A 55,538-nucleotide genomic window follows, 5' to 3' on the forward strand; every position below is an offset into this window, starting at 1 on the left:
GCTTATGGCGAACCAGGACGACCTGGGCCGCATCATGACCGCCGAGCAGGGCAAGCCCCTGCCAGAAGCCAAGGGCGAGGTCGCCTACGGCGCGAGCTTTGTGGAATGGTTTGCCGAGGAGGCCAAGCGCATCAACGGCGAGACGCTGCCCCAGTTTGACAACAACCGCCGCCTGCTGGTGCTCAAGCAGCCCATCGGCGTGTGCGCGGCCATCACGCCATGGAACTTCCCGCTGGCCATGATCACCCGCAAGGTCGCGCCTGCGCTGGCTGCGGGCTGCCCCGTGGTCATCAAGCCGGCCGAGCTGACGCCGCTCACCGCCCTGGCCGCCGCCGAGCTGGCCATCCGCGCAGGCATCCCTGCCGGGGTGTTCAACATCCTGCCCGCAGACAGCGACAACTCGATTGCCATCGGCAAGGTGCTGTGTGCGAGCGACGTGGTGCGCCACATCAGCTTCACGGGGAGCACCGAAGTGGGCCGCATCCTGATGGCGCAGTCGGCCCCCACGGTCAAGAAGATGTCGCTGGAGTTGGGTGGCAATGCGCCCTTCCTGGTGTTTGACGATGCCGACATCGACAGCGCCGTGGAAGGCGCCTTTGCCAGCAAGTACCGCAACGCGGGCCAGACCTGCGTATGCACCAACCGCTTTTACGTGCAGGAAGGCGTGTACGACGAGTTCGTGGCCAAGTTCGCCGCCAAGGTCAAGACGGCCAAGGTGGGCAATGGCTTTGAAGCCGGTGTGAACCAGGGCCCGCTGATCGAGGAAGCGGCTCTGGCCAAGGTGCAGCGCCACGTGGACGACGCGCTGGCCAAGGGCGGACAGGTGGTGGCTGGCGGCCAGCGGCTCAAGAGTCTGGGCTCCGGGCAGTTCTTCGAGCCCACGGTGGTGGCCAATGCATCGGCCGACATGCTGTGTGCCCGCGAAGAAACCTTTGGCCCGTTTGCGCCCGTATTCAAGTTCAAGACCGAGCAGGAAGCCATCGACGCAGCCAACAACACCGAGTTCGGCCTGGCCAGCTACTTCTACAGCCGCGACGTGGGTCGCATCTTCCGCGTGACCGAGGCGCTGGAATACGGGATGGTCGGTGCCAACGTGGGCATTCTGGCCACAGAGCACGTACCCTTTGGCGGCGTCAAGCAGTCGGGCCTGGGCCGCGAAGGCTCGCACCACGGCATGGACGACTATGTGGAGATCAAATACCTGTGCCTGGGCGACATCCAGAAGTGACCAGCGCCAGAACGGCTTCCCATTGATATGCTTTTGATAGCTGCTAGCGCCTAATTTATAAGCGCTAGCAGCCAAAAAAGCTTCAAAATTTAGGGCCTCGTCAGCGACGCAACATCGCCTTTACACGCAGGCCGCCCCACACTGCGAAGAACACCGCGGCACCAAACACCCAACCCGACAGCGCGCCCGCCATGCCGCCGGACAGCAGCGTGCCAATGGTGCAGCCCAGCCCGGTCATCGCCCCCCAGCCCAGGAACACGCCACCCGAGAGGCCCCGTACAGCATCGCGCCACGTGGGCCAGCGCGGCACAAACTGGCGGCTGGCTGTAGCTGCCACGAACGCTCCCGCCACCAGGCCCACAAACAGCACGGCATTGGGGGTAAACCAGGTGGCCTGCGGCACGGTAGCGCAACCCGCAAATCCATCGAGTCCATCGAGCCGGTCTGGAATCCAGCCCTGCCCTTGTGCCCACTGGCGTGCGGCGCTGCCCAGCGTGGCTGTCACGCCCAGGGGTCGCATGCGCACGATGGCAAATGCGCCAATCAGCCCCACGACCAACCCGCCTACCCAGTAGTGCCAGCGCCCGGTCCACAGGTCGCGCCACACGGCACGCAGTCCTGGTACGGCAGGGACTGCACCAGGCGCTGATGATGCGGCAGCCTCCTGCGCAAAGTCACGCCAAAGCCAGGCAGCCACCAGGGCCAACCCGCCCAGTTGCACCAGCAAGGCGCCGCCATACCCCAGGTGGGCAGGCAGCCACACCACGGGCGCATCGGCCACACTCAGGCTGTACAAGGGGTTCCAGGTCTTGAAACCCAGGATGAAGCCCAGTGCCGACCCGGCCAGCGCGAACGGCGATACCGTGGCCCCTTCGGCCAGCCGGTACCAGTGCGCGCTGATGCACGAGCCCGACACCACCATGCCGGTACCAAACGACAGCCCAGCCGCTACCAGCACCCAACTCACGGGGCCGATGTGCATGTCGGGCGGCAGCTTACCCGGCTGGGGCACCGGCAGCCAGCTGCCCAGCACCACGGTGTAGCCCACCACCCCCACCGCCAGCGCCAGCACGATGGCCAGCAGCCCGCGCGGATTGCGGTCTTCAAACCAGTCGCGCGCGTGGCAGTAAAAGCAAAAGCGCGAGCGCTGCAGCACGAGCCCCAGCACAGCACCCGTGACCAAAGCAAAGACGAGCGTGCGCCCGCCTGGCAAGCCCTGAACCGCCTGGGCACCCCAACCCAATGCCACCAGCGCTGCGAGCGACGCCAGGGCTCCTGCGCCAGAGAAATTGATCTTGTATGTCATTGCACCGCACCCATAAAAAAAGCCCGCACCAGGCGGGCTGTAAAGGAGACCCCCTACCAAAACTCAAAAGATCTCTTTGTTTTGCATTGCACCTTCTTCCCAAAAGGTTCTGTCGGTCAGCCCATTCACTTCGCGGCCCAGATGGTGCCCGCCGGGTTGGTGATAGGCACGCCCACCGCATTGCCGTATTCCGTCCACGAACCGTCGTAGTTCTTGACGCTGTAGCCCAGGATCTTGGACAGCGCAAACCAGGTGTGGCTGGAGCGTTCGCCAATGCGGCAGTAGGTGATGATGGGCTTGCTGCCATCCACGCCCGCGCTGGCGTAGAGCTTTTGGAGGTCCTCGGCGGACTTGAAGGTGCCATCCTCCTTGACCGCCTGGCCCCAGGGCACGTTAGCCGCGCCGGGGATGTGGCCAGCACGGATGCTCAGCTCGGGCACACCGGCCGGGGCAAAAATCTTGCCCGCGTATTCGTCAGCCGACCGGATGTCCACCAGCTTTGCATTGCTCTTGCCCTCTGCCGCAGCCAATGCATCGGACAGGCGGGCCCGCAGGTCGGTGTTCACCTTGACCACCCGGTAGCTGGTGGTTGCAAACTCGGGCACGCGGTTGTTCAGCGGCTGGTTCTCCGCCTCCCACTTCTTGCGGCCGCCGTCGAGCAGCTTCACGTTCTTGACACCATAGATGTCAAACACCCACGCGCCCCAGGCAGCAAACCAGTTGTTGGTGTCGCCGTACAGCACCACCGTGGTGTCTTGCGACACGCCCGCCTTGGACAACAGGGCCTCAAACGCATCCTTGCTCACGATGTCACGGCGCACCCGGTCGTTCAGGTCCTGGTGCCACGAGAAGTTGACCGCACCCGGCACATGGCCGCGCTCGTACAGACCGGGGTTCACGCTCACCTCCACAATGCGCACCTGCTGATTGTCCAGGTTCTGCGCCAGCCATTCGGTGGTGACCAGAGGGCCTGCGGGGATGGGTGTGGCAGCGAGCAAAGTTCCACCGAATAACGCCATGGAGGATGCCAGGGAGGCACGCGTCCAGCGGCGTCCAAACCATTGTGATGAGAGAGTGCGTTGGGTTGTCATTGGCATCCGTTCCTTTTCTTTGAAGTGCCTGTGCAGTGCAGCAGGTAGAAGGAATTTAGAGCCCGACGCGATCACACCCAACCAACATGTTCGGCTATGGATATGCGTTTTGCACGCTTGCACAAAGCGCTTGCCAGACGGCTGGCGGATGCTGCCTATAATCCGGAGCGTCGCGGGTGTAGTTCAATGGTATTTCTTCACTCTATTTTGAAATTGCAAAATAGTTAAAAAAACTACACCAAAAACTACACCGCATCAGGCAGCGAGTTCCGCACAATGTGTGGGTGCACCTCGCGCTGCACAAATGGTGTGGCGCAAAGTAAATCAGATACATCTACGCCCAACATCACTGTGTAGACTCCGACTTTTGTCGCACACAGGATCTGCAATGAATCAACCTCAAGACCAATGGAGCAAGGGGTATCTCGACGGCTGGGCAGAGCAAGGGGCATGGTCGACTCTAGACCCAACTATCCCTCCAATGCCAACGACACCGCCAGACGTGAAGGACACGGAAAAATGGGCATACGACACGGGCAAGTCCCAGGGCGTGCTTGACAGGCTAAAAAAACAAGCGGGACTCGGCTAGTCCTAGGTTAGGCCGACAACGCTAGCGTTAAGAGTAGGCGTTCATTTGTCGCTCTTGCCTGCTCCTGAAAAATTTCGCTGCACTCCGCCCGGTCCCCGCGCACAGAACTACGCGGCTGAGAAGCCGATGTGTTTCTCGGAGAGATGACTCGACGGCGATCCCCACGATTTTTGGACCACCTGCGGGTGGTCTTTTTTACCGCCCCTTCTGACGGCAATAGTTTTCTTGCCAGCTTTGAGGGCAGTGGTGACCATGGAGCCTCCACTACCGGAGGGAACCATGCAACGACTGAACAAACTCGTACTCCTTAGCTCCATAGCTGCATTTCTGACAGGGTGTCAGACTTTCCAAACAGTGCCGGAACCTACTGCCGACCTCAGTACGGTGCTCAATGAGCTGCGACAGGAACTGGCGGCCACTCAGGCAGCTTCTCCAGACCGTCCTGCTAACCTTTCGATTAAGAGTGCGACAGTTGTACTAAAGGTGACCGCTAGCACTTCGACGCAAGCGGGAGGGGGTATTGAGAAAGCACCCGTGAAGCTCTCCTTTACGCGCACGACTAGTGGCACGCTGGAAAACACAATCACGCTCGAGCTAACCAATCCCTGCACGCAAGACATTACTGACAGCGCCAAAGACGGCAAATCAACCAAACTGTCGTGCGCCGGCAATCTGAACACTCAGAAAGTGTTTGTTCCAGGCCCCACCATCCTCTCCAAGCCATACAAGCTTGAGTAGCTCAAAGCTGCCGGCCGCGTAGGGTTACGGCCTTCATGGTGGTTCTATTGTCTGCGCCTGAAATGTGACCTTGTGCTTGCCACTTCCCGGCGCCCGGAGCAATGCCTGTCATTGACTCCGGGACCTCGATTTCAGCGTCTCCGCCAGACTTCCCTGCTGAAAATCGTCAATAGAACAGGTATCGACCCGCACTGATACGAGGCGTGTCGCTAGCACCAGAACCCACATTGCCGTTCGTCACAGCGATCATAGAAACCACGGGTGCGGCAAAAGAGTACTCAGCGGTCTTAGTGAAGTCGGTGGTACCAGCATACGCGCCGGTGATCCGATAACCCGTAGGGTCGTATACCGCAAGTGCTGGGCTGTTCGAAGTGCCCCCGGACAACAGCGGCACACCGTTTGCACGGTTCACGATCTGGACGCCGACGTCATACCGTCCAGATGGAGTCCTTGAGGCCCACACCTTGACCGTCACTGGGTTCACCATTCCCACCAGCAAATCAAGGCCGTAGTCGAGCAAGATCTTGTCTCGATTTGGCGCTCCATTTTCTTTTTGGCAGTCGGGCAAGTTGCCCTTTCGGAACGATTCCAACCAAGCGCATTGGTACTGCGTCCCGTTGTACACGAGGTTGCCAATGGCAACCCCCACGCCTGTGCTGATGGCATCGCTACCAAACCCCTCGCCTGTGTCGTAGGCTGTGCCTGCACGACCTGTGAAGGGTGCAACAGTTTTGTTGTCGTACAGATTTACCGCGAAATGCTTGCCTGCAACAGCATTGGTAGTGACGTAATCCGCGAAGTTGTCTATGTCGAATTCGACATACAGACCCGAGGTGCCTGCAGAGCGCTGGGGAAGATTGAACGCTTGGGCATAAAACCCCCCAACGTTGGGAAGCAGATAGTGGCCGTAAGCCGAGAGATTCGTCGGGAAGACTGGCGTTCCTGGAATGGCGTTCATTGCTTGAGCGTGTCCAGGCAATGCGGCCGCAAAGGGCAAGAGCGCTGCAGACTGGACAAGCTGACGGCGACTGATGGGCATGGCAACCTTTCAAAAAATTGGGGTCAAAACGACGACCTGATCCTACTGACCACCCTCGCCAACCTCACACCCTTTTACATCCGCTTTCAACCGTCATTGGGCAGTCAAAAAAAGCAACTCAAATACCGCTCAAAGCGTTTCAAAGTGCTCTTCGATCCCCGTCCAATCAATTGCGAATCAGATCGCCCGGCACTACTTGCGCTATGAGCTACGTCACTTTCAAACTGACAGCTCCACCTGCTGTGCTGGATCCTTGGACCGGTGCACAAACAGCTTCAGCTGCGGCACCTTGATCAACGCCTCCGCCAGCTCAATGGTGCCGTGCAGCCAAGTATCCCAGTCGCCCTTTTCCAGAGGCACCACCGTGCGCTTGTCTTGCATGTCGGGCGGTCGCTTAGGGTCGGGCCTGTGCATCAGGTTCAGCACCGGCACGTCGTCGCAGTTCTGCGTGATCATGGTGTAGCTGAGCACTACCTCGCCCGTAGCCGGATCGGTCCATTCGCTCCACAGACCCGCCAGGCCCCAGGGCTCGCCATCAGCGCGCTCAAACTGCCAGGGGATGTGTTTGCCGGTCCCCCAGTAGGGTTCGACGTACAGCTGCGCCGGGATGATGCAGCGCTGCCCCTTGCGCCAGGGGCCCCCGTAGGTCCAAGACTTGGCCATGCCCTCGCGCCGGGCGTTGACGGTGGCCAGGCGCTTGCCGTCCTTGCCGGTGGGGATGTGCGTTTTGGAGTGCGGCGGGATCATGCCCCACTGCCCCACCACCAGCTCGCGCCCTGCTTCGCCCTTGGCCCGTAGGAACGGCCCACGGTACAGAGGGCTCATCTTGTCGCGCCATTCCTCTTCGGGCACGTCACCGAAGTGCAGCACCAGCTGCTCACGGCCCGGGACCTCGTAGTAGGTACACATGGCAACATTCTGGCAGCAGGGAGCTATACTGTAAATATGTACAGNTGCCGGTGGGGATGTGCGTTTTGGAGTGCGGCGGGATCATGCCCCACTGTCCTACCACCAGCTCGTGCCCAGTTTCGCCCTTATCCCGCAGGAACGGACCCCGGTACAGCGGGCTCATCTTGTCGCGCCACTCTTCCTCGGGCACGTCACCGAAGTGCAGCACCAGCTGCTCACGGCCCGGGACCTCGTAGTAGGTACACATGGCAACATTCTGGCAGCAGGGAGCTATACTGTAAATATGTACAGTCTTTGGAATTCCCCGCTACCTGTGCCGTACGACACGGCGGCACAGTCGCTGGCCTTGCCCCTGTGCGGGGTGAGCGTGCGCGCGGGGTTTCCATCGCCTGCCGATGACTTCGCGGTGGAGCGGCTGGACATCATGCAGCTGCTGGTGAAGCACCCCCAGGCCACCTACTTCTGGCGCGTGCGTGGCGACTCGATGAGGGACGCGGGCATTGAGGACGGCAGCATCATCGCGGTGGACCGGGCGATCAAGCCCAAGCACAACAGCATCGTCGTGGCCATTGTGGACGGCGAATGCACCGTGAAGTATCTGCATCAGCGAGCCGGCCGCATCAAGCTGCGCGCGGCCAACCCTACCTATCCCGACATCATCCCCCGCGACAGCCAGACCATTGAGGTATGGGGTGTGGTGAGTGGGTGCGTGAAGCTGTTTCTCACCTGATCTGATGGACGGAGGCCAGCATGTATGCGCTGGTGGATGGCAACAATTTTTACGTGAGCTGCGAGCGGGTGTTCCGCCCCAGCCTGAACGGCCGCCCGGTGGTGGTGTTGAGCAACAACGACGGCTGCGCGATTGCCCGCAGCAATGAGGCCAAGGCCCTGGGCATCAAGATGGGGGCGCCGTGGTTCCAGATACGGCACATGGAGGAGACCCACGGGCTGGTGGCCTTGAGTGCCAACTTCACGCTGTACGGCGACATGAGCAACCGGATGATGAGCCTGGCAGCGGGTCTGGGGCCTTCACAGGAGATCTACAGCATCGATGAGTCGTTTATCGGCCTGCAGGGGCTAAGGGGCGACCTGATCACACGCAGCCACGCCATCCGCGCCCGCATCCAACAGTGGATAGGCATCCCCTGCGGCATCGGCATAGGCCACACCAAGACGCTGGCGAAGCTGGCTAACCACATCGCCAAGACGGCCGAGCGCAAGCCAGGCAGCTATCCGGCCGAGTTGGCCCAGGTGTGCAATCTGACCGCCCTGCCCGCCCAGGACCTGGACGACGTGCTGGCCAACACGCTGGTGGAAGAAGTCTGGGGCGTGGGCCGCAAGATCGGTGCGCAGCTGCATCAGTGCGGGGTGCATACGGTCCTAGACCTGGCCCGGCTGGACCCGGCCATAGTTCGCAGGCGCTGGAGCGTGGTGCTGGAGCGCACCGTGCGCGAGTTGCAAGGCATGCAGTGCATTGACCTGGACGACGCGCCCGAGCCCAAGAGAGAGATTGCATGCACCCGGTCATTCGGCCAGGCGGTGACAGAGCTGCCGCCGCTGGTGGAAGCCGTGAGCGAATTCGCCAGCCGCGCGGCCGAGAAGCTGCGCAAGCAGGGCAGCTTGGCCAGCCAGCTGCTGGTGTTCTGCCACACATCCCCCTTCCGGCCTGGCCCCCGCTTCAACAAGTCAGTGGTGGTGCCCCTACGCCGGCCTACAGCCGACACCGGCAAGCTGGTGTGGGCGGCTGCTGCTGGCATGCGCCGCATGTACGAGCCTGGCTACAAGATGGCCAAGGCCGGGGTGATGCTGCTGGACCTGGTGCCAGGCAACGTGCTGCAGGGCGAGCTGGATCTGGAGGATGAAGACCACCGGGACCGAACCCAGCTGATGGCGGCGCTGGACACACTCAACCAACGCTATGGCAAAGGCACCGTGCATTCAGGCGCCACGGGCGGCACTAACAAAGGCAAAGACTGGGGGATGAAGCAGGAGAGGCGCACGCCGCAGTACACGACGCGGTGGGAGGATGTGCCGGTGGCGCGAGCGTAATGCTGATCCACAATGGACAAACAAGTAAATTGCAACACACCTATGCCAGAACTCTACCTAGCCCCCCAACATCCTGACCCAGCACATCCGTTTGAAGGAGACCGCCTCGAAAGGAGAGCGCTGGCCAATCGCCTTACTCAGATGATTCGTCGGTTGCCAGCAGGAGCTGTATTTGCCATAGATGCGGCGTGGGGCGACGGAAAATCATGGTTTGGAAGAAATTGGCATGCAGAGCTGCTCAATGATCAGTATATATCGGCATATATAGATACGTTTTCAGCGGACTATATGGAGGACCCCTTTTTTCTCCTTATTGGAGAGATATCCATTGCCCTGAACCAAGGAAAAGTCAGTGATCTAAAAAAGAGGGGGGCTGAAGTAGCAAAAGCATTGGCACCTCTGACTGCAAAAGTCATCTTGAATGCCGCTGGCAAGCTAATTGGCACAGATGACATCACTGGAAAATTTTCCGAAGCTGTTTCTGGCGCTGCAGAGGCCGCCGCCGAGTCCATCGAAAATTTGATTTCTGAAAAAATAACAGACTACGAGAGAGAAAAAAATAGCGTTACAGCCTTTAAAAAACAACTTGCCAAACTAGCCGAAGAAAATTACAAAAAAACAGAAAAACCAATAGTAATATTCATCGATGAGTTAGATCGGTGCAAACCAGATTTTGCAGTTAAAACCATTGAGCGCATAAAACACTTTTTCGAAGTTAAACACATCATCTTCATCTTACTTCTAAACAAAACTCAAATCCATGAATCGATCAGGGGGGTCTATGGATCAAATATTGATGCCGAAAGATATCTAGGAAAATTTATACAATTCTCATTGAATTTTCCTAAAAAATTAATTCCAGAGGGAGCACCACCCTACAAAAAATTCGCCGCCCAAAAGCTCCGCGACTACGGATTTGAGGGCGTTGACGAGATCGATCATCAAGCAGAAGCACTTGCAGTATGCGCCGAAGCATTCTCTCTTACGCTCAGAGACATTGAACGATGCATAATATTGATATCACTGAATTCTCAATACTACACAAGATATCACCCCCTTCTTGTAGCATTCGGTCCAAGCATAAAAATAGGACACCCTAAAGCCTACAATCAAATTACCAATCCATACAACAATGAAAACAATGATATTAATGAGGCGGTGTCGCGCATATTTAGAAATAATGAAGAGTTTTGCGTGATTTTAAACAAACTACACAACTCCATGATTTCAAAATCAACACCCGACATTGACGATCGTGCAGATGCCCACACAAGAATCGGCCTCCAACTAAGATCCCCAGAAAAAGAGCTTTTAGATTTCTACAACTCTCTAAATTTAAAAATCGAATAATGCCTGCGTATTCAATCATCAACCCATAGGCAACTTCCCCCGACCCGCCTGCAGTTCCGTCTTCCGCTGACTGCTGAAGCTGGTCCCCAGCCAGTACGCCCCCACCATGGCGATCACGGCCAGCAGCGCTGTCACGATCTGCACCCGCAGCTCGCCGCTGTAGTTGTCCGGGTGGATGAAAAGCACGTCTACCACCAGGCCGTACAGCGGCAGTAGCAGCAGCGCGGACACCCAGAACGCTGGGTTGTGCCAGAAGCCAGGCGCACCGGGCTGCAGGTAGGCAGCATTGGCCTCCCGCGCACCGGCGATGCCGCCACCAACCTCTTCCAACTTGAACCACTGCGCTTCGATGGCGTTGCGAACAGCGGCGGCAGCAGCGGGATCTGCGCCGATGGTTTCCAGCAGCTCCTGCTCATTGCGCGCGCCGATGGCCTCCTTTGCGGCGGCCACCACGATCTCGGCGGCCTTGATGTTGCGTTCCGAGGTCTCCGAGCCCGAAGAAAACAACCGGCCCAGCTTGGGCACCAGGTCAATCAGGGATGGCAGCACTGCAGCGACAAAGGGGGCCATGGGTTGCTCCTTGGGTTGGGGGGTGATGGTGTCGGCGGCAAGCGCCTCCGGGTTGATCAGATCGGCCAGCGTGGGACGGGCCTCGGGTGCGGCGGGCGCGTAGGTGCCGCCGTGCGCTTCGTATTCCTGCCGGGCGCGCTCCATGGTCACCACCGGCTGGCCGTAGGGACTGCCTGGCAGGCTGGCCCATTCGCGGTTGCACTTGCGCACCGCATCCTCAAAGCGCCCCGCCTTCACATCGTCCAGCGCCTTGCGGCCGAGGATCAGCGCCACTGCGCCCAAGTCCTGGTTTGTGGGCGTGAAGTCGGCAAAGCCGTAGTCACGCACCAGGCCGTCCCACGTCTTGGACAGGAACTGATAAGCGCCCGCCGCCGTGCTGCTGATGGGCTTACCCCCCAGCTTGCGGGTGATGAGTTGGCGCGGGTGGTCTGCAAAGTCGTCGGCCGTGCCTGGCAGGCCGTCCAGCCCCACCAGGTCTGCACCACCGAACATCACGCGGTAGCCGTCATCACCGGCTGTGCCCTCCCCGTGCCGCAGCATGCGCAGGAAGGCCTGCACATTGGGGTCCTGCAGCGCAGCGATCAACGCAATTGGGTCTTTGGTGCTCATGGTGGTCCGCTCGAAAAAAGTGCTTTGAATAAGGTGGCCAGCGCGGCCCAGCCGCCGATGGCATAGACGAGTCCTCCAAGCGTCAAGAACAGGCTGGCCTTGCGCAGCAACCCCCACAAGCCACCCAGAACGAACCGCCCGGCATGCTGTGTGGCTTGTTTCTGTAACACCGACACCCCGGCCGCCCAAAAGGCAGCAGCGGTCTCTTCGGTCATCGCCCCTTTGATGCCCTCGCGCACAGCCGAAGCCATCTTGGCTTCCAGCCAGGCGCCGGTTTCTTCGGTCAGACGCACCTCAGACGGCGCAGCGGCGCGGCGCTCTGGCCCCTTGTAGTCGCCGTCAGGTGGTGGCATGCACGCCCCCCGTTTCCACGGTCGTCCGGCTCAACGCAGCCCACAGGCTGCACGGATCGAACCGCCAGGCATCGGGTAGGCCCAGCATGGCGGCAACCGCCTCGCTGCACACCCACCGGGCCTTGTCGTGGCCCAGCACGCGCGCAATGAAGCCCACCAGGCCCAGCAGGTCGTAGCCCTGTCCATGGTGCTCCTGCAGCCAGTCGCGGGCCTGGACCGCGTTGCCGGCCACATCTATGACATCCCAGTGCGCAGGGTCCAGCACCATGTGCTTGATCCGCACACCGCCATCCATGAATGAGCTACTGGCGCAGATCGTGCGGCCCTGCGCATCCGCGCCCAGCAGCAGCTCACAGTGGCTGTAGGCCCCGCGCAGCCACCAGGCGGTGAGCCTGTTGAATAGACGCTTGCGGCCTTTGTAGAAAGCGACTTGCATCACACACCTCCATAGGACTCGGGCCACCCGGCCGACAGATCCACCGCCAGCGGGTCTTCGGCCGCATCCACCTGCCCGCGCAGCACCTCCGCATGCGCAAACAGGGCGGCATCGCGCACGGCCGCAGCCGTGAACACCTGCTGCGCCAGGGCGGGCGTCATCTCCACAAACTCGCCGCCCATGGTCTTCCACTGCAGGCCAGCGGGCATGCCCGCGCCCATCATCACCAGCGCCATCTGCTGGGTGCGCGAGAAGGTGTCGCTGTGGAACCAGTGGGCGCCGACTTGGTAGCCGCCCAGCTGCGTCTTGCGGTCGCGCAGGGTTTTGATCTGCTCCCACAGCAAGGCGCGCAGGTCGCTGGCCGGTGTGGTGGCGGGCTCGCCGCCGATGACTTCGTTGATCATTGGTGAGCCTCCACCAGGTAGCACCACTTGGCGGTCTGACCCGCCTGTGTGATCGTCAGGTAAACCTCGAACGAGGCGTCGAACGGCAGATAGTCCGGGAACAGATTGTTGAATGCGCCGGAACTTGGGTAGGTTGTGAAGCCCACCACGGCTTGCGCCTGTGCTTCGCCCGCGCCGTTGGCGATGGTGCGGTCGTAGATGCGAATGCCTTCTAGAAAGGCCTCAATGCGGTAGTTCGCCGCACCAGCGGGCAACTCCACCAGCATGATCCTCACAGCCCCGCGCCCCGTGGCGGAATAGATGCGGGTACGGGTCGCTGCCGACATGGCTGCCGAGTAAGCCACCAAGCCTGCAGCGGTCGAGAACGCAGAAACGGTAGGGGCATAAACAACGTTCTGCCCGACGGAAGGATCACGCCCAGACACGCCCACCACACGGCGCGCACCCAACGTGCGGCCATCACCCAATGGAAACTGGCCCGCGTTCATCAGAAGTCTCCTGCGCGGGTCACGCACACGTTGATCAGCTCCGCTTTTTCGCTGCTGGCGCGCAGGCTCCAGCCAGCTTTGAGCACCAGCGCCAGGTTGCTCAGCAGCGCCGACCAGGCCGGGTTGGTGGCGCTGACGGTGTTGGCCGGGACCATCACCTCGCGCCACAGCTTGGCGGTGGCACCGTCGTGCAGGAACAGGCGCACCATGCCCGCTGTGGTGGTGACGATGGCGGTCAGCGTGATGTCGTCAACCCGCGAGCCCGAGGCGCCTGCGGTGAACACGGTCACGATGGTGCCCGTGCCGTCGCGGTTGGCATTGGCAGCGCCGCCCACCTGCGCGACTGCGGTACTGGGCGTGGATGCGTAGTTTTGAGCGTTGATGGTCATACGATTCCTTGGGTCGAGAGAAGAAACTGGGGCAGCGAGTCACCGCCGCTTACGCGGGTCCAGCCAGATGTGCTGCCGCCGCTATCGATGCTGGGGTCCACGTTGCTGATGCCGCCAGGCGCGTTGCGCCGGTAGGTCTGCTTGTCGATGGGACTCCAGGCCGTCACATCGGCCGGGTAGTTGGTGCCCATCACCCACTTGTCTGCGCCCACGGCAGAGGCCGATGCAGCTGCCATGGCGGTGGCGATGGTGGCCGCCACGTTGGCCGCCTGCGCGTTGGAATACGCACTGCCGCACAGGGCCAGCAACTCGGGCATGAACAAGGTGCCCATGTGGTTGCCGAAGGCGTAGGCCTTGATGTTGTAGAGGCCCAGCACGCGGTCCGACAGGGGCGGGAACGGTGGCACCGGCGTTACCGCAGGCACCGGGGTTGGCGGGATGATTACCAGCGTACTCATCAGATGATTCCTTTCACACGCGCTGCAAGCTGCGCTTCTTTGCTGTTGACTGGTTTGACCCGCCCGCTGATGAGTCCCAGGGCACTCAGGTAGCCGTAGCCGGGCACGTCGGTGGCTGAGATGGCCACCGGCACGTCCAGCACCTGCTGCAGCAGCCCCACCGTGTACTCGGCCTGGTCGGCATCGAGCACCGCCGACAACGTGAGGTCGGTCGCGCCAGGTCGGCGCTTGATCTCGAACGTGCCGTCGTCGTAAAACTTGATGTAGCTGTAAGACCTGGGCTCGGCCTCGCTGCCATACTCGGTGCCGCCCGTGCCACCGGTGAGGCTGCGCCACTCGCCCACCATCAAGGTGCCCAGCTCCACGGCGGCCGTGGGGCCAGCGCTCACCGTTACGGTGAGTTCAGAGGTAGGACTGATGGGAATACCCGTCAGCTCCACCGTGCTGCGCACACCCAAGGGCGAGAACAGCAGCTCCCAGAAGCCGAGGGCCTGCTCCCACAGATCCTGCGTGGACTGCTTGAGGATGGCGCCCCCAGGGGCATCGCGCGCGATGATCTGCACCTGGTCGCCCACGGCGCCGAAGATCTTCACGTCACTGAAGAACGGCACCTGCAGCTTGTAGGTGAGACTGCCCGTGGCCTTTGCTGCCGTGGACCGGTAGAAGTCAAACGGGGCAAACAGGTTGCTGGGACGTTTGAAGAGCCAGTAGTCCGGGTCTGCCTCGGGCAGCGCACTGCGGCCGCTGTGAGCCTGCACGCAGGAATACACCTTGTGATTGCTGATGCGCTCTGCCCCCACGGCGTACGTGCCCGCAGACACCCACATCGTTTCGCCCAACGCGGGGTCGGGCTCTACGATGGTGGTGCCTGCAGACAGCATGCTGGCCGTGATGGGGACGGCCATCAGCACACTCACACTGCTATACGCGGTGGTTGTCATGCTGGGATAGTCCTTAAGCCGTTGCCTTCAAATGAGTCTTCCAGCACCTGCGCCACCCGGGCCAGCAGGGCTTCCGTCTTGGACTCGCCCGTGCTGGCAACCGGCGCTGCAGTGCTGCTGGTGGTGCCGCTCTCGGCGCTATCAGCCAACATGCGCCGCGTAGTGGACGCGGTGTAGATCCGCGCAGGCGGCAGGTAAGCCAGCTCGGGGCCGTCTTCACCCACCATCGCCCAGCCGCCCCGGTGATCGCCACCGAGCCGGAACGCGGGCACGCCCACCGATGCAGCCGCCTTTGCCCAGTCGGCATCAAAGAAGCCGGTGATCAGCGCCAGATCGTTGAGCGTGCCGCCCGCAGACTTGACGGCCTCCAGCAGCCCCTTGAGGTCGCCTGTGCCGTCAAACTTGTGATACACGGGTGCCAGCGCATCGAGCTTGGCAATCTGCTGCTGATCAATCACCGGCTCATAGCCGATGCCCGCCGTTCCCAGCGAGAGAACCCGTTTGTACTTGGCATCGGCCGCAGATGCCCCACTGCCAGGCATGCCGGGACCGAACCCCGCACCGCCCGCACTGCCGCTACCGCCCGAGCCACCTGCACCCGGCGTCTTTGGCTTCAGCAGCTCGGTGAGCTGATTGATGGCCTCTTCCACCGATACCGTGGCCTGCACATTGCCGGTGGCAATGTCGATCAGCTCGCGGAACTTCTCCAGCGTTTCCTCGCCCTGCTTGATCTGACGATCCAGCGCGTCCAGCGACTGCTCTGCAATGCTCTTTTGCTTGCCCGCCACACCCGCCAGCTGCTCCATCTGCCCGGCAAGCACCAGGCGGTCACGGTCCAGCTCGAACTGGGTGAGGTAGTTGTCGGCCGTGAGGCCGCCACGCGCAGCGGACAGCGCATTGGTCAGATCGTCCGCATTGGGGATGATCCCCAGCAGTGCACCCTGCACGGCGTTCTCGATGAACACCATGCCCTGCGCCGCCTGCTGTGCAGCCGTGCTGCCCACCTCGCCCCGCAGCTCGCGCATGGCGCCCGATGCAATGTCTTGCACCTTGCCCCACAGGCCTGCCAGCTCGGCCGCTGCTGCGCGCTGCGCCTCCAGTGCCTTGCGCTGGGCTGCGATGGAGCGCTCCAGCGTGCTGTAGGCCGCGTCCAGCTGCGTCCTGAGTGCATCCTTGGCAGCGGCTGCAGCCTCCTCTGCCGTCTGGTTCAGCTCGGCAAACGAGCCCGACAACATGATCAACATGGCGTATGCCTTGCGGCCTGCCTCGGTGTTCAGGTCTTGTGCTTCGACCAGGCGGCGGTATTCCGCACGGGTCTTTGGCACCGTCAGGCCCAGCTTGGCAAACTCGCCGTCGAGCTGGCGCACGGCGACCGCCCGGCGCTCTTCCTCGCTGTAGAAGTTCTGGAAGTAGCTGCTGGTGGCGGCCACCATCTTGTCGAGTCCACCGAACGCATCCGCGATCTTGCTGGCTGCGTCCGCACCGTCCAGGCTGGCCTCCAGCAGTGTGTAGCCCAGCGTGTCAAATATGCCGTTGACGGTGGTCAGGCTGGTGGACAGGCGGGTCAGCGTGTCGATGGCCTTCTCGCCCTCTTTGGCGTACTTGCTGGCGGTGTAGGTGGTCTCTTCGATGATCTCGGTCACCTCGCGGGATGAGGCCATGAAGTCGTCCGCACCCCGACCCAGGTTGTCGTACACCACGCGGGTGACTTCTTTGCTGGTCGTGGTCCAGGTGCCTAGCACCTGCTCTGCCAGTTCGTTGTTGGCAGTGGCAAGCGCCTCTTGGAACTTCTGCTGGATCTGCTCGGCGTTGAGGCCTTGCGTGCTGATCTTGATCTTGCTGGTGTACCCCTCCAGTTTGTCGGCGCTCAGGCCTAGCGTGTCGGCAAAGTAGGCCACCTGCGCACGCATGCCCTTGAAGGTGTCGCCCAGCGCTTTCTCAAACGCGGGATCCAGGTCGCTGTACTTGGTCTTGTCCGAGCGGAACAGACCGCCCTTGTAGAACTCGTACTGCTGGCCCTCGAAACCCGTCTTTCCGCCGAAAGTGCCCTCGATACCCACGTCCGCCAGCTTGCGGCCGAACAGGCGGTTGATGAGGCCACCCACCACGCCCGCGAGCGGGCCAAAGAACGCACTGGCGATGCCCGCGATGATGTTCACGGCGTTGCCACCGCCCACGCTGTAGCCGCCCGAAAGCATGGAGCTGATCCCGTAGCCCGCCAGGCCGTTGCCCAGCATGCCCAGGCCTGCGCCAATGTTGGAGCCCATGGGCGTCATCACATTGGCGGTGTAGCCGGTGCCGTAGTCCACCGGGGTGCTCAGGCCCAGGCGCACGCCCAGGTCGCTGGATGCGAAGTTGCCGAACGCGTTGTTTACCGCGCTGCTCACGCCCTTGGTGATCAGGTCGAAACCGCTGGACACGATGTTGCCCAGGCCGCTGAGCATGCCCAGCCCGCCGCCGCCACCGGCCCCGCCCGTCACGCCCGCATTGGCGCCCGTGACTGTAAGGCCCAGGGCGCCGGTGATACCGGTCATCACGCCCTGCACCGCCAGCTTCAGCACTGTGGTCTTGAACAGGTTCTTGATACCGTCCCAGAACGACTTGAAGAAGCCTTTGCCCGCCTCAAACCCACGGTACAGGCTGTCGCTCAGGCCGTTGTAGATGCTGTCGTAAAACTTCGTCCACTCGTTGGCGGCCTCAGTTGCGGCCTTTGCCGTGATGGTGCGGTCGTACTTGGCGCCCAGCAGCTCGTTGCGCTCGCGCAGCGCTTCGATCTCGGCCTGCAGCGCGATCTGCTCGCGCGTCATGGTGCCGGTGATCACGCTGGCCCGCTCCAGCTCGGCCAGGGTGGCCTCCTTGGTCAGGATCAGCGCGCTATTACGCGATTGCAGGAGCTGCAGCTGCGCGGCATCGGTCAGCCCGATGACTTCGATCTCTTCGCGCAGGGCCTGGTTTTGGGCGACCAGGCTAGAGGTTGCCTGCTCCATGCCCTGCACCAGCTTCATGCGGGCTTCGCGCGTTGCCTCCAGGGACTTCAGTTCCTCGCGGTGCGCTACCACCTGCTGCTCGGTGGTGAGCATGTCCTTCAGCTTGGTTTCAACCAGGCTGCGCCCTGCGACGATCTGAGCGTCGGTGCTGGTGGCGAGCTTCTGGCGCACCTCGGCCGCCATCTTCTCGCCCTCGGTCAGCTTTTCGCCCGCGCTCAGCTCTTCCTTGAGAACGGCCACGCGCTTGTCGATGGACTCCAGGAGAGCGTCCACCGGGTTCTTTGCTGCGGCCGCTGCCTTGCCCGTCTTGTCGATGGTGGTATTGACGTACTCAAGGGCCTTGCGGACCTCCTTGACCTGCCCGCCAGTGGCCTCGATCTCCCCCATGCGCGCACGGATGCGACTGCCTAGGGTGTCTTCGCCAAAGGTCTGGATGGCGGTGGTGCCCAGCTCGCGAATGATGGTGCCCGCGCGGGTGGTGCCCGAGCGCATGCTGTCCAGCGCGCCCGTGAAGTCACCGCGCAGCACCTTTGCCACGGCTTCGCCCACGCCGCCGAAGTAGGCAGCGCCTGCGGCCGCATAGGCGCCCAGGCTCTCAGCCAGCAGCTTGACGCCGCGCATCACGTACTGGGCGGCATCGGCCACATAGGTGAGGCCGGTGATGGCGCTCTTGGTCCAGGCCTGCACGCTGCCATCGGCTACCAGGCGGCGCACTTCCTCACGGATACCGCCCGAGCCGTTCATCACGTCCAGCATGGCCTGCGCGCCCAGGTCGAGCGCGGGGATCATGCCGTTGGCAAGCTCTTTCTTCCAGGCCTCACCACTGGTGCTGAGGCGGGTGAGGTTGTCGTCCAGGTTGGCAGCGGCGGCGGCCTGCTCGGTGGTGACCTTGGCGGCCAGTGTTTCCACCTCGGCCAGGTCGTGCAGGAAAGGCAGCATTTGCGCGCCCTGCTTGCCGTAGAAGGCCATGGCCACCGCAGCCTTACCGGTGCCGTCTTCAAACTTTGCCATGGCCTTGGCCACGGTCAGCATCTGCTCTTCGGGGCGCAGCTTCTTGAAGCTGTCGAAGTCAATGCCCAGGGCCTCCAGCGCTTTGCCGGTGCCCTTGCTTTCCTCGCTGGCGCCCGCCAGGTTAGCGGCCAGCTTGTTCATGGCGGCGCCGATCTGCTCGGGCCCCATGTTGTTGAACTTGCCCACGGCCATCAGGCCCGACAGGGCTTCGACCGTGGCACCGGTCTGCATGCGCAGATCGTCGAGTGCGGCGCCGCCCTCAATGGCGCCAGAGATGAGGCCCTTGAAGGCCGCGATGGTAAAGCCAGCGGCCAGGCCGCCAGCGATGGCGCCCGCTGTGGCGGCCACCTTGGCCTTCATGTTGTCGAAGGTGTCCTGGATCTTCTTGGACGCCGCCAGGGCGGCCTGCTCGGACTTGTCGAGCCCGCCCGTGTATTGGGCGTAATCCAGGCCGAGCTTGACCACCAGGGAGCCGAGTGCAGACATGCTGGTTACTCCTCTTTTTCTCTTTGTTCGCGGTCGGCTTGCAGCGCGGCGCGTTCCATGATCTGCAGGTCGTTAGACAGCGCGCGTCGCTTGCGGCGGCGGCAATGACGATCAATCCAAGCCTCAACAGCAGCCCAGTCAAAGCCGGTCCGCCACACGATCAGCCCTGCGGGTTCCAACGCCTGGCTCACGTGCTGCCAGCGAGGTGCAAGGGCCACGAAGGCCGCGACAACCGGCAGGTTCTCTGCGTACACACCGAAGGCCTTGCCCTCTGCCGGAGGGGCATTGGCTGCGGCATCAATGCGGGCACGCACCTTGTCGATGTCGTCCGCACTGGCGCCCCAAGCCTCCATGGCTTCGAGCACGCTGTAGTCGGGCTCGAAGGTGCCGGGCGCTTCGTCGCGGGCACCTGCCCACCAGCGCGCGGCCTCAATCAGTTTTTTTCTTTGGCGCCTACGTTGTGGTGCCAATAGACCAGCATTGCCTCGCGCACCGCACCGGTGAGGCGCAGGAAGGCCTCCAGGTTCTGCTCGTTGAAGGGGACAGGGACACGGTTCTCGTCCACCATTTCCCAGCCAGTGAGAACACGGCGCAGCAGTTCGACGTTGGACAGCTTGATCAGCTCTTCGCGGTCTTCTTCAAAGGTGCGTTTGAAGATGGCGACAAAGCTCTCTTCGCGCCAGCCGCCCTTTGGCATGGCGACTTGAACCTTGACGGTGGCCTTGAATGTTTCGTCGGGGGTAAGAATGAACATGGTGTGTGAGTAAGGAAAAGGGGGAGAAAGCAAAAGAGCCACCGCGATGGGTGGCTCTTTTTCGGGGTGTGCACACGTGTGCACGGACAGGGATGGTTAGCGAACGATGATTTGCAGTTCGTCGTTGCCGTCTACCGGGTTGATGTCGAACGGCATGTTGATCATGGCGATGCTCTGATCGTCCTGCAGCGTGAACGGCTTGCACTGCACGGCAGGCATCGCCAGCTCAATGATGTTGCCCGGCACCGTGCCGTGCACCAAGCTGCAGGCGCCCACAACGCTATTGCGCACGATCTCGGCCCAGTTCTTGGTGGTGATGCTGGGCATCTCCATGGTGACGCTTCCCGAAGGCTGGCGGTCCGGGCTGTGGGGTGCGGCGCAGTTGACCAGTTCGCGCCAGGCCAGGGCGTTGGCGAGGTTGATGCTGAAGGCCGACATACACGCCGACAGGCCATGAAAGCTGAAGGTGGGCGTGTTGGTCTTGCCCACAGTCTTGGGCTGAATGAAGTCGCTGTAGTCCACGCCGGTGGGCATGGCCACTTCCTCGGTGGCGGCGCTGTAGGTGCCCAGGAATTCGAACTTCATCACCGGGATGCCCTTGGCATTCAGCTCGAAGGACACCGTGCCCTTGGCATTGGTGATGACGAATTTGGTCTTGTCCAGGTAGCCATACAGCGTGAGGGTGGGCTCGCCTTCGCTGACCAGGTCATAGGTCACGTCCGTGCCTGCAGTGATGGTGGCAGCGAAGCCGCAGGCCTCCAGCAGCAGGCCCCACACGGGTTCCGTCCCAGCAGCGCCTGCGCCTGCCAGTTCCACCTCGAACGTGATCTTGCGGTGCTCACCCACGGTGAGGCTGCCGCTGTTGCCCTTGTACGGGCGGATCAGGTTGCGCTGCACCTGCTCGGCCGTGATGGGTTCGGGCATCAGGGCACGGCAAAGGATGGCATTGGCCGCTGCGGTGGGGAGTGCATCGGTGCCAGCTGTGACTTCTTTCTTTGCCAGCAGCAGCATCTTTTTCATGGACTTGGCCATGGGGGTTCCTTTCAGGTCAGGGTTTCAGAAACGGCCGCTGCTTAGGCTGCTGCGGTGTTGTCGTCGCCCTCGGCCGGAGCCGGGGGCGGGACGCGGGTGCGCACGCCGGTTACGGGGTCGCGCGTGTAGGTGCCGCCGATGCCGGTGAACTCATCGCGCGCACGCGGTGGCGTGGGCAGGTGGTGCGCTGGCTTGGTGGCTTTGGGGGTGGCGACGGGCGCAGCTGCGCCAGCCGCCGCAGGGGCTGCGGTGCTTTTTGCCATGGTGGCTCCAGGTGTGGTTAGTGGCGGGGTGTGCGCAAGCGCACGGTGAGGTAGCGGGCGAAGATCTCGGGGTCGGGCTCGTAGTCAGCGTCTCCCGCGTCGTCTTCATACTGGTAGGCGGGCATGGCCTCCAGTGCAGCGCGGAACGGGCCGCCACCGTCCAGGGGCAGCAGCACGTCCAGCTCTTCGATGGTGCGGGCCAGCATGATGAGGTTGACATCGTGCTGGGTGTACCCGCCGCCCGCACACCAGGTCTCTTCTGGCTTGCTGTCCACGTCAAAGACGGCAGCGGGCCATGACGGATTGGGTGGCAGCTCCACCGCCCAGGTGTTGTCGAGCGCGGGCGCGAGGGCTACAGAAAGCAGCTGGTGAATGGTGCTCATGCCTTGCTTGCCTTTTCTAGTTCCTTTTGCAGGCGGGCGGCCATGGCATCGATGGCTTCTTCTTTGCCTTGCTCCAGTGCGGGCGCAATGAATGGCTTTGCAGCGACCGATCCGGTTGAAGCAGCACGGCGAGAGCGTAGAGAATCTACACCGCGCTTGCGGGTGTAGGTGATCAGCTTCCCGCTCCGACCTCTTCGCGTGTACTTGAGTTCTGTCTGCGATGTGTCACCAGACTTACGTGGTACCACCTTATGGCCCTGCTCCACCCAGCGCCAGTAATAAGGGTCATCCGCATATTTCTTCACAATGCGCCCACCCTTACCCACCGCCAACTTTGCGGTGCTCTTCTGCTTCTTGGTGAGGTCGCGCCCATGGCGTACCCCCATGTTGTACTCGACCGTTCCAGCTGGTGCCTGCGGCTCGCGCTTGATAGCGATGTTTTTGACCATAGCGCCAGTACGCACGGACCCATTGGATTGGGCGATGGCTTTAGCCCTCTTCTTGAGCACGCCACCAGCTGACACCACCATGGCGCGCGCCACTCGCGTTTCCATGCCGTCCTTCAGCTCCTTAAACGACTGACTCAGCTCGCCGATACCGAGGGTCTCTGACTTAGCCATCGTTCATCCCCGTGTCACAGGTCAACACCATCCAGCCGCGCGCGTTGGCCAGGGGCTTGATGTGCTGGATATCGAAGACTTTGCCTCGGTGGCGCACGCGCATGGTTTCCTGCAGGTCGTCGCGCAGGCGTATCAGGAACTCCACGCGTGCCACCACGACTTCGCCGCCTGCGCTGGAGGCCTTGCGTTCTGCGCCGGAGTAATCCATGCGCTTGGCCCACACCGTTCTATGCAGCACCCAGGCCTTCTGCATCCCGCCGGATGTGCCCTTGGCAACCTGCAGGCTGTCGATGTTGATGCGGGTGTCGAGGTCCTGCGAATTCATGTCAGGCCCCCATGTTCCGGTGCATGCGCAGCATGTTGAACGCGCCCGCCTCTTTGCGCTCGCGGTCCTGCGCGCTGTTGTTGCCGACCAGCACATCCACCAGCAGGAGCTGGGCGGCAATGATGTCGGGCGTGCAGATGATGCCCCGCAGGTCGGCTGCAGCTTCAAGGGCTGCGGCGTCTTCATACAGCGCGCCGTCCAGGAAAGCGACGGCCTGAGCGTGCGCCTGGTCGATGGCATTGCCGATATCGCCATCCAGGCTGTCATCCAGTCGCAGGCGCAGGATGGCGTCGGCCGGTGTCGGTTTGATGGGCATGCCGTCGCGCCTTACTTTTTCACCGTGGGCGCCTTGCGCTGTGCAGGAGCCTTGGCCACAGGTTGGAGGGTGGGTGCGGCTGCAGGTGCGGGATCTGCTGCGGGAGCGGGAGCGGGAGCGGGCACTTCAGATACAACCGCTTGCGGCGCAGCACCATCTGCGAGGGCAGGCGGCTCTGCAGGCGGATTGGAGGCCGTCTGGTCAGGACTAGAAGCTGCAGCTACCGCAGCTGCAATTTCCTCTGGCGTGCTCCTGGACGCATAGCCGGTCGGTGGATAGTTCACAGCCAAGTAGCCTGCATCGACGAACTCCTGCACGGTGGGACCATCGTCGCGCAGGGCCGTTTTTGGCGCAGGGGCACCTTCCGGCACGCGTTCGGCAGTGCCAGCATCAATGAACTGCTGAGCGCGATGACTGTCCAGGCGTGCTGTAGCACCCGCGCGTGGGTCAGGCTTCACAAACTTGATCAACATGCTGATCTCCTTGCGGTTGGGGGAAGGCCTCGGCCGAAGCCGAGGCCAAAGGTCTCGACACGCGATTGCGCGCTAGATCGAGAGTGAGACAGGTGTTACGTCACCAGGCCAAAGTCGCCGTAGATGAACGCTTCGGGGCGGTACACCGCCAGGGCGAGGCGCTCTTCGGCCAGGACGGTGACCATGTTCTTGACGAAGTCGTCTTCGTTCTCGGTGGCGACTTCCACGCGGGCCTGCCAGCGGTCAAACACCTGCGCGCCCATTTGGAAGGCACCGGCCAGGAACTTGTCCACCGCGATGGCCTGGGTGGTGACCACCGGGCGATTCCAAAGAGTGGCGCCGATGACGCCCTGCGGATTGCCGATGATGTAGCGGCCGGTGTCGTCCTTGGTCAGCTCAATGCCCGCCCAGTCGATGGGGTTGAGCACCATGCCGGTGGATGGGTACTCTGCCAGCTCGGCCTGCAGCAGCGCGAGGCGCAGCTTGTCGATCTGGGTAGCACCGGCGACGACCAGCGGAGCAACATAAGCGGTGGCCTGCGGGATGATGCCCAGCAGGTTTTGCCCTGTGCCGTCGCCGTTGAGCAGCTGCAGCTCTTCTTTGTAGGCCAGACCATAGCGCAGGCGGTGGTCAATCAGGCTTGCCAGCTGAGACGCGTCGCTCAGGATCTGCCGCGAGGCCTTGACGAAATGCGCGATCACCTTGGCATTGGTGGTGATCAGGTCGTATTTCAGACTCGATTCAGCCTTCTTGACACCCTCGGCAACGGGGGCCGCATTGTTGGTGAAGCCGGTTTCCTTGACGTACTCCAGCGAGCTGCCGTCCATGTTGCCGGGCGAGATCAGGTCGCGCACAGTCATGCGGCGCTCAGCCAGGCCAAGCACACCAGGCAAACGGGTGGTTTGCACCAGGTCGCCAGCCGAGCCGTCAGCATCGGTGGTGAGGCTGGTGATGGCGGCTTTCACCGGCATATCAACGCGGCCGCGTGGCGTGGTCTTGCCCAGGAAGGCCTTCACATCTTCGCTTTCCACAAAGCGCTGGCCCAGCGACTGGTGCGGCGCATTGGAGCCGTTGCCGCTGGCCTGGAGCTGTGCGAGGGCTTGCTCCGCTGCCTTGAGGTTGGCCTGCAGCTCGCCCTGCTTGACCAGCATTTCGTCCACCTTCTCCTTGTTGGCGGTGGACATCTGGACGCCCTTTGCAGCTTCTGCCAGCGCCTTCTCCCCTGCCTCCTTCACCTGGCCGCTGATCTTGTCCAGCGCAGCCTTGATTTCGGTGGGGTTGAAGTTCTGCGTATCGCCCAGGAAGGCGGCGCCGCCCAGGCCCAGGACGATATCCGGGTGGGCCAGCAGGAAGGCATGAACGGGAGCCGCAACATCGACTCCCATGGCTTGGGCGCCGATGGCTACGGCGCAGAGAGCGATCACAGCGACCGCGAGAAATTTGCGTTGCATGGTGTGTTTACCTTTCAGGTGGTGGGTTAGGACAGAGAGAAATCACGGAGCACGGAGAGCACCTCGGCACCCTGTCGGGCCGGAGCGCGTTCGGTGGGATCGCCCGCACCGCTGCCAGCGGGATCGCCCGCGCTGGACTTGAACTCGGAGATGAGGCGCATGGCCTCAGACTTGGGGATGCCGCTGGCACGCAGAGCAGCCTCCAGGCGGCGGGCCGCATGGGCCTGTGCCTTGGCGTCGCCCTGCCCCACCTGGTCGGAGGGCAGCAGTTCATCCGCGAAGCCTTGCTCGACAGCAGCGCTGCCGCCGATCCACGACTCCGCATCCATCAGCTTGGCGATAGCCTTGGTGTCAGCACCGGTGCGCGCCACGTAGATATCGGCCATGGCCGCATCGAAGGGCTCCAGCCAGTCGGCGGTTTCGCGCAGGTCGTTACGGTTGCCCGATGCGACCACCCAGCTGTTGTGCACCATGAAGAAGGCGGCGCGCGCGATCTGCACGGTGTCGCCAGCCATGGCGATGATGCTGGCGGCAGATGCCGCGACGCCCAGTACCTTGACGGTCACATCGCCCTTGTGCTCGCGCAGCAGGTTGTAGATCGCCAGGCCTTCGAACATGTCGCCGCCAGGGCTGTTGACGTTGACCGTAACTGGCCCGGCCCCCAGCGTGCGCAAGGCAGACGCAACGCGCCGGGCGGTGACGCCCTCGCCCGTCCAGTAGTCGTATCCGATGGCGTCATAGACGCTGATGCTGCGATCTTGCTCATCCTCAGCCGCTGCAGCCCGCAGGCCAGGGTTCCAGCGCTCGAAGGCGCGGGGGAGGATCTCGCTGCGCACGCTGGCGCTTGGCCTGCCCATCGGGGCGGCCGGTAGGTTTTTAACGCTCATGGTCAGCCTTTCTGCGGCTCGGTGTCGTTGCTGAGGCCCAGCCAGGCGCGGATGGAGGCCCGCGCCTGCTGGTCGGTGGTGGATGCTTGGCCGAGTGCATCCAGGGTGGTCATGGCGGACTGCACGGTGAGCACCGCTGCATTGCCGCCCAGCGGGTCGCGGTCTTCCAGCTCGCGCACTTCGTCGCGGGTCAAGATGCCGTTGTTGACCATCGCGGTGTAGAAGGCCGCTCGGCCCGCGCTGTCGGCCCGCAGCAGGCCCTCGACAGCGAACTTGGGGTAGTACCGGGTGCGCTCACCGGGCGTGAGCAGATCCTTGCTGATTGCCTGCTCGATGCGCTTGAGCCAGGGGCCGAGCGTGAACATCAGGAAGGCGATCATCTGCTGCTCGATGCCGCTGCCCCAGCTGGTGGACTTCTCGGTGTGGCCCACCATCCAGGGCGGTGTGCGGAACCAGCGGCATATCTCCTCGACGCTCCAGCCTCGGGACTCCAGCAGCTGCACGTCCTTGGGATTGATGGTCAGCGGCTTGACATCGATGCCGCCTTCGAGCAGTGGGGTCTGCCCCTTTTCCAGCAAGCCCAGGACGTTCTCGCGGAAGTCGTTGCGCTGCTCCTTTTTGAGGAAGTCTTTGAACGTGTAATAGATGTTCTGCAACGCACCGTTGCGAAACACCTTGCCTGCAGCCTTGTCGGCAGCGATGGCCTGGCCGAAGACCGTTGCCCCGTACTGCACCACGCTGACACCGTTTTTGCCGTCCAGCGAGAAGCCCGGAATGGTCCAGACGCGGGCCGCTGGAATGATGCGGCGCGTGCCGTTCTCGTCGGTATAGTGCCACTCCAGCACCACGTTACCCTGGCGCTTGTGCGGGGTGAGCCGGTCGGGGTTGAGAAACACCAGACCGACCAGGCGCCCGTTGAAGATCAGCTTTTCAGCACGGCCTGCGCCGCGCAGCAACATGGCCGAAACCATGGACTCCCAAAACACCGCCGCCGTGGCGTCGGGGTTGGGTACGTCATGCAACACGCTGTAGAGCGGGTGCTGCTGCGCAAGGCGCTTGCCGTTGGCCCCTGTTCGCTCGTAGATGCTGAGCGGCAAGGTGGCGATGGTCTCGGCGATCAGTCGCACGCAAGCCCACACGGCAGAGATCTGCAGCATGGTGCGCGGGCTGATCGTGACGCCCGTCGCACTGTCAGACCCGAGCACGGCAGCTATGCCAGGCACATCGCTGACGCTGACACCTTCGCCGCCGAACAGCGCGGTGACGGCTGCGCGGATGCGGCCCTGTCGGCGTTGTGCGGTTGGTTTCTTCATGGATTACCTGCTGGTTTTGCGCCAATGCCTGCGGGCGCGGAAAAGAAGCCGTCCCGGTCGCCTTCGTCGGGGGTGTTGGCCAGTGCTCGGCCCAGAGCCATCAGCATGGAGATCACGCCGTCGATCTTGTTTTCGGGGCGCTCTTTCGTCGGCTGCATCAGCTCGTTGAACTTCGATTGCTTGACCACCAGGTTGCTGACCATCCAGGCCAGCACCGGGTTGCCTTCGTGCTGCAGCCGACCCTCAAGCACCAGGTTCTCCACCTGGATCAGTGCCGGGGTGAAGAACATGGCGCGCTGCGCGATCTCGACCAGCGGCAGGCCTTCCTCGATCAGCTTGCCCGCGAAGTACATGGACAAGGCCGGATCGAATGCGATCTCCTGCACGTCAAATCGGCGGCAGTACATGCGCATATCGTCTGCCACGCAGTCGAAGTCGGTGAGTGCACCGTCTGTGACCACCACGTAGCCCTGCCGGGCCCAGCCTGCCAGGTGGGCGTTTCCGCTTTCCTGCACGGCCAGCTCGTTCAAGTACAGACGTGTGCACACGTTCCACACGGTGACGGGCTCGTGCACGCCATCGGGGCCGGGCCGCAACACTTCGGACTGCCATGCGAGCGTGAGCGCTGCAAAGTCCTTCTTCTGCGCAAGGTCCAGGCCCATGTACACCCTGGAGCCGTCCGGGATGGCTGCGATGCTCAGCTCTGGCGCCGCGCACTTCTCCCAGGCACGCATGTCCATCCACGGACTTTCACCGCTGACCCACACGTTCAGGCGCTTGGTCAGGAAGTTGGACAGCGCGCTGGGCATGGCCATGGCTTTGCTGGCCTGTGCCTGCAGCTCATCGAGCTGGACCGACTTGCCCAGGTTCGGGTTGGCCTTGATCCACACCGCCGGGTCGAAGTGGTCATCACCATCGTCCAGCGTGTAGATGATGCCGAACACCCGTTCGTCCTGAACCACCCGGTCCAGGATCTTGGTGACGTGCGTGCGCCGCTCGTAGCAGATGCCACTGCGGTCGGTGCCCGCCGTGGTGATGGTCCACAGCAGAGACTGCTCACGCGCGCCGCGCGCGCTGTCGATCACGTCATACACAGCTCGCGTCTTGTGCGCGTGCAGCTCATCGAGCAGCGCAAAGTGCACGTTCAGGCCGTCCAGCGTGCTGCCTTCAGCGGCCAGGGGCGCCGCCTTGCTGCTGGTGTGGGCCACCGTCAGGCTGTGCTGCATGATGGCAACGCCCAGGTGCGTGCGCAGGCCGGGCGAGCGCTCGGCCATGGCCTTGGCGTCATCGAACACAATGCGCGCCTGGTCGCGTGTGGTGGCGGCCGTGTAGCACTCGGCGCCGTGCTCACCGTCGGCGGTCAGCATGTAGAGCAGCAGGCCGGAGCCCTTGGCGCTCTTTCCGTTCTTGCGGGCCTCTTCCTCGTAAGCCTCCAGGAACCTGCGCAGCCGTGTTTCACGATGCACCCACCCGAAGACGGTGGTAAGGATGAAGCACTGCCATGGCTCCATCTGCAGTTGGCGCCCTTCACGCGCCCACTTGCCCTTGATGTGGGGCAGCAGCTCGATGAAGGCGCACGGGCGCGATGCCCGCTCGGCATCGAACACCCAGGGCCAGTCTTCACTGGGCTCGCGCGCCAGGTCATCCACCTGGCGTTGCACAGCCAGGCGGACCCATTTGCAGGAGGGGATCGTGCCGCCGAGAACATCGCGCATGTACTGGTGCGCGCGCTCGACGTATTCGTTCATCTGTGCGGATTGCTAAACATTGCGAAGCCTTGGGCCTTCGCTTCGGGTTTTGGGTCTATACCTGGCAGCTCAGGCTGCACGTAGTTGCTGGCCTGCACACGGCCACGGGCCGCAGGACTGAGGCCGAAGTGCATCAGGTAGCGGTTGAGCTGTTCGCGCTGCGACTTGATCAACTGCACGATCACGCTTTGCTGGGCGTAGCCGCTGGGGGTTACCGAGTAGCTGACCTCGTACACGGCGTCGGGGTAGTCCATTCCCGCATCGACCTTGGCTTGCACCTTGCCGTTGAAAGAAGTCTCCAACTCGGCCAGCCGACCTGCAGCCTGGCAGTAAAGCGCCAGGGCCGCACGGTCCAGTCCGCTGATCAGCCCCAGCTCTTCCAGCAGCGGCGTGATGCGCTTCCACTCCTTCCGGGCTTCGATCCCCAAGTGCTTCGGCGGGCTGGGGATTTCGATGCGTGGATTGATCCCTGCCGTCAGATCCAACGCCCGATTTTTGGTGCGGTCCGAGAGCGGATTGGGCAGCGGCCCCCGCGAGCCAAGGGCATGAACTTGTGCCATAGGAACCTCCAATGCAGAGCAGGGAGTACCCCCCCCTCCAAAACTATCGCGCGTAAAAATTTGACTAGGCGGTCGGTTTCCAGGGTGGTCGTCTCAGACTTTCGCCCCCCCTCCCCTTCGGGCCGGGCGCGCAGGGCTGGGGTCATCGCTCGAGGTAGTTGCCCCAGGAACGGCGCACACCGCGCGCCGTCTCGGCTTTGGTCTTGAGGCGGTGGCAGTCGTCGCAGATCGACTGCTCATTGGTCACATCGTCCGCGCCACCTTCCGCCAATGGGATGAGGTGATCGCGGATGGTGGCGAGCGACACACGCCCTTCCTCCTGACATGGCTCGCACAACGGCTTGCGCCTGAACAGATCAGCGCGCATGGTCTGCAGCCTACGGCCGGTGATGCGCTTGGTTTCCTTCGCCGCGGCCGCCCAGGATTTCTTGGGATGCTTGGAGCAGCGGCTCGTGCCATCACACACGAGTACCCCGCAACCAGGATGACTGCAAGGGCGTGGGATCCATGAAGACATGATTTGCAGGAAAAACTTGTCCTACTTTTGGCACTCTGAATCAGGCATGTAATAACAACAAAGCTAATCAGGAGTCCGTTTTCTGCCAAAAATCAAACTCTTTTTCTGCTCTTTACTGACAACCTCGTTTGCTTCAATCTCCAGTCGACTCAGCGAGGTTTCGTAAATATCTAAACAGCGCTTCAGCGGTGCAGTCCCGAACCGGCCCGCAAGCGCGGCGAGAGGGACATGCACCCCGTGGTGCTCATCAGCATTTCTAGGGTGCTTCTGAAAAAACTCTTCCACTTCTTCGACGGTGGATATTGGGCGCACCAACTCATCGAGCGCAGACATAATCAATGCACTGAAATCCACAAGGATCTCAGATGGTCTTGTTATAAATCTTCCATAAGCACCCACCACCGCCGTATGCTTGTCCGCGCCTTCTTTGAAAAATACACCAAGATCAGGCTGCAATTTAGTAAAAGTCCTGAGAATTGACTCAGGGGAATTATCCGATGCGGGCTGTATAACGTCAGCACGCTCTCTAGCAACAGCAGGAAGGAGGTAATATTTTGAATGTCTAAAGGGATCTATCGATTTCAAAAACCTAAGAACCTCCTCCCACTCTTTACCGTTTTCTACGGCCGCAGCGTAAAAAAGTTTTGCATTCTCTTCACTAAGACGCTTAACAAATGCTGCCGCAAAATATTCCAAAATGCTCTTGTGCAAAAAAGTAGTGGAATCAATTCCATCTTCCAGCATCAAACACGCCACTTTTACAATATCCAGCCTAAAACTTTCCGGACTGCATTTATGGTCACTATGATCGATTGCTAAGTCATAGATCTCGTTGAACTGATACTGATCCAAAGTACGGCCGTAACCACTTTGAATAGCCATAAAGCAAAAGTTCTCAAACAACTCCTGCAAGGCTTTTTCTGACAATCCACTGTGGTGTTTTCGAGTGAAAGCTGCTTTTAGATGGTCGTGGCGAGTAAATACGGTCTGAAAAAGCCTGCTAAAGAATTCCGGTAGTGTCTCCGGGATCTGAGATTCAGCTTCGTACACCATTACGACCAAAGTAAGCATCAATGGAGTCGTAATCAAATTGCTTACTCTGCTCGGGCTATTTTTTATAGCCGCTCGAAGTGCTATGGATTTTTCACTTGAAACCCCAAGCTTGGCGAGAAACGGGGCAAACTCCACTTGGGTAAGAGAAGCGATCCTGATCGTCTGAAAAAGCGTGGATTTTTGGATCTCCCTTCCCGGCCGGGAAGTAACGACAACTTGCAGCTCTGGATATCTATTAGCAAGATGTTCAATTGCCAGGAATGTGCCCTTAATCATCCCTTCTTCGATTTCATCAAACCCATCCAAAAGAAGTGCAACTCTTCCGCTTCGCAGCAGATAGTTCAACGTTTCTTCATCTACATCAATATCATAGCTTTCTAGCTTTTTAAATATTGCCTGCTGCAACTCCAATTTGGAACTTAAATCTTTTAATTCAATAAAAAGTGGAAGTCTTTTCGCCTCATTGCTGATAATTTCTTGAACCGCCAAACTCCGAAGGAGTATAGATTTACCTTGCCCAACAATCCCTTCAAGCACAATTAGGGATGAGTCGATATCACTCAGTTTGTTAACCAAGGTCGGCTTTCCATCAATCACCAACTTTGGCGGATGGAAAAATTTCAAAAGCGATATCGCATCCGGCTTCCAAATCGTCCGAACATTTTCAATAGTTTTTATTCTGGCCCCGATTTTCGAAGGAAACGTTCTTTGCTCCCATCGTTGAAGGCCCGTGACACCCATTTTTTTGGCGCCGGTCAGAATTTCCTTGACAAGTGGCGTTAAAAGCTTTCCTAGCCCAGCCGCTGTTGTTGCATCCACTCTTCTCCCCCTTTGACGACTACAGATGATGCGGTTTGTAACATCACTATGGTAGTTGCGCGGATGAGTCCAATCAAACTTTTAATCGGCGTTGTACGTGGAGTAGCAGATCAATAACAGAAGTTCTGATTAAGAAAAACCCCGACAAGCTCAACACTTGCCGGGGTTCACACTGATGTGTTGCGGGTGGAGGCGCAACAAGGACACAGTGCCTGAAATGTACCCAAAAGGTCTATGTTGTAAAACTCCTTTCGGTGTCTATAGCGCCTTGGCTTTTGCTTCGGATACACGGGCCGCAACCCGCTTGCGCTCATGCTCCTCGGCCCGCGCCTCCAGCCAGGCGGCAATGGCGTGGTCAGCCTGTTCCAGCTGCGCCTTGATGGTGGACGGCGCCCGCTGCATACGCTGCGCCGTGGCGCTGATCCCCAGGTCTTTCAGGTAGATGCACTCCAGCGTCAGGAACAGATGGCCCTTGCCCAGTTTCAGCGCGCGCACCGCCTCATCAGTCAGCGCCGCCTCCTCATCCTCCACCGGGATGGCCACATGGTTGTATGACCCTCGGGACCACACCTCACTGGCAAGCACCGACCGAGTAGCGAAGCCACGCCCGCCACTGGCGCCGCGCGATGACCAGATGGCCCAGTTCTCCAGCCGCCGCTGGATGTGCCTAAGCCGCGCCATACTGCCGCGCCTCTTCTTCGCTCAGGGGCCAAATGCACACGTGTGCACAACCGAACTCGACCATCGCCCGCGCCGCGATCTGCATGTCCGGGTGGGCCTTGTCAAACGGCGCACCCACCACGCGGCCCGCCTCCATGGCGTAGAAGCAACCACGCTCACCACGCAGGCCGCGCCGCACCAGCGTGAAAGCATCGCCCCCGATCTCGCGGGCCTTGCGCTGGATCGACGCGTACACATCAGGCATGTGCGCCTTGATCTCGGCGATCTTGTCGTCCACTGACTTTGCTGGGGTAGCAGTGTCCATACTGTCCATCCTTTTCTATAGAGATCACGGGAGGGGTGAAGGCGCTCGCGCGCACGTGCCCGTGGGTGTGCCTGCTTGTGCCCGCCCGCCTTGGTGAATGGCGCCGGGCACCGCCCTCAGTCCCACCGGGCAATGCAGCAGCCTCAACCCCAAGTTGCTGGGGATGTAGGGGTGCTGGTGGTGTCCATGCAAAACGCTGGACACCTTGGACACTTGGACACTCAGGTCATAGGCGCATGCAGTGACATCCCCGCCACCGCGCCGCAACGAGGGCGCACAGCGCTCCCCTGCCCTTCGGGCACGCTGGCGCGAATCACGCCTCCCCCAGCGTTTGCGGCACGGCGCGATTCAAGCGCCGTGAGCTTTTGCTCAAAACGGCGCATCGTCACCTTCCTGTGTGTATGGGCTCGACGCTGGCGGCGGGGCCAGCGGTGCCGGTGGCGTGGGCGCATCGGGCGGCAACATGCCCGCATCCAGCCCATCGTCCTTGTCCTGCGGCGGCCAGTTCTTGGGGCGCACATAACCCCAGGCCCTGGCCCCGTTGATCTGTTTCTTGGCCCGCTCCCAGCCCTCATGGTCCAGCCAGCTGCGGATCTGCCCCTCCAGCGCGGGCGTGCTCTTCGCCGCATCCACGCCCAGAGCCAGGGTGAGCTGCGCAATGGTCACGAATTCCGTCAGGTCGTTGACCACCGCGCCAATGCCCGCCGCCGTGGGCGACCTGGTCAACACGTGCAGCAGCTCGGACAGCACCGCTGTCTCCACCAGGCGGCTTTCCTGCATCGGCACAAACAGCCTGCGCTCCTGCTCGGTGGTGGGCGTATACACAGCCCCCTGCAGGTACAGCGCAAACGCCTCGGCCAGCAGCTGGTCGCGGTACTTCTTCAGCCACTCGGTGTTGATGATGTGCCGCACCGGGATGGGCCAGAACCGCCGGTTGCCCGTGCGGTCGCGCAGATACGTGTTTTCGTTGGTGGTGCCCACCAGCAGGCACTGCCGTGCAAAGCTGCCCACCGTGGCGCCATAGGCCACCCGGTAGCGGTCCACCTTGCTGCTGATAAACGCCTTGATGGCGCCCACCTCGGCCTTGCTGAAGTGCGTCAACTCGGCAATCTCATACAGCCACAGGCCTTGCACCTGCTCCTGCGCCTCCTTGCCGCGCCCCACTTCAAACGGGGTGTCACTGAAATACTCGCTGCCCGCCAGCACCTCCACCAGGGTGGACTTGCGCAGCCCGCCCGCGCCCTCCAGCACCGGGCAGTAGTCGAACTTGCAGCCCGGCTCCATCACCCGGTACACCATGCCCAGCAGCCAGCACCGACCCACGATCTGCAAGTACTCCAGCATCGGCTTGCTCAGCGTGTCCGGGCTCTCGCCCAGCACATGCACCAGCCAGTTATCAATGCGGCTCTTCTGATCCCACCGCAGGCCCCGCAGCATCTCGCGGATGGGGTGAAACCGCCGCGTGTGCGCCACCGTCTGGATGGCCTCGGCCAGGGCCGCGCGCGAGATGCTGGGCAGGCCATAGGTATCGGTCAGGTACTTGCCCAGCAGCAGGTCCACCGCATCGGTCACATCCCCCGCCTTGGCATAGGCCCAGGGCCACGCCACGCGGGCCTGCACGTTGTTGCTCAGCTCGTTGTAGGCCAGCACATCACGCAGCGCCGGGTCGCGCTCCAGGATCAGAATCACCATCTTGCGGCTGGCCAGCCAGCGCTTGTTGGCCTTGTCGTAGTACGGCACCAGCCAGTCGGGCACCATGTACGCGCCGATGCGCGTCATGCCCGCATCGTCGTCATCGTCATCCCCCAGGGCCGCGCTACCGCCAGGGCCCCCGCTCCCGCCATCCCCGCCGTTACCACCGCTCCCGGTGCCAACGAGGCCATCGATTTTTTTTCCTGCCGCTGGCTCCGGTGCGCTCACGTCCTGCGGCAATGCATACGCCTGCGCAAAGAACGCCTGCACGCGCGCAAAGTCCCAGCCGTCTGTCTCGATGGCATCGCGCGCATCCCAACCATCAGGCACATCACCAGGGGCAGGGATGGGCAGCAGCTGCACCGTGCAGCCGTGCGCATCCCTCAACAGCGCGCCAATGCCCAGCATCGCGGCCATGCCCGGCTGCTTGTGCAGGGGCAGCAGCGGCTTGGCTTGCTGAATGACCAGCTGCGCGGCCTTGTCAGGCGTCGCCTTGCGCTCGGCAGCAGTCAGGGGTTCATGCTTGGCATCGCAGTCCGGCCAGGCCAGCACCGTGCAGCCCTGCAGCCAGGCCCAGTCGGCCTTCTGCCACGCCTTGCTGCCGCCGGGCCAGCTGGCCACGCAATACACGCCCGGCGCGCCCATATCCAGCAGCGCCTGCAGGCACTCGCCCTTGCGCTCGCCCTCCACCAGCACCACCGTGCGCTCACCCGGCAGCGTGCCACCAGGCAGGAAGAGCGGCCGAGGTTCGTCCCACTGCCGCCAGTGCCACTTGGCCGCACCGTCGCGGGCGCTCTGGCACCAGGTGTAGGGCAGCGTGTCCTTGCCGCCGTCAGACGTGCGAAACCGCACCACAAACCCATGCAGCGCATCGCCCACGCGGTAAGTCGCCTTGTGCTCCAGGTCATCCGGCTGGCGGTGGTAGTGCTTGAAAGTGGGCGCCACCGCATTCGCAGGCACCGGCACCACCGTGACCCAGCTCTCGGGCTCTGCCTTGGGCTTGGGCGGCGGCGCAGGCCTGGGCGGCGCAGGTGGTGGTGGCGTGCCACCAGCAGGCACCATCACCAGCCCGGCCACGCTCTCCAGCCCTTCTTCGCGCGCAACCCGCACAGCAGCCTTCGCCATGCTCAGGCCATGGATGGCCGCATACAGGCTCAACAGGTCGCCGCCCTGCTCATCACTAGCAAAGTCGCCCCAGCGGCCGTTGACCAGGTTCACGCTGCAGCTGCTGCCCTTGCCACCACTCAGCGACCCGCAAACAAACTCATGCCCCCGGCGTTCGCCATCAGGCAACCATAGGGGCACGAGCCGGTCCGCGCTGGTCAACAGCGCCTCGGCCAGGGCAGCAAATTGAATCGGGGGCAATGGGGCGCCGCTCATTCACGCACCCCATCGCAAAAGTCACAGAAGCCAGCGTCTCCACCGCCAGCGGCGTTCAGTGCAAAGGTCATAGGGTGTCAGCCGCCCCATGCCCGCAGCACTGCGCTCAAGTCAACAAAGCCCTCACCCTGGTCATCTACCAGGGCAGCAGGCACATACTCAGCCACCGGCTTGTTGCGGTAGTCCACCTGCCGCGCGCGTGGGCTGCGCAGCTGCTTGGCACGCACCATGTTTGGCAGCGTGTTGCGCGCGGCCTGCAGGCCTACACAGGCGCGGGCCGCAATCTCCTTCAGCGTGGGGCCACGCTCCACAGTCGCCAGCTCGCAGCAGGCATTGAACAGCGCCTGGCGCACTTCACCGGCGGGTCTCATGCAGCACCACCCTTGCCCGCAGCTGGCGAATTCCAGCGCTCCATGGTGCGCTGGTGCTTCGCGTCCAGGTGGCGCATCAGGCCCTGCCCATCGGCCACCAGCGCCGCCCACTTGGCGCGCACATCGTCAATCTCGTTCTTGCTGATCTGGCCATCCGCATCAGCGCTGGTCGCCGCAGTCACCAGGTCGGCAAACTCGCGCATCAGCTGCGCCAGGGCCTGCCCAGTAACGGCATCGCCATCGGCATTGCCACGGGGCAGCAGCACCAGCATGCCCCCCACCGCCTCGGCCACCCGCGTGGGGTAGTCCACCCCGTGGGCGCTGCCCAGCTCCACGCACATGGCGGCAATCTCGGCGGCATCCACCGCCCCCAGCTTGTACTGGGGCGCAGCGCGCAGTTCCTTCTCCAGCGTGCTGGGCGACTTGCCCAGGCGGGCCGCTACAGCCTCCACGCCACCAGGGTAATGGCGCACCGCGCGCCGAACGGAATCAAGAACGTCCATCTGCTCCACCTGTCAAAACGCTACAGACACACACGGCCGCGCAGCAAGACACTGCGGGCCATGACAACGAGAAAAGAAAAGCGCACCACCACGCAGCCGCACAAAGCGCCGCGCACCTGCCCGCGCGCGGCACACCATGGAAGGGGTAAGGAGTCGGTCCCCGGCGGTGCGGCCTGGGGCGTGGTGGGCGCAGAAAGTGAATCGCTAGGCATGTGCAGCCCCGTGCGCAGACGGAGCGGCAGACGCTTGCACAAGCTCCGGCATGAACAGGTCGGGCCTCTCGACCTTGACGTGCGCCGGAATACCCCGCGCCAGCCAGTTCTGCACACGCTGTTGCCCGCCCTTTTTAGGCAGGTGCAACAGTTCAGCCACCTTCGACGGTCCACCCAGGGCGGTGATGATCTGGATGTCTTTTTGCAGAGCGTTCATGCCGCGATTTAAACATGGCGTTTAATAAAAATCAAATCGCCACGTTTAACAACGCGGTGTTTAGTGCCGGAACAATCACAGCCATGGCACAAATCCACTCAACCACCGAGAGGCTGTACGCGGCAGCACGGGAGTTGCGGGACGTGACTGGTCAGTCTGCGGTGGCACGATTGCTCGACATTTCGCCCCAAGTCATGAAGAACTGGGAGGCGCGCGGCGTCTCTGAAGGCGGCGCGCTCAAAGCCCAAAAGCACATAGGCTGCGATGCGAACTGGGTTCTGTATGGTGAGGAGCAGATGGCATCTAGCGCATGGACGCCACAGCCCGCTGCGCGTGCAATTCACGATAAGACATCCACCTACCAGGTGGCAAAGACCTGGCCTTTCAGCACATTCACACCCGACGAATACTTCAAGCTGCTTGATGCTGACTACCGGCAAAAGATCGAAGACCAGTTACTGGGCGCCATCACGCGCATGAAACAAGCCACGCAGCCCAAACTTGACAAACACGCCTGACTTTGGCGCAAGGGTGGGTGTATACCGTGAACTTTGTAACTAAGAAAATTCAGTCGGTCCACAAATCAACAGCATGATCGTCACGCACTCAGCGCTCAACCCGCCTCCAATTAGCGAAGACTACGCAGTCCGTATGGAGGGGCCCGACAAGGGCTTGATAAATGCATGGATCACCGGCCTGGCAAAGAGTGTGGACTCGCCCGAGCTTGCGGCAAAGGCAACCGCTGGCGAGTTGCCCGTGCTTCCCTTTCGAGGTGGTGTTGAGGCCGCCATCAAGACCAAAACCAAAGTGGGGCACCTGCTTTATGTGGCCATGTGGCAGGGGCTGCGCGGCGAGGATCTGCAAGTTGACACCGATATCGAGCTATCCATGACCTGCACCCGCACAGGCGTGCCCGTGCTCTACACCATGGACTTTGAAAAACTGCGCACCAGCGCCTGACCAATAGCGCCATGGCCCAGGAACCAGCCATTCAAAGCGTTCTCGCTCACCGCCAATTCGTCAAGTCTGCTCAGGTGCTCAGCGGCATCATCACGGGCATCGTGGCTGACGGCCAACTGCACGACATGGAAATTCAGATGCTCAGCACCTGGATCAGCGCCAACCCTGAAGTTGCACAAAGCTGGCCCGGCTCTGCCGTCGCTAGATACCTCGCCGAAGCCATGGCGGACGGTGTGATCACTCCAGAAGAGCGCGCCCACCTTCTGCAAACACTGCAGCAACTGGTGGGCTCCGACTTCGCAGAATCGGGCGCAGTCGAGCCCGAGGTCGCCGCCCTACCCTTCGACGAAACTGCCGCCACACCGCTCCAGAACAGTCGCATCTGCCTCACCGGCGAATTCGTTTACGGGACAAGGTCCGCATGTGAGCGCCTGGCAGAAAAGGCTGGATGCACACCGGTCGCCGCCGTTAGCAAAAAGGTGCACTACCTCATCGTCGGGACGAATATCTCCCCCCAATGGGTGAACACTTCCTACGGCACCAAGATCCTCCGCGCCATGGAGCTGCGTGAAGAAGGCCACCAGATAGGAATCCTGCGGGAACGGGACTGGCTGAACCTCCTTCAGCAGTCATAAAGACCCGCACCATTCACACAGGCCCGCTCAATGCGGGCCTTGTTGTTTGCGCCTTGTTTTAAACGTCATGTTTGACTTATAAATAAACATCATGTTTAAATTCGCCCCAAGTTCACCAAACGAGGGCCGAAATGCAAACCCAAACCCCCGGTGCACACGTGTGCACACCACTTCACAGCCTAAAGGCTGCTGAGCGCTTCATTGCTGGCTTTGAAGACGACAAAGACCAGGACGTGGGCCAACTGCTTGCCGACATTCGCACAGCGCTGACCGGCCCAGTTAACGGCGCACTTGCGATCGCACCCAAGTCGTATCGCACGCTCACGCCGACTTACAGCGACGGCTTTGAATGGGCCTCGACTTGTGAGGCCGGCTGGTACCGCATGCGCACCCAGCGTAAACATGGCTGGCGCCATGAGCCCTTGCTCACGTTTGTGAAGGCCAGCCACTGGGACCACACAGGCCGCATATGGGAGTGTGCATACCCCGCCGTAACGGACGACTTTGGCAACCTGGTGGAAGTCAATGGCCGAGGTGGCGCAGCATGAACGCCCGCCCCCTGCACATCGTGCAAACCACAGGCGCCGCAGACTTCCTCGCCCCCCTCAACGGCGACCGTCGCTGGCTCGTCGTGCAGGCAGACAAGCCCGCACCACTCCACGAATTCCGCATCAAGGTGCCCGGCCACAACCCATTCCACGGCCTGTTCCCCAATGCCGGTGCAGCCCGCCTGCAGGCCGAGCAGATCTACCCTGACTCGTACCCCGCCAGCGTGGTGTGCACATCCCGCCAACGCCAGGAGGTCCGCCCATGAGCGCCCCCATCCAGCTCATCCGCCTGCGCACCCGCCGCACCCGGCACCAGGGTCTGCGCATTGCCGCCCGCATCGGCATGTTTGCCCTGTGCGCTGCGGTGTTCCTCACCGTGTTCGCCTGGGTGTACCAGCACCTGCCCCGCTGACAAGGAGGCCCGCCATGCCCACGCAAACCAGCGCCATCACGCTGCGGGTACGCGGCCTGGTCACCAGCAGCGTCTACCGATTCACCCGCCACGGCCTGCCCGTGGTGGAGCTGGAGATTGCAGACCGCGCCACCGGCCAAACCGTGTGCATCACACACCGCTACCCCAACGGCGGCACCGCCAGCTGCACCGCAGCGCGCGCCCTTGCTGCCCGCATGCGCGGCCAGCTGGCCGACCTGCAGGCCATCAACCCCAAGTTCAAAGCCAAGCGCCTGGAGTGCGAGGCCGACCTGATCAACCCCAACCAAACCAGCGCAGAGCGCGCAGATCTCGCATGACTTCCAACACCATCACCATTCACATCATCGACCAGCCAGGCGGCGGCGTCATGGTGTACACCACGGGCGGCGCACCCATCCCCGGCCAGCGCCTCACCCCAGGCCACGCCCTGGCCACCGACCTGCTTAACCTGTGCACCCACCGCGCCAGCGACGTGCGCTACTGGCACGGCACCGACAAGGCCATGGAGCTGGTGCAAGACCTGCTCAACCCCGACCAATACGGCTACGCCGTCAGCCCCGAGGTGCACCGCGCGGCCCGCCGCGTGATGGGCCTGCCCCTGGACCCCACCGCACAGGTGCCAGCATGACCCGCGCCCGCCCCACCCGAGGCACCGACAGCATCACGCTGGCCAAGCCCAACGAAACCAGCGTGCACATCGTGCGCCCCAAGCCCGCACCGCTGCGCCAGGCAAGCCTGCAGGCTATCGGCACCACCACCACATCGGCCCACGGCAAGCCCCTGATCAGCCCCGTGGCCAGCCAGGCCGAGCTGCTGGCCCGCCGCAAGAGCGAGCGCCTGGAGCGCGCCACCGACTGCACCCCCGTGCGCAACAGCACCATGCGCGGCCCCGCCTACACCTGCCCCGAGCTGCGCACCAACCCCTACCGCCCAGGCAGCGCCGACGCGTACAGCCTGCCCAGCCGCACCAGCTTTGCAAAGAAGGGATGAGCATCATGGCTACCGCAGTACACGACACCGTTACCCAGGCCCTGCCCACCCCCGGCGCAGGCCCGCGCCTGCTGCACACCCCGGTGCACAGCATCGCCCCCAGCCTCACCAACCCGCGCAAGACATTCGACCAGGCCAAACTGCAGGAGCTGGCCGACAGCATCAAGGCCAGCGGCGTGCACCAGCCCGTGCTGCTACGCCCCCTGCCCGCGCACCGGCTGGAAGACACGCACCGCGAGGCCCGCGCCAACAAGCGCCCCGCCCCCGAGTTCGAGCTGATCGCGGGCGAACGCCGCTGGCGCGCCAGCCAGCTCGCAGGCCTGGCAGAGATCCCCGCCATGGTTCGCCCCATGTCCGACACCGAAGCGCTAGAGGCCCAGGTCATCGAGAACCTGCAGCGCGAAGACGTCACCGAGCTGGAAGAGGCCGAGGGCTACGAAGTGCTGATGCGCACCGGCAACCTCAACGCCGACCAGGTGGGCGCCAAGATCGGCAAAAGCCGCAGCTACGTCTACGCCCGCCTTAAGGTGCTGGATCTGTGCCACAAGGGCCGCGAGGCCCTGCGCGACGGCAAGATTGACTTCAGCAAGGGTCTGTTGATCGCCCGCATCCCCGATGAGTCGCTGCAGATCAAGGCACTGAACTATTGCACCGGCCGTGATGGCTACTACGGGCCCGACGTGCCCAGCTATCGCCAGTGCTTTGAGCACGTACAAAACAACTACATGCTGGCGCTGAAGGACGCCCGGTTCACCATCACCGATGCATCCCTGGTGCCCAACGCGGGCAGCTGCATAGAGTGCAGCAAGCGCACCGGCGCCCAGCCTGAACTTTTCGCCGATGTGAAGAGTGCAGACGTGTGCACAGACCCCAAATGCTTCCACGTCAAAGAAGCCGCACACGACAAAGCCGTGGTGGCTAAGGCTGCGGCCGCAGGCCAGACCGTCATCGCAGGCAAAGAGGCCGAAGAGCTGCGCCTGAACCACTATGACCACAAGCTCAAGGGCTACAAGCGCCTGGACGACAGAAACGACAGCCCCACCGACCAACCCCTGCGCAAGATCATCGGCAAGCAGATGCTGGCCGAGGGCATCAAGCCCACCAAGATCGAGAACCCGCGCAAGAAGGGCGAGTTCCTCGACGCTCTGCCTAACGAGGTTGTGCTGCGCCTGCTCAAGACCGTAGAGGGCCAAGCCCAGGCCACCAAAGAGGTCGCAGCCGAGGTCAAAGAGTTTGCCGACAACAAGAAGGCCAAGGCGCTGGAAAAAGCCAAGGCCAAGTACGAACAGGCGTGGCGCGATGGCCTGCTGGATCGCACCTGGCAGGTGCTGAACAAGGAAAGCCCACTAGTGTTCAACCTGGACGTGCACCGCTACCTGGTCACCCGCGAGGTGAACAGCCTGAGTACCGACGACGCAACGGCCATTGCTGACGTGCTGGGCTTGGGCCGGGTCGGCGCTCACAGTGCCCTGATCGACTTTGCCAAGACCACGGAAAGCCCCGACTGGCTGCAGCTGCTCATCATCATGCAGCGTGACAGCGGCGCGAGCCACTACGCCTTTAACCGGCCAAAGAACGAAGGCTTGATGCTGGTCGCGGGCAACGTGTTCAAAGACCGTCTGGACGAGGTGATCGAGGAGATCAAGGCCAAGGCCCGAGACGAACACCTGCCCAAGCCCGTCAAAGCTGCAGCCCCGAAAACCGCTTCTACCCCTAACCCCGCTGCGCAAGCTACTACTACGCGCGCGGGAGACAAGACTAAAGGGGCCAAGGGCAAAACCACCCCCGCTGCGCAAGCCCGCGCTACCGCGCCCAAGACCACGAAGGCCGAGGCGGCTGCGCAGATCGCCGCTGCGCTGACCGAGGCCGAAGGGAACCAGGACCAGGCGCCTGCGGCGCATGGCAACGAAGGCGCCCCCGCTCCTGCGGGCGGTGACGCGGGTGACGCCGCGCCCAGCAACAGCGCCGCGCCAGTAGGTCCGTCGGTCGCGTGGCCATTCCCGAACGGCTGGACCGAAGCAACAGCGACCGACTCCGCTGCTGCGCCAAGTGGCAAGGCCAGTGCAGGCGCGGAGACAGGGGCAACAGTGGCAGGGGGCGAGGCCCTGGTGATCACATCGGGCATGGTGCTCATGGTCAAACACACCTGCGACGCTGTGAGCTGGCGCGGCCGCACGGTCACCGTCATCGGCGTGAAAGGCGCCAGCATCAAGGCCCGCGAGTCCAACAAGCCACCGGCACACGCCGAGCGTGGCACTTTCTTTGCTGAGGATCTGGAGGCGCTGGCATGACGCACGGCCGCAAGAAGCCCCGATTGGCCCGCATCAGCGCCAACCCGCTCATGCTGGCCCTCATGACCGCCACCAAGCTCACCCAGGCCGAGATAGCCGAAGTGATGACACCCGTGCGCCAATGCCTCAAATTCGTGCGCGAGGGCGTCTCCACTCAACTGCAATTCGAGGTGCTGCGGTCCACCATGCTCATTGCCCAGGGCATCGAGCACAGCGGCATCGTGCGTGGCCTGGCAGACCACATCACCAGCGCTCTGCAGGCCTGCAAGGCCATCGAGGCCCGCGCCCTCACCTCGGGTGCATGGCGGCAGACCGCCCTTCACTTTCAGGAGCTGGACGCACTTGCCACCGCAGTGGACCTGCACGAATACCAGCTCCAACAGATCAGCGCTGGCGAGCTGCACAGGATCGTCAACCACATCAAGGCCCGCACCACCAGCACTGGCGGCAACGTGGCGCGACTCTCCGAAACCGACCTGGCCCTGACGGCCGCCTGAAGGGCTCACTGCATGAGTACCACCGTCACCATCAAACCCCTGTACCTCGACCGCGAGGCCGCTGCCGCATTCCTTTCGCTGTCATCCACCCAGCTGGAAAAAATGGCATCCAAGGGCTTGGCACCCAAGCCGCGCAAGCTGTCCGCAGGCCGCAGCGCCTGGCTGGTGGAAGAGCTGGAAGACTGGGGCCGCAGCCTGCCCGTGTCGGACCTCAAGCCCGCGCGCAACTCTGGCTACGGCCGCGCAGGCGCGCCAGATGATGCGAGCGATTCCAAGTGATCACTCAACCGCCGCAGCCACACAAGCCGCTCCTGGTCGTAGGTGTGTACGTTGTACGTGGCCTCGATCTCTTCGGGCATGTGGCCCACGATGGCCTCTGCAATCTCTGCCGGGCAGCCCAGCGCTGCCAGCATGGTGCGGCCGGTGCGCCGTAGGTTGTGGGGCGTCCAGTCGGTCACAGGCAATTGCAGCGCCGGGTTGCCCCGGCGTTTTGCTTTGGGGCTGTAGGGCTGCAGGTCGTACACATAGGTGCTGAATGCATGCTGGGTGTACGGCTTGCCCCTTGTGTCTTCAAACAGGTAGCCCGATTGACCCACGCTGGCCAGGCGCCGCTCCACCACCTGGCGCACCCTGCCCCACAGCGGCACGCGCAGATCCACTGCATCAGCGTACCTGGCGTTTTTGGTCTGCTCTTTGGGGATGGTCCACCACAGCACGGCATCCTCGCCGCGACCCTCCACCGCCAGCTGCTCGGGCCGCAGTCCGAATATTTCGCTGCCCCGCGCGCACGTCCACAGGTACATGACCACGGCATCCTGGCCCACCTGGTGCATGTTGCCCAGCCAGGCCAGCAGCGCGCGCACTTCGTCATCGCGCAGCGCCCGCCGACGCTGACCCACGTGCTTGCCTGCCATCACCTTGCCCTTGCTTTTGAGGCGGCCCTTCATCACCTGGCGCCACCAGTTGGGCGTGTTGCCGTCCAGCCGCCCAGCATCGAGCGCGTATTCCCAGGCAGAGCCCAGCATCGACCGCAATTTGGCCGTGGCCATGGGCGTGGCCTTGCGCGCTTCCAGCACGTTAAAGCACTGCGCGCGCGTCACCAGGTTGGCATCCGCTGCCGCCAGCTCGGGTTCTTGTTCGATCAGCCGGTCCAGCGCCTTGCGCGCCGCCTCTGCGCCGGCAGCCTTGCGACTCACCAGCAGGTGCCCCTTCACGTAGTCCTCCACCAGCATGGCCACGGTGTAGCTTTTCGACGCGGCCGGTGTAGCTTTTGCAGCTGCGCGCAGGGCCTTGCGCTGAGCCACCGGGTCAACGCCCGCAGACTTCTGGCCCCGTAGCTCCATCCACTTGGCCATGGCGTCATGCAGCGTCAACGCAGGCCACGGCCCAATGGCCACTTGGCGCAGCTTGCCATCCGGCGCCTTGTAACGGTACGTCCAGGTCTTGAGGTTTTTAGTGGCCAGCAGCCGCAAGCCGGGGCAACCAGGCACAGCCATCGCATCGCCCGGCTGCAGCGCTTTCGCGGCCCTTGCATCAAAAACCATATACTCCCCACCTGTGAGTGCGCCCCGTGCAGCGTAGTGTAGGTTTCGGCCCACCAGAAACTACACTTAAACTACACCGGGAGTATATGCAGCGCGGGGTGAATGAGGGCAGATGTAGGGAACATCGAAAGCCGCATCACAGAAAATCCGGCTGTAAAATCAAGCACTTACCGCAACTTTCCGTTTGAAATCAACGGGTTGCGAATTGCGGGTGTAGTTCAATGGTAGAACGGCAGCTTCCCAAGCTTCATACGAGGGTTCGATTCCCTTCACCCGCTCCAAATCAATAAAACCTGCCAGGCAGCAATGCCTGGCAGGTTTTTTCATGGGCTGATGTCTTTCTGTCGATGCTCTCTAGCCGCCGAGCTTTGGCACGGCACGGTCCGATGCGGACACAGGCATACGCGCCGTTGTCGCATCCTGGCCCAGGTTGAACCGCGCAATGGCCTCAACCATCTGCTGCGCCTGCGTGCGCAGGCTGCTGGCAGCCGCAGCCATTTCCTCCACCAGCGCCGCGTTCTGCTGCGTGGTCTGGTCGAGCTGTGTGACAGCCTCACCCACCTGGCCAACTCCGGCGGTCTGCTCGCTACTGGCCGCGCTGATTTCAGAGACCATGTCGGCCACGCGCTGGATAGAGCTGACGACTTCCTGCATCGTGGCGCCCGCCTGATCGGCCAGCACCGAGCCCTGTTGCACCATGGCGCTGCTGGCGCCAATCAGCTCCTTGATGGCCTTGGCTTCAGCTGCCGTGCGCTGGGCCAGATTGCGCACCTCGGCGGCCACCACCGCGAAGCCGCGACCTTGTTCACCCGCGCGTGCCGCCTCGACCGCCGCGTTGAGTGCCAGGATGTTGGTCTGAAAGGCAATGCCGTCGATCACGCCAATGATGTCGGCAATCCTCTGGCTGCTGTTGTTGATGTCCTGCATCGTGCGGACCACTTTGGACACCACCTCACCGCCCTGCTGGGCAACCCGGCTGGCCCCCACGGCCAGTTGGTTGGCTTGGCCTGCGCTGTCGGCGTTGTGGCGTATGGTGGCGCCCAGCTGCTCCATGCTGGCCGCCGTCTGCTCCAACGCACTGGCTTGACTTTCGGTACGCCCCGACAGGTCCTGGTTGCCCTGTGCAATCTCCGTACTGGCAGCAGATACGCTGTCGGCGCTGGTACGCACCGTTCCCAAACTTTCCACCAACCGGACGCGAAAGCCTTCCATGGCCTGGGCCAGAGAGCCGATTTCATCGCGCGAGCGGACGGACACCGCGTGCGTGAGATCCCCCTGCGCCAGATAGCCAAGGGCCGTGCTTAGCTGCTGCACGGGGGCACCCACCAGCCTGCGCGTAGCCACCAACAGCACCACTGTGAGCAACGCGAGTGCCACCGCCACACCCAGCCAAAGCCAGGTGAGCACGCCGCGCGCCTCACTCATCATTTCTGTCAAAGGTGCCTCGGCAACGATGGCCCAGCTCCAGGGTTTGTAGTGCTCAACCGCCACGTAGCGGGTGGCGGTATCACTCTCACCGCTGCGACGGGGCGACCAACCGGACTCCAGATCGCCAGAGGACTGGACCGCAGCCAACGACGCCAGCCAAGCCTTGGCGTTGTCGTCCTTGTCTTCCAACTTCAGGGACTTGCCAGCGCCGGGCAACCCGAAAACACTGCCCCGAGCAGGGCCCGATGAGAGATTGACGGCAAACACAGCACCCGAGGTAAACAATTTTTGTCCCGCCATCACGGTGTCGAGCTTGCCCAGAATGGCACCCATGTCGGAGCCAATGAACAGGATGCCGATGGTGCGAGTCCCGTCGCGGATGGGCTCATACACGGTCATGTACTCACGGCCAAACAGGCTGGCACGGCCGATATAGGTTTTGCCCTCATTCATGAGGGCATAGGCCGGGTGCTTACGGTCCAGCAGGGTCTTGTAAGCGCGCTCGCCATCCTGCTTTTTGAGGGATGTGGTCACGCGAATGAAATCCTCGCCGGTGCGCGCGAAAATCGTGGCCACGGCACCCATGCTGTCCTTGGAGAATCGGTCCACCACTTCAAAGTCGCCGTTGACGGAGGCCCCCTGGAAAGACAGCACAGCCTCGGGCTTTCCATCGGCCCCAGGCGACTCTGCCACGGTGAATTGACCTGGAAAATTGGCCTTGAACAGGGTGAAGTCGCGCTTGGCCTGCTCTTGCGCCGTTTCATCAAAGGTCTGGACCAAAGTGCGTACCTGGGCGGCGTATTGCATGGCATCACCACGCGCGAGGCGACCGAAGTCTTTCCAGAGCAGGGTACTGACGATGCCCATCGTGGCCAACAAAATCGCCAACAGACTGAGCAAAGCCGTCAAGGACAGCTTGAAGGCGACGGAATGACGAGAGCTTGAGGGAATCATCTGGTGCTTTTTGGTAATTTATGCATCAACGTGCATACGGAGAACCAAAGTACCCGATGTCGCGCAAAAACAAAACCATCGCCAGTGCAATGGCCTTTTTAGACATAGGGAAAACCCTTCCAAAAATTCACCACAACAACAACCCGCTGCTGCAGACACAGAAGTCGTCATGCAGGTCTGCGTCGAGGTCCGAGCGTGTTCAAGGCAGGCTCAGCGCCTGTCTGCTTTCAAAAACCCTTTGCACCCCAGTGACGGGATCCACAAACTCCAGAGACCGCGCCAGCAGCTGCAGTGGCCGCGAGTAGTCGCCTTCGGGCGGGTCGTTGACGACGGGATAAAAAGGGTCGTTGCGCAGTGGCAGGCCCAGGGCCGCCATATGCACGCGCAACTGGTGGCGCTTGCCAGTGACGGGCGACAGCAGGTACCGAGCCCAGTCGCCTGCGACCTCTAGCACCTGAATATGGGTGTAGCTATTGGGCTCGCCCGACACCTCTTGCATACGAAAGAACTGCGGACTCTCCTCCAACCGGCTGCGGTGGTCACGCGGGAAGGTCAGGTCGGCGCGCCACGGCGCAACGGCCTCGTAATGCTTGATGATCTGTCGATCGCGGAACAGCGCCTGATACGCTCCGCGCGTTGCCTGATGCACTGACAGCATCACCAACCCAGCCGTATCACGGTCAATGCGGTGCAATGGCGAGAGCTCGGGCAGCCCCAATCGGCGTTTGAGGCGTACCAGCAAGGTGTTATGCAGATACCGGCCTGAGGGCGTTACCGGCATGAAGTGCGGCTTATCTGCCACCACCAGATGCTCGTCCTGGTACACCACCGCTTCACTGAACGGCAAGGCGGGCTCGGCGGGAAGACTTCGATAGTAGTAAAGGCGCAGACCTCCCTCAAAAGCCCGATCAGGCAACACGGCCTGCCCGCGTTCATCCACCACGACACCCGCCTCCATGCGCTCGTGCCACCCTTCACGGGATACGGCCGGCAGCCGCTCTGTCAAAAAATCCAGCATGCTGCCCTGCCCTCGCGCTGGCAGTACCACGCAGCTGGGGCTCACCCCATCGCGCACGGGCAATACATGGGGATGGCGAGGGTTGTGCATGGCGTGCAAATTCTAGGGGGTTGGTCGGCGTCAAGATACGCCAGTCCCGACCGGGGATAGCGCTTCACCCGCGCATACAGGTGGAGCACAAAGCCCATGCAGAGCAGCGCTGTAGGACAAGCACGCCAAAAGGCCTGTTAGCCAACGCAATCGACGCAAATTTGCGTTCTGCGGGCTAGCATGGCTGCTCTATGACAAGACCCCAAACGGACCAGCACACCACATCTGCACGCGCAACGGCGACGGCAATGGCACCAGCGGGAGTGACTTCAACGCCTCGCCCGAGGCAGGGCCATAGCAGGGTCCGCATTGCCTGTGGCGTAGCGGGAGTCATGGTAGGACTGCTGCTGATAGGCGCTGTGACGCTGAGCCAGTGGGATTGGAACCGCTCCAAACCCTGGATCAACCAAACCATCAGCGAGGCAACCGGACGACAGTTTGCGGTGGAGGGCGATTTATCCGCATCCTGGCACTGGCCACAGCCCCTTGAAGAAGGGTGGCACCGCTGGGTTCCTGGCATCACTGTGCAGGGAACCCAGCTGGTTTTGCAAGACCCTCCAGGATTTGCCCGTCCTGGCAAAGCCGCAACGCCCCAAACCACGGCACGCGCCGAGATGGCGCGCGCATCGCTCAAGCTTTGGCCACTACTGGCGAGGCAAGTGGTCATTGATACCCTGGAGCTGTCTGGCCCGGACATCTCCCTCGCCCGCCTGCGCGACGGCAGCAACAATTGGACGCTGCTCCCCAAGAGGGATCCCGATGACGCCACGCCGCGCTGGGCGTTCAGCATTTATCAGCTAGCGGTTCGCGGGGGGCATTTGGCATATAACGACGCCAAGCAAGACCTTGATCTGACCGCCCGCGTCGACACCCTCAGCGAAGGGCAGACAGTCGTTGCATCGGGGAATGCTGCATCGCCTGCGTCTGGCACGGCGAGTGCCTCTAGCACCCCAGTCTATGGCGTGCGCTTCGACCTCAAGGGCACGCTGGGCAAGGCGCGTATCGAGGGTCAGGGTCAGGCCGGCTCTGTGCTCTCGCTGCGCGACAACGAGGTGAACTACCCCCTGCAATTCACCGCCAAGGCGGGCAGCGTAGAAACAGCCGTTCGGGGCATTCTGGCAAACCCTGGTGCGCTGTCAGGGATGGATTTCCAAGTCATGCTCAAAGGCGCCAGCATGGCAGACCTGTATGCACTCACGGGTCTTGTCCTGCCCAATACGCCCGCATTTCAGACCCAGGGACGATTGCAGGGCAGTCTGCAACCAGGCCGTGCTGTATGGGACTACCGTGACTTCACTGGTACGGTAGGCCAGAGCGATCTGCACGGCAATCTGCGCTTCGTGTCGGCTGCGCCACGCGGCAAACTTTCAGGCGCCATCACATCCAATCAGTTGCGCCTGGTGGACCTGGGACCAGTGCTCGGTACAGCCACCACGGCGACTGCCCAGCCTGGCCGCAATGGCAAGGTACTGCCCAACGCTGCATTTGCCACCGATCGCTGGAGCACCATGGATATGGATCTCAAGTTTGCGGGGCAGCGTGTGATCCGACCCAACAGCCTGCCGCTGGAGGACCTTAGCGTGCATGCCGTTTTGGACGATGCCGTGCTGCGCCTGGAACCCTTGCATTTTGGTGTGGCCAAAGGCCAGATTGAATCCAAACTGGTGCTGGACAGCCGCAAAAGACCGCTGACGGTACACATGGACACCCGCGTGCAAAACCTACGGCTCGCTGCGCTGTTTCCCGAGGTGGAACTGACCCAAAAAAGCCTGGGGCGACTCGATGGCGCCATGGCGCTGAATGGCCAGGGGAATTCCGTAGCGCAGTGGCTTGGCAGCAGCAGCGGCGAGGCCCGCCTGTATGTGCGCGATGGCACTCTGAGCCGCGAACTACTGGACCGCGCTGCACTCAACGTGGGCAGCATCGTGGTGGGCAAACTGTTTGGCGACAACAAAGAAGTGCAACTGCGTTGCGCGGTGGCAGATCTGGCGGTGCGCGAAGGCCTTGCCACGGTCCGCACCGCCAAGCTGAGCACCAACGAGGCGGTGGTGGATGTCACGGGCACCATCGACATGGCAGAGGAACGCCTGAACCTGAGCGTGAAACCAGCGTCGCTGGAGTGGAAGTTCTTCTCGCTGCGCACTCCGCTGTACGTGCGCGGCACGCTGGGCAAACCCGATGTGGGCGCAGAACCAGGCCCCCTGCTGTTGCGCGCCGGGGCAGCCATTGCCGCTGCGGTGGCCGCGCCCGCAGCCTTGGCATTGTTACCTGTAACGGTACCCGGAGCTGACGACGACGCGCAGTGTGCGCCCTTGCTTGCTCAAGCTACACAACCGGTCAAGGCAGGGCGCGCTGGCGCGCCGGTCGCGCGCACGCCATCACGCTAAAAAATACTTCTACACCGCCTCTGCGGGTGTGTGGGCCCCAGCGGCCATCGCCAATGAAAAAGCCCACGGCGTGAACCGTGGGCTTTTCGTGGATCTGCGAGGAACCCGAGGTCAGTCGGCCGTCGCCTCTTCAGGCTCTGCAGGCTCGGACTTCGCCGAACGCTCCTTCTTCGGCAAAGGCTGGATATCCAGCAGCACGTCGGGTGTTTCCACACCCTTGTCGTCCTTCTTCATGTCGATATCCACGGTCAGGCGTCCCCCTTCTGTCAGGCGGCCAAACAGCAACTCGTCGGCCAAGGCGCGGCGGATGGTGTCCTGGATCAGGCGCTGCATAGGGCGTGCGCCCATCAGCGGATCAAACCCCTTCTTGGCCAGGTGCTTGCGCAGGGCATCGGTGAAGGTGACCTCCACCTTCTTCTCGGCCAACTGCGTCTCCAGCTGCAGCAGGAACTTGTCCACCACGCGCAGGATGATCTGTTCATCGAGTGCCTTGAAGTTGACGATGGCATCCAGCCGGTTGCGGAACTCAGGCGTGAACAGGCGCTTGATATCACCCATTTCATCGCCCGCCTGCCGCGGGTTGGTAAAGCCAATGGTCGCCTTGTTCATGGTCTCGGCGCCGGCGTTCGTGGTCATGATGATGAGCACGTTACGGAAGTCGGCCTTGCGACCGTTGTTATCCGTCAGAGTGCCGTGGTCCATGACCTGCAGCAGCACGTTGAAGATGTCCGGATGTGCTTTCTCGATCTCATCGAGCAGCAGCACCGCGTGCGGCTTCTTCGTGATGGCTTCCGTCAGCAGACCACCTTGGTCGAAACCGACATAACCTGGAGGCGCGCCAATCAGGCGGCTCACGGCATGGCGCTCCATGTACTCGGACATGTCAAAACGGATCAGCTCGATGCCCATGATGTAGGCAAGCTGCTTGGCCGCTTCGGTCTTGCCGACGCCGGTGGGACCGCTGAACAGGAACGAGCCGATCGGCTTGTCGCCCTTGCCCAGGCCAGAACGCGCCATCTTGACGGCACTGGCAAGCACTTCCAATGCCTTGTCCTGGCCGAACACCACGCTTTTCAGGTCGCGCTCCAGCGTCTGCAACTTGCCGCGGTCGTCATTGGACACGTTGGCAGGCGGAATGCGTGCGATCTTGGCCACGATCTCTTCGATCTCGGCCTTGCCGATGGTCTTCTTGCGCTTGCTCGGCACCATGATGCGCTGGGCCGCACCGGCTTCATCGATGACGTCGATTGCCTTGTCGGGCAGGTGGCGGTCGTTGATGTACTTGGCGCTCAGTTCTGCCGCAGCCTGCAGGGCAGCTGCAGCGTACTTCACGCTGTGATGCTCTTCAAAACGAGACTTCAGCCCCTTCAGGATGTCGATGGTTTCGGCCACGCTGGGCTCCACCACGTCCACCTTTTGGAAGCGGCGAGACAAGGCAGCATCTTTCTCGAAGATCCCCCGGTACTCCGTGAAAGTGGTCGCACCGATGCACTTGAGCTGGCCACTGGACAGCGCCGGCTTCAGCAGGTTGGAGGCATCGAGCGTGCCGCCCGAGGCCGCACCCGCACCGATCAAGGTGTGGATCTCGTCGATGAAAAGGATGGCGTTGGGCTTATCCTTGAGCGACTTGAGCACGCCCTTGAGGCGCTGCTCGAAGTCGCCACGGTACTTGGTGCCCGCAAGCAACGCACCCATGTCCAGGGAGTACACAGTTGCCTCGGCCAGGATCTCGGGCACATCGTTTTGCGTGATCCGCCAAGCCAGGCCCTCGGCAATCGCAGTCTTGCCCACCCCTGCCTCACCCACCAGCAGAGGATTGTTTTTGCGGCGACGGCACAGAATCTGGATCGTGCGCTCGACCTCGTAATGGCGGCCGATCAATGGATCGATCTTGCCATCCTTGGCGGCCTGGTTCAGGTTCTGGGTGAATTGCTCCAGCGGCGACGCCTTTTCGTTACGCTCACCACCACCGCCCTCTTCGCCCTCGGCCTGATTCTCGGCCTTAGCGGGCTCGGGAGGCTCGCCCTTCTTGATACCATGGGCGATGAAATTCACCACATCCAGGCGCGTGACACCTTGCTGGTGCAGGTAGTACACGGCGTGCGAATCCTTTTCGCCAAAAATTGCCACGAGCACATTGGCACCCGTCACCTCTTTTTTGCCGTTGCCCGTGGACTGCACGTGCATGATGGCGCGCTGAATCACGCGCTGGAATCCCAGCGTAGGCTGGGTGTCCACCTCGTCGGTACCTGCGACCTGGGGGGTGTTGTCTTTTATGAAATTCGCCAGCGATGAACGCAGATCATCGATATTGGCCGAACATGCGCGCAGCACCTCCGCTGCGCTGGGGTTATCGAGCAATGCAAGCAACAGATGCTCCACGGTGATGAACTCGTGGCGCTGCTGACGGGCCTCAACAAAGGCCATGTGCAAGCTGACTTCCAGTTCCTGGGCAATCATGTGAACTCCTTTGTGCTTGCGTGGAAGGGATAACTGTAGATCGGGATCAAAAACCTGTTATTCAACAGGTTCACTGACACATTGGAGTGGGTGGCCCGCCTTGAGGGCGGCGTCAAGCACTTGTTCCACCTTGGTGGCAGCCACATCGCGGGAATAAACACCGCAGACGCCTTTGCCATCGAGATGGATCTTCAACATGATCTGGGTGGCTTGTTCACGGTCCTTGCTGAAAAACTCCTGCAAAACCACGATGACGAACTCCATGGGGGTGTAGTCGTCATTGAGCATGACCACCTGGTACATCTGGGGCGGCTGGGTCTTCTGGGTGCGCCTCTCGAGCACGACCGAACCGCCATCATCCCGCGCAGGCCGGGTCACGGGCGGCGCGGTGGGGGGTGAAGGTGGTTTTGTTGCCATGAAAATCATTCTAGCGACCCGAACAGGGTGCCGCTGCAGGAGAAGCTGGTTGTTGACCAGGTATTTTTCAACCCACGGCTTACAGAAACTTCTGCAGGGAACTCAATCACTCGTACACCACATTGGCGGCACCGGCCCCCACTTGGGCGGTCCATGCCGCCAACGCAGCATCGCTGGGGTAGAAACGCGCGTTTTCGCCCAGTTGCAACTCTGCCACTGCGGCAGCATCGTCCGACTGGCAGCGCACGCCCATGCGCACGCGCAACCCGTGCACCAACTCCCCTTCGGCGACCTCTTCGCGCAACGGCGGAAACTCGCGCACCAAGCGCTGCACATCTGGAGCTTTATCACCCACGGTCACATGCAGGTATTTGCCAAACCGGCAGCGCGCGCCCGCCAGGTCCCACACCTGCTGCACCTTGACGCGCAGACCGCCACTGAAGTGGTCCAGCTGCAGCCGGCCCATCATCACTACAAACTCATCTTCCTTGAGCTGATTGCGGTAGGTATTGAGCAACGCCTCATCGGCAGAAGCCTCAATCACAGCGGACTTGTCGTCCAGCTTGAAAAGTCCCAGCCTCCCGCGTTGCCCGTTGATGACCCGAAAGTCGCTGATGATGCCGGCGAGTACCTGGGGCTCACGGCTGTCAAGCAGCTCATCGATCTGGGTGCGCACAAAGCGGCGCACCTCGGTGGCCACTTCGTCAAAAAGATGGCCAGACAGGTAGAACCCGACGGCGGTTTTTTCCAGCGTAAGCCGTTCCTTGATACCCCAGGGCGTTGCGTCCACCAGATCGGGCTCCTGGGTGCTGGAGCCATGGGCATCGTCACCCATCATGTCAAACAACCCGCCTTGGTTGACGTTGGCCAGCGTTGCGGCAGCAAAGTCAAAGGCCCGATCAATAGATGCCACCAGGGCCGCCCGGTTGAGATGGATCGAATCAAAGGCACCCGCCTTGATCAGGGCCTCGACCGTGCGCTTGTTCATGCGGGCCTTGTCCACTCGCACGCAGAAGTCAAACAGACTTTTGAAGGGCCCTTTGGTCGAACCCTGGGGGCCTTCACCGCGCCCTTCACGGGCCGCGACGATAGCTTCGATCGCCTGCTGTCCAGTGCCTTTCACCGCCCCCAGACCGTAACGAATGATCTTGTCGGTGACTGGTTCAAACCGATAAAAGCCCCGATTCACGTCCGGCGGCTCGAACGACAGCCCCATCTTGTGTGCATCCTCGAACAGCACCTTGAGCTTGTCGGTGTCGTCCATTTCCACGGTCATGTTGGCGCAGAAAAACTCGGCCGTGTAGTGCACCTTGAGCCAGCCAGTGTGGTACGCCAGCAGGGAGTAAGCAGCCGCGTGTGACTTGTTGAAGCCATAGCCCGCGAACTTCTCCATCAGGTCGAACACCTCGTCGGCCTTCTCCTGGCTGATGCCTTTCTCCGCTGCACCCTTGCGGAAAATGGCGCGGTGTTCGGCCATTTCCTCGGCCTTCTTTTTCCCCATGGCACGCCGAAGCATGTCGGCGCCGCCCAAGCTATATCCGCCCAGCACCTGGGCGGTCTGCATCACCTGCTCCTGGTACA

At 62.0% G+C, this 55,538-nt stretch carries 59 protein-coding genes and 1 tRNA gene (2 of these 60 running past the window's edge); 19 read left to right on the forward strand and 41 right to left on the reverse strand.

The genetic code is table 11. The features are described 5' to 3' along the window. Positions 1–1,228, forward strand: the 3' portion of a protein-coding gene (locus ASC83_RS13255) for an NAD-dependent succinate-semialdehyde dehydrogenase (protein ID WP_056063216.1). Its footprint begins 263 nt before the window's first position; only the last 1,228 of its 1,491 coding nucleotides appear in the window; its start codon lies off the left edge, out of view; it ends in the stop codon at positions 1,226–1,228. Between the two features lie 100 nt (positions 1,229–1,328). Here ASC83_RS13255 and ASC83_RS13260 read toward each other — a convergent pair whose 3' ends face one another. Continuing rightward, positions 1,329–2,534 carry a YeeE/YedE family protein gene (locus tag ASC83_RS13260; RefSeq protein ID WP_056063219.1) on the reverse strand — a complete coding sequence of 402 codons (1,206 nt, stop codon included), beginning with the start codon at positions 2,532–2,534 and terminating at the stop codon, positions 1,329–1,331. A 125-nt stretch (positions 2,535–2,659) separates the two neighbouring features. Further along, positions 2,660–3,553 (reverse strand): sulfurtransferase, encoded by an 894-nt coding sequence (locus ASC83_RS13265; RefSeq protein ID WP_156379498.1) that lies wholly within the window; start codon positions 3,551–3,553, stop codon positions 2,660–2,662. Positions 3,554–4,493: 940 nt separating this feature from the next. Here ASC83_RS13265 and ASC83_RS23960 point away from each other — a divergent pair. Next, on the forward strand, positions 4,494–4,952 hold the full coding sequence (locus ASC83_RS23960; RefSeq protein WP_156379499.1) for a trypco2 family protein: 459 nt from the start codon (positions 4,494–4,496) through the stop codon (positions 4,950–4,952). Between the two features lie 166 nt (positions 4,953–5,118). On the opposite strand, the gene ASC83_RS13270 is transcribed toward ASC83_RS23960, so the two are convergent. Both ASC83_RS13270 and ASC83_RS13275 read right to left on the reverse strand, forming a co-directional pair. Next, positions 5,119–5,910: a hypothetical protein gene (locus tag ASC83_RS13270; protein WP_156379500.1), complete on the reverse strand. Its 792-nt coding sequence runs from the start codon at positions 5,908–5,910 to the stop codon at positions 5,119–5,121. 300 nt (positions 5,911–6,210) lie between these two features. Further along, a complete protein-coding gene (locus ASC83_RS13275; RefSeq protein WP_056063225.1) occupies positions 6,211–6,900 on the reverse strand; it encodes an SOS response-associated peptidase in 690 nt (229 codons plus the stop codon). A 283-nt stretch (positions 6,901–7,183) separates the two neighbouring features. On the opposite strand from ASC83_RS13275, the gene ASC83_RS13280 reads away from it, so the two are divergent. Genes ASC83_RS13280 through ASC83_RS23565 form a run of 3 tightly spaced genes read left to right on the forward strand, consistent with a single transcriptional unit; the run spans position 7,184 to position 10,299 of the window. Beyond that, a complete protein-coding gene (locus ASC83_RS13280) occupies positions 7,184–7,630 on the forward strand; it encodes a LexA family transcriptional regulator (RefSeq protein WP_056063227.1) in 447 nt (148 codons plus the stop codon). A 20-nt stretch (positions 7,631–7,650) separates the two neighbouring features. Next, the gene (locus ASC83_RS13285) at positions 7,651–8,949 is read left to right on the forward strand and encodes a Y-family DNA polymerase (RefSeq protein ID WP_056063230.1); all 1,299 of its coding nucleotides are present in this window, start codon (positions 7,651–7,653) and stop codon (positions 8,947–8,949) included. 12 nt (positions 8,950–8,961) lie between these two features. Further along, complete coding sequence (locus tag ASC83_RS23565) at positions 8,962–10,299, forward strand: P-loop NTPase fold protein (RefSeq protein WP_082522449.1); 1,338 nt, start codon at positions 8,962–8,964, stop codon at positions 10,297–10,299. 18 nt (positions 10,300–10,317) lie between these two features. Here ASC83_RS23565 and ASC83_RS24150 read toward each other — a convergent pair whose 3' ends face one another. The 31 genes from ASC83_RS24150 to ASC83_RS13440 form a co-directional block, all read right to left on the reverse strand. After that, positions 10,318–11,478 (reverse strand): glycoside hydrolase family 104 protein, encoded by a 1,161-nt coding sequence (locus ASC83_RS24150; RefSeq protein ID WP_056063233.1) that lies wholly within the window; start codon positions 11,476–11,478, stop codon positions 10,318–10,320. After that, entirely contained in the window at positions 11,475–11,771 is a 297-nt protein-coding gene (locus ASC83_RS13295; RefSeq protein WP_235509371.1) for a hypothetical protein, read from the reverse strand. Before ASC83_RS13295 ends, ASC83_RS24150 begins: the two co-directional genes overlap by 4 nt. A gap of 46 nt (positions 11,772–11,817) precedes the next feature. After that, a complete protein-coding gene (locus ASC83_RS13300) occupies positions 11,818–12,267 on the reverse strand; it encodes a hypothetical protein (protein WP_056063239.1) in 450 nt (149 codons plus the stop codon). Next, positions 12,267–12,671: a DUF4376 domain-containing protein gene (locus tag ASC83_RS13305; RefSeq protein WP_056063242.1), complete on the reverse strand. Its 405-nt coding sequence runs from the start codon at positions 12,669–12,671 to the stop codon at positions 12,267–12,269. Before ASC83_RS13305 ends, ASC83_RS13300 begins: the two co-directional genes overlap by 1 nt. Further along, positions 12,668–13,159, reverse strand: a complete 492-nt coding sequence (locus tag ASC83_RS13310; RefSeq protein WP_056063245.1) for a hypothetical protein — start codon at positions 13,157–13,159, stop codon at positions 12,668–12,670. The genes ASC83_RS13305 and ASC83_RS13310 overlap by 4 nt, the downstream gene beginning before the upstream one ends. After that, positions 13,159–13,548 carry a hypothetical protein gene (locus ASC83_RS13315; RefSeq protein ID WP_056063248.1) on the reverse strand — a complete coding sequence of 130 codons (390 nt, stop codon included), beginning with the start codon at positions 13,546–13,548 and terminating at the stop codon, positions 13,159–13,161. Before ASC83_RS13315 ends, ASC83_RS13310 begins: the two co-directional genes overlap by 1 nt. Then, complete coding sequence (locus ASC83_RS13320) at positions 13,545–14,006, reverse strand: hypothetical protein (RefSeq protein ID WP_056063250.1); 462 nt, start codon at positions 14,004–14,006, stop codon at positions 13,545–13,547. The genes ASC83_RS13315 and ASC83_RS13320 overlap by 4 nt, the downstream gene beginning before the upstream one ends. Beyond that, the gene (locus tag ASC83_RS13325) at positions 14,006–14,947 is read right to left on the reverse strand and encodes a hypothetical protein (protein WP_056063254.1); all 942 of its coding nucleotides are present in this window, start codon (positions 14,945–14,947) and stop codon (positions 14,006–14,008) included. Before ASC83_RS13325 ends, ASC83_RS13320 begins: the two co-directional genes overlap by 1 nt. Next, the gene (locus ASC83_RS13330) at positions 14,944–19,431 is read right to left on the reverse strand and encodes a hypothetical protein (RefSeq protein WP_056063257.1); all 4,488 of its coding nucleotides are present in this window, start codon (positions 19,429–19,431) and stop codon (positions 14,944–14,946) included. Before ASC83_RS13330 ends, ASC83_RS13325 begins: the two co-directional genes overlap by 4 nt. Positions 19,432–19,436: 5 nt before the next feature. Continuing rightward, positions 19,437–19,901 (reverse strand): DUF1799 domain-containing protein, encoded by a 465-nt coding sequence (locus ASC83_RS13335; protein WP_156379501.1) that lies wholly within the window; start codon positions 19,899–19,901, stop codon positions 19,437–19,439. Beyond that, entirely contained in the window at positions 19,865–20,185 is a 321-nt protein-coding gene (locus ASC83_RS13340; protein WP_056063263.1) for a hypothetical protein, read from the reverse strand. Before ASC83_RS13340 ends, ASC83_RS13335 begins: the two co-directional genes overlap by 37 nt. A 96-nt stretch (positions 20,186–20,281) precedes the next feature. Then, positions 20,282–21,217, reverse strand: a complete 936-nt coding sequence (locus ASC83_RS13345; protein WP_056063268.1) for a phage tail tube protein — start codon at positions 21,215–21,217, stop codon at positions 20,282–20,284. A 41-nt stretch (positions 21,218–21,258) separates the two neighbouring features. Beyond that, positions 21,259–21,480: a hypothetical protein gene (locus tag ASC83_RS13350; RefSeq protein WP_056063275.1), complete on the reverse strand. Its 222-nt coding sequence runs from the start codon at positions 21,478–21,480 to the stop codon at positions 21,259–21,261. A 17-nt stretch (positions 21,481–21,497) separates the two neighbouring features. After that, positions 21,498–21,863 carry a hypothetical protein gene (locus ASC83_RS13355; RefSeq protein ID WP_056063277.1) on the reverse strand — a complete coding sequence of 122 codons (366 nt, stop codon included), beginning with the start codon at positions 21,861–21,863 and terminating at the stop codon, positions 21,498–21,500. Next, positions 21,860–22,483, reverse strand: a complete 624-nt coding sequence (locus tag ASC83_RS13360) for an HK97-gp10 family putative phage morphogenesis protein (protein ID WP_056063280.1) — start codon at positions 22,481–22,483, stop codon at positions 21,860–21,862. Before ASC83_RS13360 ends, ASC83_RS13355 begins: the two co-directional genes overlap by 4 nt. Next, entirely contained in the window at positions 22,476–22,808 is a 333-nt protein-coding gene (locus ASC83_RS24100; RefSeq protein WP_056063283.1) for a phage head closure protein, read from the reverse strand. Before ASC83_RS24100 ends, ASC83_RS13360 begins: the two co-directional genes overlap by 8 nt. Before the next feature lies 1 nt (position 22,809). After that, positions 22,810–23,124: a hypothetical protein gene (locus ASC83_RS24105; protein ID WP_056063285.1), complete on the reverse strand. Its 315-nt coding sequence runs from the start codon at positions 23,122–23,124 to the stop codon at positions 22,810–22,812. A gap of 11 nt (positions 23,125–23,135) precedes the next feature. Continuing rightward, the gene (locus ASC83_RS13375) at positions 23,136–23,597 is read right to left on the reverse strand and encodes a hypothetical protein (RefSeq protein WP_056063288.1); all 462 of its coding nucleotides are present in this window, start codon (positions 23,595–23,597) and stop codon (positions 23,136–23,138) included. Positions 23,598–23,692: 95 nt separating this feature from the next. After that, complete coding sequence (locus tag ASC83_RS13380) at positions 23,693–25,048, reverse strand: phage major capsid protein (RefSeq protein WP_082522451.1); 1,356 nt, start codon at positions 25,046–25,048, stop codon at positions 23,693–23,695. A gap of 26 nt (positions 25,049–25,074) precedes the next feature. Continuing rightward, complete coding sequence (locus ASC83_RS13385) at positions 25,075–25,935, reverse strand: head maturation protease, ClpP-related (RefSeq protein ID WP_056063290.1); 861 nt, start codon at positions 25,933–25,935, stop codon at positions 25,075–25,077. Between the two features lie 2 nt (positions 25,936–25,937). Further along, positions 25,938–27,248, reverse strand: a complete 1,311-nt coding sequence (locus ASC83_RS13390; protein WP_056063293.1) for a phage portal protein — start codon at positions 27,246–27,248, stop codon at positions 25,938–25,940. Beyond that, positions 27,245–28,996: a terminase large subunit gene (locus tag ASC83_RS13395; protein ID WP_082522452.1), complete on the reverse strand. Its 1,752-nt coding sequence runs from the start codon at positions 28,994–28,996 to the stop codon at positions 27,245–27,247. The genes ASC83_RS13390 and ASC83_RS13395 overlap by 4 nt, the downstream gene beginning before the upstream one ends. Then, positions 28,993–29,556: a phage terminase small subunit P27 family gene (locus ASC83_RS13400; protein WP_056063296.1), complete on the reverse strand. Its 564-nt coding sequence runs from the start codon at positions 29,554–29,556 to the stop codon at positions 28,993–28,995. The genes ASC83_RS13395 and ASC83_RS13400 overlap by 4 nt, the downstream gene beginning before the upstream one ends. Positions 29,557–29,698: 142 nt before the next feature. Further along, on the reverse strand, positions 29,699–30,073 hold the full coding sequence (locus ASC83_RS13405; RefSeq protein ID WP_056063298.1) for an HNH endonuclease: 375 nt from the start codon (positions 30,071–30,073) through the stop codon (positions 29,699–29,701). Positions 30,074–30,136: 63 nt separating this feature from the next. Further along, positions 30,137–31,945, reverse strand: a complete 1,809-nt coding sequence (locus ASC83_RS23580; protein WP_156379502.1) for an NACHT domain-containing NTPase — start codon at positions 31,943–31,945, stop codon at positions 30,137–30,139. Between the two features lie 258 nt (positions 31,946–32,203). Then, positions 32,204–32,488, reverse strand: a complete 285-nt coding sequence (locus tag ASC83_RS13415) for a hypothetical protein (protein ID WP_235509372.1) — start codon at positions 32,486–32,488, stop codon at positions 32,204–32,206. Between the two features lie 124 nt (positions 32,489–32,612). Next, positions 32,613–32,930 carry a hypothetical protein gene (locus ASC83_RS13420; protein WP_156379503.1) on the reverse strand — a complete coding sequence of 106 codons (318 nt, stop codon included), beginning with the start codon at positions 32,928–32,930 and terminating at the stop codon, positions 32,613–32,615. Between the two features lie 369 nt (positions 32,931–33,299). Continuing rightward, positions 33,300–35,987 carry a VapE domain-containing protein gene (locus tag ASC83_RS13425; RefSeq protein WP_235509373.1) on the reverse strand — a complete coding sequence of 896 codons (2,688 nt, stop codon included), beginning with the start codon at positions 35,985–35,987 and terminating at the stop codon, positions 33,300–33,302. Between the two features lie 92 nt (positions 35,988–36,079). Then, a complete protein-coding gene (locus tag ASC83_RS13430) occupies positions 36,080–36,373 on the reverse strand; it encodes a hypothetical protein (protein ID WP_056063313.1) in 294 nt (97 codons plus the stop codon). Beyond that, a complete protein-coding gene (locus tag ASC83_RS13435) occupies positions 36,370–36,876 on the reverse strand; it encodes a phage regulatory CII family protein (RefSeq protein ID WP_156379504.1) in 507 nt (168 codons plus the stop codon). The genes ASC83_RS13430 and ASC83_RS13435 overlap by 4 nt, the downstream gene beginning before the upstream one ends. Positions 36,877–37,080: 204 nt before the next feature. Further along, positions 37,081–37,305: a hypothetical protein gene (locus ASC83_RS13440; protein WP_056063318.1), complete on the reverse strand. Its 225-nt coding sequence runs from the start codon at positions 37,303–37,305 to the stop codon at positions 37,081–37,083. 14 nt (positions 37,306–37,319) lie between these two features. Here ASC83_RS13440 and ASC83_RS23965 point away from each other — a divergent pair, with 14 nt between their 5' ends. The 12 genes from ASC83_RS23965 to ASC83_RS13495 all read left to right on the forward strand — a co-directional run bounded on the left by ASC83_RS23965 (position 37,320) and on the right by ASC83_RS13495 (position 43,938). Continuing rightward, on the forward strand, positions 37,320–37,823 hold the full coding sequence (locus ASC83_RS23965; RefSeq protein WP_156379505.1) for a hypothetical protein: 504 nt from the start codon (positions 37,320–37,322) through the stop codon (positions 37,821–37,823). A gap of 73 nt (positions 37,824–37,896) precedes the next feature. Next, positions 37,897–38,265 carry a hypothetical protein gene (locus ASC83_RS13450; protein ID WP_156379506.1) on the forward strand — a complete coding sequence of 123 codons (369 nt, stop codon included), beginning with the start codon at positions 37,897–37,899 and terminating at the stop codon, positions 38,263–38,265. Between the two features lie 11 nt (positions 38,266–38,276). Then, a complete protein-coding gene (locus tag ASC83_RS13455; RefSeq protein ID WP_056063324.1) occupies positions 38,277–38,900 on the forward strand; it encodes a BRCT domain-containing protein in 624 nt (207 codons plus the stop codon). 131 nt (positions 38,901–39,031) lie between these two features. Beyond that, positions 39,032–39,448, forward strand: coding sequence for a hypothetical protein (locus ASC83_RS13460; RefSeq protein ID WP_056063328.1), 417 nt, complete (start codon positions 39,032–39,034; stop codon positions 39,446–39,448). Beyond that, positions 39,445–39,714, forward strand: a complete 270-nt coding sequence (locus tag ASC83_RS13465) for a hypothetical protein (protein ID WP_056063331.1) — start codon at positions 39,445–39,447, stop codon at positions 39,712–39,714. Before ASC83_RS13460 ends, ASC83_RS13465 begins: the two co-directional genes overlap by 4 nt. Beyond that, positions 39,711–39,860: a hypothetical protein gene (locus ASC83_RS23970; RefSeq protein WP_156379507.1), complete on the forward strand. Its 150-nt coding sequence runs from the start codon at positions 39,711–39,713 to the stop codon at positions 39,858–39,860. The genes ASC83_RS13465 and ASC83_RS23970 overlap by 4 nt, the downstream gene beginning before the upstream one ends. Before the next feature lie 14 nt (positions 39,861–39,874). Then, the gene (locus ASC83_RS13470) at positions 39,875–40,198 is read left to right on the forward strand and encodes a hypothetical protein (RefSeq protein ID WP_056063334.1); all 324 of its coding nucleotides are present in this window, start codon (positions 39,875–39,877) and stop codon (positions 40,196–40,198) included. Beyond that, positions 40,195–40,509, forward strand: a complete 315-nt coding sequence (locus tag ASC83_RS13475) for a hypothetical protein (protein ID WP_056063338.1) — start codon at positions 40,195–40,197, stop codon at positions 40,507–40,509. The genes ASC83_RS13470 and ASC83_RS13475 overlap by 4 nt, the downstream gene beginning before the upstream one ends. Beyond that, complete coding sequence (locus ASC83_RS13480) at positions 40,506–40,871, forward strand: hypothetical protein (RefSeq protein WP_056063341.1); 366 nt, start codon at positions 40,506–40,508, stop codon at positions 40,869–40,871. Before ASC83_RS13475 ends, ASC83_RS13480 begins: the two co-directional genes overlap by 4 nt. 5 nt (positions 40,872–40,876) lie before the next feature. Next, positions 40,877–43,162: a ParB/RepB/Spo0J family partition protein gene (locus ASC83_RS13485; RefSeq protein ID WP_082522498.1), complete on the forward strand. Its 2,286-nt coding sequence runs from the start codon at positions 40,877–40,879 to the stop codon at positions 43,160–43,162. Next, positions 43,159–43,659 carry a hypothetical protein gene (locus ASC83_RS13490; RefSeq protein ID WP_056063345.1) on the forward strand — a complete coding sequence of 167 codons (501 nt, stop codon included), beginning with the start codon at positions 43,159–43,161 and terminating at the stop codon, positions 43,657–43,659. Before ASC83_RS13485 ends, ASC83_RS13490 begins: the two co-directional genes overlap by 4 nt. 12 nt (positions 43,660–43,671) lie before the next feature. Beyond that, the gene (locus tag ASC83_RS13495; RefSeq protein ID WP_056063348.1) at positions 43,672–43,938 is read left to right on the forward strand and encodes an AlpA family transcriptional regulator; all 267 of its coding nucleotides are present in this window, start codon (positions 43,672–43,674) and stop codon (positions 43,936–43,938) included. On the opposite strand, the gene ASC83_RS13500 is transcribed toward ASC83_RS13495, so the two are convergent. Next, complete coding sequence (locus tag ASC83_RS13500; protein WP_082522454.1) at positions 43,893–45,203, reverse strand: integrase family protein; 1,311 nt, start codon at positions 45,201–45,203, stop codon at positions 43,893–43,895. The two genes, ASC83_RS13495 and ASC83_RS13500, sit on opposite strands and share 46 nt — an antisense overlap. Positions 45,204–45,410: 207 nt before the next feature. Between ASC83_RS13500 and ASC83_RS13505 the strand changes: the two genes are divergently transcribed. After that, a tRNA-Gly gene (locus ASC83_RS13505) sits at positions 45,411–45,484 on the forward strand. 73 nt (positions 45,485–45,557) lie between these two features. Here the strand turns inward: ASC83_RS13505 and ASC83_RS13510 are convergent. Both ASC83_RS13510 and ASC83_RS13515 read right to left on the reverse strand, forming a co-directional pair. Then, positions 45,558–47,498, reverse strand: a complete 1,941-nt coding sequence (locus ASC83_RS13510; protein ID WP_304439366.1) for a Cache 3/Cache 2 fusion domain-containing protein — start codon at positions 47,496–47,498, stop codon at positions 45,558–45,560. A 286-nt stretch (positions 47,499–47,784) separates the two neighbouring features. Next, positions 47,785–48,693, reverse strand: coding sequence for a pseudouridine synthase (locus ASC83_RS13515; RefSeq protein ID WP_056063354.1), 909 nt, complete (start codon positions 48,691–48,693; stop codon positions 47,785–47,787). A gap of 332 nt (positions 48,694–49,025) precedes the next feature. Here ASC83_RS13515 and ASC83_RS13520 point away from each other — a divergent pair, with 332 nt between their 5' ends. Next, positions 49,026–51,080: an AsmA family protein gene (locus ASC83_RS13520; RefSeq protein ID WP_235509374.1), complete on the forward strand. Its 2,055-nt coding sequence runs from the start codon at positions 49,026–49,028 to the stop codon at positions 51,078–51,080. A gap of 111 nt (positions 51,081–51,191) precedes the next feature. On the opposite strand, the gene clpA is transcribed toward ASC83_RS13520, so the two are convergent. From clpA to dnaE, 3 genes are all read right to left on the reverse strand, one after another. Next, positions 51,192–53,540 (reverse strand): ATP-dependent Clp protease ATP-binding subunit ClpA, encoded by a 2,349-nt coding sequence (gene clpA / locus ASC83_RS13525; RefSeq protein ID WP_056063359.1) that lies wholly within the window; start codon positions 53,538–53,540, stop codon positions 51,192–51,194. A 57-nt stretch (positions 53,541–53,597) separates the two neighbouring features. Further along, a complete protein-coding gene (clpS, locus tag ASC83_RS13530) occupies positions 53,598–53,966 on the reverse strand; it encodes an ATP-dependent Clp protease adapter ClpS (protein WP_029414237.1) in 369 nt (122 codons plus the stop codon). 97 nt (positions 53,967–54,063) lie between these two features. After that, positions 54,064–55,538 carry the 3' end of a DNA polymerase III subunit alpha gene (gene dnaE / locus ASC83_RS13535; protein WP_056063362.1) on the reverse strand. Its footprint extends 2,059 nt past the window's final position, so only the last 1,475 of its 3,534 coding nucleotides appear in the window; its start codon lies beyond the right edge, outside the window; its stop codon occupies positions 54,064–54,066.

It is taken from the genome of Acidovorax sp. Root402 (assembly GCF_001425125.1).
GTDB lineage: Bacteria > Pseudomonadota > Gammaproteobacteria > Burkholderiales > Burkholderiaceae_C > Acidovorax > Acidovorax delafieldii.

Bases quoted from the DNA above. Each gene is read 5' to 3' on its own strand.
- ASC83_RS13435 (WP_156379504.1), bottom strand. From the start codon at position 36,876: ATGGACGTTCTTGATTCCGTTCGGCGCGCGGTGCGCCATTACCCTGGT.
- ASC83_RS13320 (WP_056063250.1), bottom strand. From the start codon at position 14,006: ATGAGTACGCTGGTAATCATCCCGCCAACCCCGGTGCCTGCGGTAACG.
- ASC83_RS13400 (WP_056063296.1), bottom strand. From the start codon at position 29,556: ATGGCACAAGTTCATGCCCTTGGCTCGCGGGGGCCGCTGCCCAATCCG.
- ASC83_RS13380 (WP_082522451.1), bottom strand. From the start codon at position 25,048: ATGCAACGCAAATTTCTCGCGGTCGCTGTGATCGCTCTCTGCGCCGTA.
- ASC83_RS13465 (WP_056063331.1), top strand. From the start codon at position 39,445: ATGAACGCCCGCCCCCTGCACATCGTGCAAACCACAGGCGCCGCAGAC.
- ASC83_RS13485 (WP_082522498.1), top strand. From the start codon at position 40,877: ATGGCTACCGCAGTACACGACACCGTTACCCAGGCCCTGCCCACCCCC.
- ASC83_RS13520 (WP_235509374.1), top strand. From the start codon at position 49,026: ATGGTAGGACTGCTGCTGATAGGCGCTGTGACGCTGAGCCAGTGGGAT.
- ASC83_RS13300 (WP_056063239.1), bottom strand. From the start codon at position 12,267: ATGCAAGTCGCTTTCTACAAAGGCCGCAAGCGTCTATTCAACAGGCTC.
- ASC83_RS13405 (WP_056063298.1), bottom strand. From the start codon at position 30,073: ATGTCTTCATGGATCCCACGCCCTTGCAGTCATCCTGGTTGCGGGGTA.
- ASC83_RS13285 (WP_056063230.1), top strand. From the start codon at position 7,651: ATGTATGCGCTGGTGGATGGCAACAATTTTTACGTGAGCTGCGAGCGG.
- ASC83_RS23960 (WP_156379499.1), top strand. From the start codon at position 4,494: ATGCAACGACTGAACAAACTCGTACTCCTTAGCTCCATAGCTGCATTT.
- ASC83_RS13385 (WP_056063290.1), bottom strand. From the start codon at position 25,935: ATGAGCGTTAAAAACCTACCGGCCGCCCCGATGGGCAGGCCAAGCGCC.
- ASC83_RS13265 (WP_156379498.1), bottom strand. From the start codon at position 3,553: ATGGCGTTATTCGGTGGAACTTTGCTCGCTGCCACACCCATCCCCGCA.
- ASC83_RS13280 (WP_056063227.1), top strand. From the start codon at position 7,184: ATGTACAGTCTTTGGAATTCCCCGCTACCTGTGCCGTACGACACGGCG.
- ASC83_RS13355 (WP_056063277.1), bottom strand. From the start codon at position 21,863: ATGAGCACCATTCACCAGCTGCTTTCTGTAGCCCTCGCGCCCGCGCTC.
- ASC83_RS23965 (WP_156379505.1), top strand. From the start codon at position 37,320: ATGGCGTTTAATAAAAATCAAATCGCCACGTTTAACAACGCGGTGTTT.
- ASC83_RS13305 (WP_056063242.1), bottom strand. From the start codon at position 12,671: ATGATCAACGAAGTCATCGGCGGCGAGCCCGCCACCACACCGGCCAGC.
- ASC83_RS13275 (WP_056063225.1), bottom strand. From the start codon at position 6,900: ATGTGTACCTACTACGAGGTCCCGGGCCGTGAGCAGCTGGTGCTGCAC.
- ASC83_RS13430 (WP_056063313.1), bottom strand. From the start codon at position 36,373: ATGAGACCCGCCGGTGAAGTGCGCCAGGCGCTGTTCAATGCCTGCTGC.
- ASC83_RS13345 (WP_056063268.1), bottom strand. From the start codon at position 21,217: ATGGCCAAGTCCATGAAAAAGATGCTGCTGCTGGCAAAGAAAGAAGTC.
- ASC83_RS13360 (WP_056063280.1), bottom strand. From the start codon at position 22,483: ATGGCTAAGTCAGAGACCCTCGGTATCGGCGAGCTGAGTCAGTCGTTT.
- ASC83_RS13310 (WP_056063245.1), bottom strand. From the start codon at position 13,159: ATGAACGCGGGCCAGTTTCCATTGGGTGATGGCCGCACGTTGGGTGCG.
- ASC83_RS13270 (WP_156379500.1), bottom strand. From the start codon at position 5,910: ATGAACGCCATTCCAGGAACGCCAGTCTTCCCGACGAATCTCTCGGCT.
- ASC83_RS23970 (WP_156379507.1), top strand. From the start codon at position 39,711: ATGAGCGCCCCCATCCAGCTCATCCGCCTGCGCACCCGCCGCACCCGG.
- ASC83_RS13325 (WP_056063254.1), bottom strand. From the start codon at position 14,947: ATGACAACCACCGCGTATAGCAGTGTGAGTGTGCTGATGGCCGTCCCC.
- ASC83_RS13490 (WP_056063345.1), top strand. From the start codon at position 43,159: ATGACGCACGGCCGCAAGAAGCCCCGATTGGCCCGCATCAGCGCCAAC.
- ASC83_RS13500 (WP_082522454.1), bottom strand. From the start codon at position 45,203: ATGGTTTTTGATGCAAGGGCCGCGAAAGCGCTGCAGCCGGGCGATGCG.
- ASC83_RS24150 (WP_056063233.1), bottom strand. From the start codon at position 11,478: ATGAGCACCAAAGACCCAATTGCGTTGATCGCTGCGCTGCAGGACCCC.
- ASC83_RS24100 (WP_056063283.1), bottom strand. From the start codon at position 22,808: ATGAATTCGCAGGACCTCGACACCCGCATCAACATCGACAGCCTGCAG.
- ASC83_RS13375 (WP_056063288.1), bottom strand. From the start codon at position 23,597: ATGTTGATCAAGTTTGTGAAGCCTGACCCACGCGCGGGTGCTACAGCA.
- ASC83_RS13390 (WP_056063293.1), bottom strand. From the start codon at position 27,248: ATGAAGAAACCAACCGCACAACGCCGACAGGGCCGCATCCGCGCAGCC.
- ASC83_RS13395 (WP_082522452.1), bottom strand. From the start codon at position 28,996: ATGAACGAATACGTCGAGCGCGCGCACCAGTACATGCGCGATGTTCTC.
- ASC83_RS13455 (WP_056063324.1), top strand. From the start codon at position 38,277: ATGGCCCAGGAACCAGCCATTCAAAGCGTTCTCGCTCACCGCCAATTC.
- clpS (WP_029414237.1), bottom strand. From the start codon at position 53,966: ATGATTTTCATGGCAACAAAACCACCTTCACCCCCCACCGCGCCGCCC.
- ASC83_RS13480 (WP_056063341.1), top strand. From the start codon at position 40,506: ATGACCCGCGCCCGCCCCACCCGAGGCACCGACAGCATCACGCTGGCC.
- ASC83_RS13470 (WP_056063334.1), top strand. From the start codon at position 39,875: ATGCCCACGCAAACCAGCGCCATCACGCTGCGGGTACGCGGCCTGGTC.
- ASC83_RS13475 (WP_056063338.1), top strand. From the start codon at position 40,195: ATGACTTCCAACACCATCACCATTCACATCATCGACCAGCCAGGCGGC.
- ASC83_RS24105 (WP_056063285.1), bottom strand. From the start codon at position 23,124: ATGCCCATCAAACCGACACCGGCCGACGCCATCCTGCGCCTGCGACTG.
- ASC83_RS13460 (WP_056063328.1), top strand. From the start codon at position 39,032: ATGCAAACCCAAACCCCCGGTGCACACGTGTGCACACCACTTCACAGC.
- ASC83_RS13450 (WP_156379506.1), top strand. From the start codon at position 37,897: ATGATCGTCACGCACTCAGCGCTCAACCCGCCTCCAATTAGCGAAGAC.
- ASC83_RS13315 (WP_056063248.1), bottom strand. From the start codon at position 13,548: ATGACCATCAACGCTCAAAACTACGCATCCACGCCCAGTACCGCAGTC.
- ASC83_RS13510 (WP_304439366.1), bottom strand. From the start codon at position 47,498: ATGGGCATCGTCAGTACCCTGCTCTGGAAAGACTTCGGTCGCCTCGCG.
- ASC83_RS13515 (WP_056063354.1), bottom strand. From the start codon at position 48,693: ATGCACAACCCTCGCCATCCCCATGTATTGCCCGTGCGCGATGGGGTG.
- ASC83_RS13440 (WP_056063318.1), bottom strand. From the start codon at position 37,305: ATGAACGCTCTGCAAAAAGACATCCAGATCATCACCGCCCTGGGTGGA.
- ASC83_RS13495 (WP_056063348.1), top strand. From the start codon at position 43,672: ATGAGTACCACCGTCACCATCAAACCCCTGTACCTCGACCGCGAGGCC.
- clpA (WP_056063359.1), bottom strand. From the start codon at position 53,540: ATGATTGCCCAGGAACTGGAAGTCAGCTTGCACATGGCCTTTGTTGAG.
- ASC83_RS13260 (WP_056063219.1), bottom strand. From the start codon at position 2,534: ATGACATACAAGATCAATTTCTCTGGCGCAGGAGCCCTGGCGTCGCTC.
- ASC83_RS13420 (WP_156379503.1), bottom strand. From the start codon at position 32,930: ATGGACACTGCTACCCCAGCAAAGTCAGTGGACGACAAGATCGCCGAG.
- ASC83_RS13340 (WP_056063263.1), bottom strand. From the start codon at position 20,185: ATGTTCATTCTTACCCCCGACGAAACATTCAAGGCCACCGTCAAGGTT.
- ASC83_RS13330 (WP_056063257.1), bottom strand. From the start codon at position 19,431: ATGTCTGCACTCGGCTCCCTGGTGGTCAAGCTCGGCCTGGATTACGCC.
- ASC83_RS23565 (WP_082522449.1), top strand. From the start codon at position 8,962: ATGGACAAACAAGTAAATTGCAACACACCTATGCCAGAACTCTACCTA.
- ASC83_RS13350 (WP_056063275.1), bottom strand. From the start codon at position 21,480: ATGGCAAAAAGCACCGCAGCCCCTGCGGCGGCTGGCGCAGCTGCGCCC.